The organism is Sphingobacterium spiritivorum (genome assembly GCF_016725325.1).
Lineage (GTDB): Bacteria > Bacteroidota > Bacteroidia > Sphingobacteriales > Sphingobacteriaceae > Sphingobacterium.
Genome location: NZ_CP068083.1, coordinates 4,497,643 through 4,555,313, shown reverse-complemented (window position 1 = coordinate 4,555,313; position 57,671 = coordinate 4,497,643). Strand labels below are relative to the sequence as shown.

Here is a 57,671-nt window from a genome sequence, read left to right as displayed (position 1 = left end):
AATATTTCAACAGCTTAAGAAATCTCCGGGGATATAAAATGGATCTTTTCGAAGGAGGCATACGAGAGCCTTTTATTGTCAGGTGGCCCGGTAAAATAAAAGCAGGTACACAAAGTGACCTTATTTCCGTGCAGTACGATATGATGGCCACATTTGCTGAATTGGCGCAGACTCAAACTAACGATACCGACGGAATTTCATTATTGCCCACACTAACAGGGCAAACAGCGAAGCAGCAACAACGGGAATATATCTATTTCGAGTATCCTGAAAAAGGAGGACAGGTAGCTGTCAGAATGGGACAATGGAAGGCTGTACGTATTGATGTGAAGAAAGATAAAAATAGTCCGTGGATGTTGTTTAATTTGATAGAAGATCCTTCAGAACAGCGTAATGTTGCACTGCAACATCCGGATATTATAAAAAGAATGGATGAAATCCAGCAGTGGGAGCATCAGAATTCACACATTCTGGAATGGGAATTTTTGAATAATAAAATGAAAAAGTAGTGCTGTTGTAGTTGCCGACTATCTCTTCGTCTGCTACTACAATACTGATATAGCCGTAATTTGTTTTCTGAATAGGGCCGGAGACATACCGTATTCATTTTTAAATGCGACAGAGAAGGAGGAAGGTGTTGCATACCCGATCTGATAGGCAATTTCTTTAAGGGAATAGTCCTGCTGTTCAATAAGGTTACGGGCTTTTTCCATACGCACGGTGTTGGCATATTCAAAAATACCTTTACCATATAACTGTTTGAAACCCTTTTTTAGTTTGAATTCATTTATAGCAAACTTTCTGGAAAGAAACGTAATCGTAAAAAATTGTTCAGAATTGAGGAATATAAATTCCTCTACCTTTTGTAAAATATGAATATCCTCTTTTCTCCATATAAGGATTGAGCTTTCAGGTACCACAGTCTCATATTCTCCAATCTTAAAAAGAATACTCAGCAGATACAGGATCTTGCTTTTTATAAAATAAAATCTGCTTACCCCGGTCAGTTCACAATTACGTATTTCGTCGAGTATAGAAATGGTCTCCTTACTAAGTGGAATACCCCTGTCAAAGAGTATAGCGTATTGGTTTTCATTTATCTTGCGGACAAATTCCATTAGTGCCGGATTTGCATTGGCCCATTCGTTAAAAAAGGAAAAAGATACATATATATCCAGGTTATGATAAGCGATGTCTTTTTTAAATTCTATCTGAACCTTAGATTCAGGAGGAGTGTAATAAATATAACTATGGAAAGGCAAATACACGTTAGGGTGAGTATTGATTATATCCTGCACAGTGATTGTATTAAATAAAAAACTGATCTCGATATATGAATTTCCTTTCGTTGTAAAATGATGCGTGTAATCATTTTTATAGCTGAAATTGTAATCCCTTACTATAAATTCCTCGCAATCATATATATAACCTGTACTGAATTGCCCCAGATCATTTTCTAAAACTTTAGTCTGATAGTTTTGAAGTGGCTCCTCCGTTTTTGGAAGTGTATCTATTTCGAAGAAATGTATGATCTGAGTTTGCGGATTTTCCATGACTGCAAAAGTCCTCCTGAATTAAAAAGTAATTATACCAACTGCAAAACATCCTTTTAGATCTGAATTATATTTTTGCGCTGTTATCGCAAACTTAATTAAACTAATTCTAAATAAAGAAAAAGATGCAACTTAAATCAACTGTAAAAAACCTGTTCCTGCTTGTTCTTATGTTTCTGCTTATGCCAGCAGAGATATGGGCTCAGGGAGCAGGCCGTATAGAAGGGAAATTGACAAATTCAAAGCAACAGCCGCTGGCAGATGTCGTAATGCTATTAAATAACGGTGTGCAGAGCGCAACTTCGGATGCCGAAGGATATTTTCATTTTGATAATCTTAGGGACGGTCATTATACCATAAAAACCACCTATTTCGATGCTGTAGACGAAAAAAAGGTAGAGATTATAGGAGGGAAAAGTATAAAACTCGATTTTGTACTCGGTCATCAGATCCGTCAGTTAGATTCTGTTTCCATCAGTGTAAACAGAAAATCAATACCTTCTTCTACATTACGTTTATCGGAAAATCTGCTAGTCACACCACAAAATATTGTCGTTATAGATCAGCAGCTTATTTCCGATCAGATTATACTCTCTACTGCTGAAGGTTTTACAAAAAATATAAGCGAAGCCCGGACTATTTATCATCAGGAAGAGGGAAGTGTCGGTATTGCTGTGCGCGGATACACTGCATCCAACCTTAGAAACGGAATGGATGTAAGCGGAAGTTTCGGACCTTTGCGTGAGGACATGGCTTTTGTAGAACGTATTGAATTTGTAAAAGGTCCGGCCGGATTTATGATGGGAAATACACAACCCGGAGGATTTTATAATGTGGTGACCAAGACACCAAAAGGAAATGGTGCAAACTCGGCACAACTAACTTTAGGAAGTTTCGGACTCTACCGGGCGCAGGCGGATATAGACAGTAAGTTATCCAAAGACGGTAAATTTTTAGGACGCTTTAACCTGATGGGAACTAAAAAAGGATCACATATGATGAATGTATCCAATGAACAATTTGTACTGAATCCGTCATTTAAATATATTGCCTCCGACAAAACAGATCTGACAGTCGAATACATTTATTCACAGAACAATTTTACAGGCGGATTTGCCAAATATGCATATGGTCTCAAAGGTTTCAAAGAGCTGCCACGCTCCTTTAATTTTGGCGATCCTATTCTGGATCCAACAGTTGTAAAAGAACATAATATCTTCGGGACGGTCAATCACCTGATATCTGACAATTGGATGCTGACAGCAAAGTTTGGCTATATTAGTTCAGCAATGGAAGGCGAATCCCTTTATGCGAGATACAATACAATAGATAGTACAGGGTCAGTAGATAGAGGATTGAGTGTGAATGATGCCTTGAATACCTCTACTGTAGGGCAGGTATTTACAAAAGGTAAATTTAATATAGGAACTGTGCAGAATAATGTATTAATAGGTCTTGATATGGGAAGCAAGTTTTATGTCGCAGACTGGTCTGAAGTCCCCGGATTAGTAGGAGGTAAATTCAATATCTACAATCCCGTATTCGGAAATCTGACAAAAAGCAATCTGCCATCATATGACAGAAGCAAACCTTTACGGGAAAGGGGTGCTGCAACACTTACTGAATACACTTATTATTCCGTGCATTTTCAGGAAGAAATGCACCTGCTAAAGGACAAACTGAGATTAGGGGCCGGTTTGAGGTATACAACAACCAGTAAAATCAGTAAAGCCTCTGATGGCAAACGGGTTAATAATAATGCCCTCACGCCACGCTTTAGCATTACCGGTATCCTTCGTCCCGATCTGACACTCTATGCACTTTACGATCAGAGTTTTCAGGAACAGGTCGGAACACAGGTAAACGGAGATCCGGCAGATCCTTCAAGAGGAATTAACAAGGAAGCAGGCCTGAAAAAAACCTGGTTTGGCGGTAGTCTGATGACAGGTATCACTGCTTATCATCTCACAAAAACCAATGTACTTACTTCTGCAGGACCCGACAGGCCTAATCTTGTAGAGCAGTCTGGGGAAGCGACATCCAAAGGAATAGAAGTCGATATAAACGGAAAGATAGACAGAGCCTGGAATATTATGCTTAATTATGCTTATACAGATGCGAAGATATCCAAGGATAACGATGCTGCTAAAATAGGGCAGATGCTGTACGGAACAGCACGTCACATTGCCAATAGCTGGCTTACCTATACTGTTCCGGATGGCGGGCTCAGAGGGTTCGGCATTTCTACAGGATTTGAATTACAGACCAAACGTGCAGCATGGCCAGTCACAAAAGAGAAATATCTTCCGGATAATTTTTTCTCAATAGATGCCGGCATGTCTTATAAGAGAGATAACTATAACATCGCTCTTGTGGTTAATAATGTGACCAACAGATATAATTACGTAGGTTTTTATCCGGGAGCCTGGGGATACATGCATTATGGATGGAGAGCTATGCCGCCTACAAATTTCAGATTGAGTCTGGGCTACAGTTTCTAACGGAGACAGACAGCTTAGCAATCATTATGAACGGATTTTTAAAAGATCATGCTGTACAGGCATGGTCTTTTCTTTTTTATACGTAAACAATATTTTACGTTTGTTGCAAACTATTGTTCTTCATTAATCGTACTTACTAATAGATTCTAACATAAAAAAGATGAAAAACTATCTGACTATAACAAAGAGAATAATCGTAACGGCTACTCTCTTGATCTGTATCGGCATCAACAGCAATGCGCAGCAGACCACTACCCGAAATCCGTATTACTCCCGCACAGATACAAAGAAGCTAAATGTCAAAAACTCGGAATGGAAGAAAATTCTGGATCCGAATCTGTATGCCGTAGCAAGGGAAGCGCAGACAGAACGTGCCTTTACCGGTAAATATTATGAGTATGATGTCAAGGGAACCTACTATTGTGCCGTATGTGGTAATCCATTATTTCGTTCTACAGCCAAATTTTCTTCTACTTGCGGATGGCCATCCTTTTATGAGCCTCTCAGAAAAAACAGTGTTATCTATAAACAAGATAACAGTTACAATATGGTACGCACAGAGGTATTATGTGGACGCTGTAATTCGCACCTGGGTCATATATTCGATGACGGACCTCCGCCCACCGGCAAACGGTTTTGTATGAACTCCATATCGCTGGAATTTGAGCCTGATCAAAAAAAATAATAAAAAATAAATCCGCTCCGCTATCGATGTCGTAAATGAGGTAAAGAAAGCAAATAAAAGAATCAATTTTCAAAACAAGACATCATGAGAGCAACATCAAAATTAATCGCCCTGAGTTTATTTTCACTTAGTCTGATTTGCGGAGCAAATGTATCTGCACAACAAAATCAAAAAGAAAAAACAGTAATGGTAGGAGGTGCTCCAATGTATCCATCCAAAAACATTGTAGAGAATGCGGTAAATTCTAAAGACCACACAACATTGGTAGCTGCTGTAAAAGCTGCAGGTCTTGTAGAGACATTGTCTTCAAAAGGACCTTTTACTGTATTCGCTCCTACAAATGAAGCTTTTGCCAAATTACCGGCAGGTACAGTAGAATCTTTGGTGAAACCAGAGAATAAAGCAAAGCTGACAACTATTCTTACCTATCATGTTGTCGCTGGTAAACATGATGCCAAGAGCATTATGAATATGATCAAAGCAGGTGGAGGTAAGGCCAGCGTGGCTACTGTACAGGGTGAAAAAATTACATTCTGGGCAAAAGGAAAAGATCTGTATGTACGGGATATTAAAGGTAACGATGCCAAAGTAACCATAGCAGATGTGAATCAATCAAACGGTACTATTCATGTAATTGATCAAGTACTGATGCCGTAAATAAATAAGGTGAGGTAAATGTGAGGTCGGTATTTACGGCTTTGAACGGAAGTAAACTTAGGTTTACTTCCGTTTCTTTTTTGCAGGGAAGTGCACCTTATATTCTACAGGATTGAGCTGGTCTATGGGTATTTAAAAATAAGTTTTTAAAGCGGAGCGGAGATTGTGCTAAAAAAATTAAGCTATATAATTTCTGAAATTAAGCTGTTAAAAGATAATATCCGGTTACCTGCAAACAATTTCAACATTTTTTATCTTTTTAAGATGATGGAAAACTGACTGAAAAACTATTGTTTTTTTACAGAAACCGGTCTTTTATTTATTGATTTTTAAAGAAATCACAGGATCAAAGATAATATGGTAAAAATCTGGTTTTCAGTATCGGTACCCAATTATTGATGATCAAAAATATTAACTTTAATCCATCAAATACTGCTTAAGGCAGCAACATATTACCAAAAATAAATTAAATGTAAACTAACAAGTATCTTATGTCCCACACATCACAAGAAAATTACAGCTTTTTCAAAGGTGTTAGTCAAAATTTTGATAAAGCAGCTAAATTCACTTCCTTTTCTTCCGGAATACTGGAACAAATCAAAGCTTGTAATTCTATTTTACAGGTCAAGTTTCCGGTTAAGATCGGAGATAAAATTGAAGTAATTGAAGCATATCGTGTTCAGCACTCTCATCACAAGTTGCCTTGTAAAGGTGGAATTCGCTTTAGCATTGAAGTGAATCAGGATGAAGTAATGGCTTTAGCAGCACTGATGACTTACAAATGTGCGATTGTCAATGTACCATTTGGAGGTGGAAAAGGCGGGATAAAGATTGACACCCGGAAATATACTGAATTTGAACTGGAAAAGATCACCCGCCGATATACATCAGAATTGGTGAAAAAGAATTTTATAGGTCCCGGAATAGATGTTCCGGCACCGGATTACGGTACGGGAGCCAGAGAGATGAGCTGGATACTGGATACCTACTCTTCGCTGAATCCTAATGATATCAATGCGCAGGCCTGTGTTACTGGAAAACCTATTTCGCAGGGAGGCGTGAGAGGACGTACAGAAGCAACCGGACTGGGAGTATATTTTGGTGTTCGTGAAGCATGTTCTTTTGCAGAGGATATGGAAAAACTTGGACTCAGCACCGGGATAGCTGGTAAACGGGTTATTGTGCAGGGATTAGGTAATGTGGGTTACCATGCTGCCAAATTTTTTCAGGATGGAGGAGCGCTTATTGTTGGTCTTATTGAATATGAAGGAGCGATATACAATGCGGAGGGTTTCGATGTGGACGCTGTACTTGCACATCGCAAAGCGACAGGTTCTATTCTGAATTATGAGGGAGCACAAAACTTTAAAAATGGAGCTGAAGGATTAGAACAGCCTTGTGATATCCTTATTCCGGCGGCCTTAGAATCTGTTATCCATGAAGGAAATGCGGATCGAATCCAGGCAAAAATAATCGGAGAAGCAGCCAACGGACCGCTAACACCTAAAGCAGATGAAATTCTGAATAGGAAAGGTATCCTGATTATTCCGGATATGTACCTGAATGCCGGAGGTGTAACAGTATCGTATTTTGAATGGCTGAAAAATCTGAGTCATGTGAGATATGGACGTCTTGAAAAACGATTCAGTGAAAATATGTATGCGGAGTTGGTAAATATAATAGAATCTCTGACAAGTAAGAAAGTTTCCGAACTGGAACGTAAGATCATCCTGCGTGGTCCGGACGAAATAGATCTGATCTACTCCGGTCTTGAAGATACCATGATCGGATCGTATCAGGAAATTCGTGAAGTATATAAAAATACAGCAGGCGTAGAGGATCTGCGTACTGCAGCCTTTATATGTGCGATTAATAAAGTCGGTGCAGCATACGAACAATTAGGAATCTTCCCATAAGGGATGATCTCATCAGAAACAAAAAAGCCTGTATACTAATCGTATTGCAGGCTTTTTTAATACACTATATAAATAAGGAAAGTTATTGGACATCGTAGATATCAGGTCTGTATCTGAAAGAAGGTGTAAGCCAATAAAGCAATACAACTCTGGAATATCTGTAATTGACCGGAGCCATTAGTATGGCCGCAGATATAGATACCCCAAGATATAACCAGGGAGACTCAAGGTTGTTTGTCAGGAAGTAAGTGGCAAAACAGGCGGTTAGCAACTCTGCTACATTAAATGCATAGCTGATATACATAGCTACATAAAAGTAACCGGGCTCTTTTTCAAATTTGAGACCACAGTGTGGACAGGTTTCGTTCATTTTCTTAGATCTGAAACTGAAGAGAGGAGCTTTAAAAAGATCTCCCTTTCTGCATCGCGGGCACTTGCCATCCAGGGCAGATTTCAATTCGTTTGACAGGGTATATTTCATAGCTGTTATATGTGTTTTTTTCTAAATTCTTCGGGAGTAATCCCTTCGTTTTTCTTAAAAAATTTTGTGAAATATGAATTATCATTAAAATTCAACCCATAGGCTATTTCACTAATGGAATAATCCTGGATAACCAAAAGGCGCTTTGCTTCCAGTAATACCCGGTTTCGTATAAGCTCTCCCGCTGATAAACCCATAGATTCTTTCACCAGTGCATTCAGGTGGTTGGGAGTTATAAACAGGAGCTTAGCATAATCTTTAGGCAGTCTGAGTGTTCTGTAATTGCTCTCGATAAGGCTCATGAAATTCCTTAATAAGGTATGATTATAGGCAGCACTCTCGGATTTATTTTGAAGTACAGGACTTCTTTCCAGTGTTTTGAACAGATATAATAAGGTAATTTTAGCAAAATCCAGATCTCGTGTAGCTAGTAGCTCCCGGAACAATCTCATAACCTCATCCTGCAAATCCGGACTGATATCGAATACCTGATCTTTTATTAAGCCTGAAAAGAACGAAAACTGACTCAGGTATTCAGGACGCAACAAAAAAGTATGGAAAAAATCTGGTTGAAAATTCACTATAAATCCATCCATTTCACCTTCAAAATCCCAACGATGTATCTGACCGGGCAGCATCATATAAATCTGCCAGGGAACTACATTAAATGTTTCAAAATCAATCGCGTGTGTTCCCGCGCCCTGTGTGAATAACAACAGTTGGTAAAAACTATGCCGATGAGGAAATACAAGATTTTTATTGCGGGACAGATAAGAAGACAACGCCTCTACAGTGATCGTATTCTCCTGTGTCCGCGACAAAGAGCATTGGTCTAATATAGGGATGCTTGCTTCCATGTCTACAAAATTAGCGTAATAAATACCATTTGTATGGTGTAGTACGTTTGTTTTGTGGTATTTTTTACTGATTATAAAATTTATTATACCACAAAAGCCTCTGTTAATGATTTTCAGCGTTATTTATATCTAAAAGCAAGATCGATGGAGGAATGGATAAAATGCCTAATTTCATCTCACTTAACAGCGATGAAATAATTATTTAGTATCTCTGATGTATAAAATGAGGAAGGGGAAGCCTGTTTTAAAAACAAAAATCTCACCCTTTTCAGGGTAGAGATTAGTGTGTGAAAGTATTGTGTTGTATCTTATGTTATATTGTTATTGCTCATTCTGAGCTGATGTATCAGGCACTTCCAGGATAGCCATTAGTAATAGATAATATCCTTTTTCAAGTCCTAGTTTTGCTGCATTTTTTTCTGTAGTTTCCATACTAATTTTTTATTGGTTGATTATTCTATTATTAACTCATGATGAGTTTTGCAAATAACATGCACAACTTCTAAGAACACCTTGTTTATATTTCTTTTTTTATTTTTTTTCAGTAATAAATGGCTAATAAACAGTTAGTTTACTTTCTTTTTAATTGTTTTTTACCTTATTTTTAAGTCTTAATGATAAGCTTTTAAAGTGTATAGTATTTAGTACATTTTTAACCTATTTTAGTATAAAATACCCTGTTTAAACTCTGTTTAAGCAGGTTTTTTGGGATTTTCCGTCTAAGTACGAAACCACTAACGTGAACCGGAGATTGTCTGTATAATATCACAAAATTAAATTGCGCACAATTTAATTTTGTTCAATGCATATCTTTGTTGCCATGGAAGAAGAATTAATGTTAGATCATCAGGTATGTTTTCCGATATATGCGTTATACCGGGAAATAGTACAGCAATACAGACCAATGCTGGACAAGCTGGATCTGACCTATCCGCAATATCTTGTATTGTTGGTGATGTGGGAGCATCCTTTACAAACCGTCAATCAGATCGGACAACGCCTCCGGTTGGATAGCGGTACGCTGACACCTTTACTGAAGCGCATGGAGCAAAAGGGACTTATAACCCGCCGGCGTAGTGCTCAGGACGAAAGAACGGTTGAAATATCGCTGACAGATACAGGTAAGGAGCTTTCTACAAATGCCAAATGTATTCCCGGCCAAATGCTGGATGAGATGGGCATTACTTTAGAAGAACTTTTACAATTAAAAACTATTGCCAATAAAATATTAAACAGAAATCACTAAAAAAGAACAAGGATAATATGAAAACGTTGTATACAGCAGTAGCAACTGCAACAGGTGGCCGTAATGGCCATGTAAAGACTGATAACGAAGTACTGGATCTTCAGGTCAGAATACCCAAAGAACTCGGAGGTGCTAATAACGATTATACCAATCCTGAACAATTGTTTGCAGCAGGATATGCGGCTTGCTTTGACAGTGCATTAAATCTGGTGATTGGTAAATCTAAAATTAAAACGGGCGAGACAAGTGTCACGGCACATGTTGGAATAGGAAGCATAGAAGGTGGTGGTTTTGGATTAGAAGCCGAGTTAAAAGTAAATATTCCGGGAGTAGAGTTAAATGATGCAGAAGCTTTGGTCGAACAGGCACATCGTATTTGCCCGTATTCTAATGCTACAAGAGGAAATATAGAAGTCAGATTAACAGTAAGTAATTCATAAATTTTACCCTTATGATAACGATCATTGCAAAGATATTCGTCGCTATTGTAGCGCTGGAACATCTTTACATCCTCTGGATGGAAATGTTTGCCTGGGAAACAGCAGGCCGGAAAGCTTTTAAAGGAGCTTTACCAGATGAAATGTTTCGGCCAACAAAAGGTTTGGCTGCTAATCAGGGACTTTATAATGGTTTTCTTGCGGCCGGGCTGATTTGGTCATTCTTTATAGAAGATCTGGTTTGGCAAAAGAATATAACATTGTTCTTCCTGGGATGTGTGATTGTCGCAGGTATATACGGAGCGGTATCCGCATCCCGCAAGATCTTTTTTGTACAGGCATTGCCCGCAATTCTCGCTCTTGTATTTGTATTGTTATCTTAAAAAATATTAAAAAATAAGTTATGTCATTATTAGAAGATTTATCATGGCGTTATGCCACAAAGAAGTATGATCCTTCAAAAAAAGTTAGCACAGAAAATGTGCATAAAATTATTGAGGCCGCCCGTCTTGCTCCGACATCCTCAGGTCTGCAACAATTCAGGGTACTTCTTATCACAAATCAGGAATTAAAAGAAAAAATCGTTCCGGTAGCTATGGATCAGCAGATCATAGCAGACTGCTCGCATCTTCTGGTATTCGCTGCATGGGATCAGTATACAGAAGAACGCATTGATGAGATCTACAACCGAACTACAGATGAACGTGAATTACCGAGAGGTCGTTTTTCCTCGTATACAGATCGTTTGAAAAGCCTCTATCTTACACAATCAGCAGAGGAGAACTTTGTGCATACCGCACGACAGGCTTATATCGGATTTGGACTTGCTATAGCTCAGGCTGCTGAACTAAAAATAGATACTACTCCTGTAGAAGGATTCAACAATCAGCAATTGGATGAATTGCTGGGATTGACTGAAAAAGGATTGAAGAGTGTTACTTTGTTACCAATAGGTTACAGAGATAATGAGGGCGATTGGTTAGTCAGCATGAAAAAAGTAAGAAATCCACAATCCGAATTCGTAATCGAATACAATTAACATTAACTATTTCATAAGACAAGAGCGGGACTATTAATCCCGCTCTTGTTATTTTATGTGGATTGTGTTTTATTAATACCTATTTAGATAGATTCTCCTTTTCCACCAAAGGTGATCAGTACCATACCGCTGATAATAATAAACATACCGAGAATCTGTGCCCAGGTAAGAGGACTTTTAAAATAAAGGGCCATCGTCAATTGAACGGTCAGGAATGTGCCTCCTGAACAAAGCGCTATTACAATAGGTTGAGATACTGATCTGAATAGTTGTACTAAAAACCAGCTTGCAGATAATAATATAATATTACCTATAATCAAGGTCAGCCATTTATACTTCGGATGAATCCCACCATATTTAAAGAGAACAGTAGAAACACACTGACAAGCCCAGAATGCAATAAAGTAGACATAGTTCATGCTGTAAAGATAAACTTTACTTTGAATTTATCTATATACATCCTCCCCAACTTTTACGCTATTCTAACGATCAATTTTCGCTGCATTCAACCGTAAGGAGTTTAGAATAACTGATACGGAACTGAAGCTCATAGCTGCAGCAGCAATCATAGGAGATAGCAATAGCCCGAATACCGGATATAGAATTCCTGCTGCCACAGGTATACCCAATACGTTATATAAAAATGCAAAAGTCAGATTCTCCTTGATATTCCGTGTCAGTTTCTCACTCAGGATCTTGGCTTTAACTATTCCGGTCAGATCCCCCTTTAACAAAGTTACCTGTGCACTTTCAATCGCCACGTCAGTTCCGGTACCCATCGCTATTCCAATATCTGCCTGAGCAAGTGCCGGCGCATCATTTATACCGTCCCCGGCCATCGCTACAATTTGACCTTTATCCTGCATCTTCTTTATCTCCTGTAACTTATCCTCCGGAAGTGCCTGAGAGAGAAAATGTTTAATACCTAATTCATCCGCTACTGCGTTAGCCGTTTTCCCATTATCTCCTGTGATCATCACTACATCTACTCCATGAGCCATCAATTGCTGAATGGCAGCTTTGGCAGTAGCTTTTATTTTATCCGAAATGGTAATAAATCCCGCCACATCGTTATCAATAGCCAGATAGGATACCGTTTTTCCCGTTGCCTGCTGTGTTTCCACTTGCTTACGTACTTCTTCTGTAATCGCTATGTCCTGATCAATTAATAGTTTTTCATTTCCCAGAAGCACATGTTTTCCATTGATAGTCCCGGATACACCTTTACCTGATATATTCTCAAAATCCTCCACCTTATCCAATTTCAAATCTTGTTCTTTTGCTTTTTTTACCGTAGCTTCAGCTAGTGGATGTGTACTGTTCTGATTGAGAGCAGCTGCCATCTCCAGAACCTGATCCGTTGTAAATGCACCAACTCCAAACACCTCATTGACGGTAGGTTTACCTTCTGTAAGTGTTCCGGTTTTATCCGTCACCAATACATTTACTTTATTTAGTTTTTCCAGTGCCTCAGCATTCTTAATTAAAATTCCGTTTTTTGCACCCTTGCCTACACCTACCATGACTGACATTGGAGTCGCCAAGCCCAAAGCACAGGGACAGGCAACAATGAGGACAGCCAGTAAATTGGCAAATCCAAATACCATTTGAGGTTCAGGACCCCAGATCGCCCATGCAATAAAGGTTAATATGGATATGACAATCACAATCGGTACAAAAATAGCTGAAACACGGTCTGTCAGTTTTTGAATAGGAGCCTTGCTGCGACTGGCATCATTAACCATGTTAATAATCTGCGACAACAGCGTTTCATCTCCCACGCGTTCAGCTTTCATCAAAAATGTTCTGTTGCCATTAATAGTTCCGGAAGAAACTTTATCCCCGGACTGCTTATCCACAGGAACGGGCTCTCCTGATATCATAGATTCATCAATGGTCGCACTGCCTTCTACAATCTCTCCGTCTACAGGAATCTTATCACCTGGTTTTACACGCAATACATGACCAATAACAATGGATTCCACTGCAATTTTTCTTTCCGATCCGTTCTCCACAAGAGTGGCTTCAGACGGAGCCAGTTTGATCAACTCTTTTATGGCTGAATTTGTTTTCGAATGCGCTTTAGCCTCCATGACCTGACCCAGAAGTACTAAAGTCAGGATCACACATACAGATTCAAAATACAAACCTACGTTGCCGTGATGTCCCCTGAATTCCGCAGGAAACAGCTGAGGAAAAATTAATCCGACGAGGCTGTAAATAAATGCCGCTGTAGCTCCAAGACCAATAAGGCTAAACATATTCAGCTTCCATGTTTTGAAGGATATCCATGCACGTTCAAAGAACATCCAGGTAGCATAAAATACAACTGGCACAGTCAGTGCCAGTTGTATCCATCCGTTAATATGTGCAGGAATAATCTTACCTATAGGATCACCCGGAATCATTTCACCCATGGCCAGTATAAAGATGGGAATTGTAAATCCTAAAGCTATCCAAAACTTGCGTAACAGGTCTACGTAAGTTTTATTTTCTTCATCCGGAGTTATCGGTACCAGATCCATACCACATATAGGGCAACTTCCCGGCTCATCTTCCACGATTTCAGGATGCATAGGACAGGTGTATTGCGTACTTTTCCGCATATCCTGTATCTTTTCCAGATTCATTCCGCAAACAGGACAATTTCCAGCCTCATCATAGACTTTGTCTCCTTCACAATGCATGGGGCAATAATATTTGCCAGCTTTATTGTTTTGAGGTTTCAGAAGCTTGTGTTCATGTACCTGAGAACTGCAACAGCCTGTTGAATTAGTTTCTTTCTTTTTCTGTTCCGTTTTTTCAGTGGATACTAAAAACATGCCGCAGACCGGGCAGCTTCCCGGTGCATCATAGACTTTATCACCTTCACAGTGCATAGGGCAGTAGTATTTTCCATCCTTATTGTTTTGGGATTCTGATGTTTCAGGTTTCTTCGAGCTGCAACAATTATCCTGATTATGCTGACTTACTTCTATATCAGGCTCTTTAGACGCTACTAAAAACATACCGCATACCGGACAGCTTCCCGGTGCATCGTAGACTTTATCACCTTCACAGTGCATAGGGCAATAATATGTACTGCTTTTGCCAGTTACTGAAACAGCTCTTTTAGGCTGATTATCTTCCTGAATACGGTGATCCGTTGATTTTTCTTTTTTCATAATGTTATATTTTTCAACCGTAATAACAAAGATTGAAAATCTATGTAGAAGACATGTTATACAATTATGAGGAAAACGTACAAGTTTTCAATCCGGAACTCAGTATAGGATACCTTCTGGCTGTAAGATATTAACAGTCAATATGCTTAGTTTGTTTAAGATGTTTCTTTTTTGTGAAATGGATTGTACATTTGATTATCTAATAATTTATTCTTCTATGGCTGAAAAAAGAACATCTCACATACTCAATACATCTGCAAATCTGCTTGGTATCTGTTTTTTGGTATTGGCATCCTTGCGAACCATTAAGCTTACAGAAAGATCACTGATAGATGAATTTGCTACTGTTGCAATTGTTATTTTCATGGCGAGTTGCCTTATTTCTTTTGTAGCCATGAAAAGAGAAGATACTGTTGCAGGAAGAAAACTGGAAAACGTGGCAGATATTATATTTCTGATGGGACTTATAGATCTGTTTGTCGCTACTTTACTATTAGCGTTTGATATTATTCAATAATATACAACAATTTTTTTTGAGTGGGGAAAAGACAAAGGCTCTTAACTGATAGTAGTAAGAGCCTTTGCAGGAAGTGAATACTGAAAGTTAAATTCCCATTTCCTTAATGATGAACTGTGCATTGTCGATTTTATCAGCAATCCACAATACATAGCGTATATCCACACCTATTGAACGGCTGTAACTCTCATTCCATGCAAAATCATTGATAGTCGCATCATATGAACGATCAAAATTAACACCAATAAGTTCGCCATAAGCATTCATAATAGGGGAACCAGAGTTCCCTCCGGTAGTATCCATATTGTAAAGAATGTTGACAGGTACGTCTTTAAGGTCTTTCTTTTCATAAGCACCGAAGTTCTTTGATAACCATGCTGTACGGATTGCTTCAGGATAGACGAACTCGGGGTTGTCGGAATTGCCTTTTTCCAATATACCTTTAACAGTTGTAAACGGCTTCATATAAGTAGCATCGACAGGATTATATCCTTTGATATTTCCAAATGTAAGCCTAAGTGTCGAATTTGCATCCGGAATAAAGTTTTTGGACTGATATATTTCTTTTACAGCTACGTAATCACCCATTAACTTGTTCAGCTGTCCGTCACGACGTTGCTGTTCTTTTCCGAAAGTAGTCAATTCCTGATCCATTGCTTTTTGGAAGTTCAGCAGATTATCATTATATGCTAATAAACTTTTTGAATTTGCCAATACATCTTTAGTTAAGGCAGCTTCCTTATTCAACTTGGATTCTTTGATAACTTGGATCGCATATTTGCCCGCCTGTTCCTGGTTAGCGAATTTCAGATTCTGAACGGTTTGGATAGTATTTGAACCTTTCAATTCGTAAGCATCAGCAAACATACGTGCCGCAATTGTTTCATCGACCTGCATATTATAGCTTTCGTAATATCCGGCTATAGTCTGTTTTACTTTAGCAATATTCAGTTCAAAAAACTTCTGCTGATCCGCAGCACTTTTATATTTTAACATTTCAGCTTTGAAATCATTAATATCACGTGCCACCTGCAGCAGTCTGGTGCTGGAATAGATATTATTAAACCAAAGTTCTTTCTTTGCATCTTCAAATGTACGTGCATAGAAGTCTGCAATATCTGACATCAAGGTTCCGTATTTGGTTTTCAGTTCAGATTTACTGTTGATAAATGTCGCAAGCGCTTCATCTTCCTGTTTTTTCGAAGAAATCAAATCAATATTGCGAAGACCTTTTAATTTACCTCTGTAATTCTTCAGTACATTTGCATTTCGTTTGATACGGGTAGCCAAAGCCAGTTCCGTTGCTTTATCATTTTTACCAGCCAGTTCCATCTGTTTATTCTGAAAATCATAAAGCTCAGAAGTGTAAGGTAGTAAAAATTGCTGCTGGTAGGCAATGTATTGTGCCGGACGATGTCTGAATGTACGGCCCGGATATCCCAGAATAAAGACAAAATCATTTTCCTCAACACCTTTAGGATTTACTTTTAAGAATTTTTTAGGCTCATAGGGTACATTATTTTTGGAATATTTGGCTGAAGATCCGTCCGGAGCAACATAAGCACGTACAAAAGAAAAGTCTCCTGTATGACGAGGCCATACCCAGTTGTCTGTTTCTCCGCCGAATTCACCGATATCTCTTCTTGGGATGTAGACCAGTCTGACATCCTCTATCGTTTTATAACGGAAAAGTACATAGGTCTTACCGATAAACATTTCAGAAACTTCCGCTTTGATTGTAGGGTCTTCTTTCTGAGCCTTAGCCGCAAGTTCTTCCCGTTTCTGTTTGATAATGGCAATTCTTTGGCTAGGATCAACTACGTTGGAAACAGCTCCAAGTATTTGATTGGAAACATCCTCATATGAATCTGTAATGCGGATAGTTAAGCCTTTGGCCTGAATTTCCTGTTCATGAGAATTAGCCACAAAGCCATTTTTAAGATAATCGTGTTCTGGAGTACTTGCAAGCTGTACAGCACTGAAAGCACAATGGTGATTAGTCACAATCAATCCTTTACCGGAAACAAATGATCCTGTACATCCACTGATTTGTACCAACGCATCGACAAGACCTACCTGCCCCGGGTTATAAATATCTTTTTCACTGATCTTTAGTCCGGCTGCTTTTAGTCCGGCTTTACTTAGCTCGCTGAGTGGAAACATTCCCTCATCAGGAACTTTAGCTGAAAATTGAATCGCACTTGTGGCAAAAAGGAGAGCCAGAGCAAATCCTTTTTTGTTAAAAATGTTCATATGTTCGTTGTTTTATCTGCGTATGGATATAGTGATTGAAAATAAATTCAAAAATAACAAATCTTTACAGGGAATAAAGAGGAATTGCAGAAAGACAGGTATATATTGAGCTTTTGCTTAAAAACTTCCTATTTTTGTATCATCAAAATTGATCTTATGACGCTCGTCCAATTGGAATACATTATAGCTGTTGATACTTACCGTAGTTTCGTTGCTGCCGCAGAAAAGTGTTTTGTTACACAGCCAACGTTAAGTATGCAAATCCAAAAACTGGAGGAATCGCTGGGCGCCAAAATATTTGACAGAAGCCGGCAACCTGTGGTGCCGACTGAAATAGGAGAGAAGATCATACATCAGGCGCGGATAGTGCTTACAGAAAGTAAAAAAATCACAGAGATCGTACAGCATAGCAGAGGGGAATTAGAGGGGACATTGAAAGTAGGTATTATTCCTACAGTAGCTCCTTACTTATTACCACGTGTATTGTCATCTTTTATGCAGCAATTTCCAAAACTGCAGCTGCAGATCTGGGAGTATACAACCGAACGGATTATTCATGAACTGAAAGTAGGAATTCTGGATTGTGGCATTTTATCAACCCCTCTTCATGACAACAGTATTCAGGAAATACCGCTTTTTTATGAAACATTTGTGGGGTATGTGTCCGAAAAAAGCAACCTTTTTGAAAAAAAAATGATCAGTCCGGAAGATATTGCGCATGAAAAATTATGGTTGCTTAATGAAGGACATTGTATGAGAGGGCAGGTGCTGAATATCTGTCATTTCAAGCATAATCAGGATACAGAAGGTACTTTTGAGTACAACACCGGAAGTGTAGAGACCTTAAAAAGAATGGTAGACATCAACTCAGGGATGACTATACTTCCTGAAATGAGCATCCTGGATTATGATGAGGAACAATTATTGCGTGTAAGATACTTCAAGTCACCGGAACCGGTGCGCGAGATCAGCATCGTGACAACTCAAAATTATGTCAAGCGCCAGGCTATACAGGCACTTGAAAAAGAAATTCTGAAAGCGGTGCCAGACAGGTTTAAGAATAAGAAGAAAAAGGATATCATGGAGTTTGGTCTCTAACCCCGAAAAGTAATGAAGATAAATTTTAGACAAAGGCTTGAAATACTGAATAAATGGCGCATGAAGAAAATTTCTAACCGAAATTTTCTGATTATTCTGGCTTTTGTAGTTGGTATCATAGGAGGTATTGCTGCATCTGTATTGAAAGGTATGACACATTTTATAGCGTCTGCTTTACAGGATGATGTTGAATGGCATTATAAATATTCGTTTTACCTTGTGTTTCCGCTGATTGGTATTCTGTTAAGCGTATTGTATATTCGAAAATTTCTGAAAGGAAAAAACTTTGAGCATGGAATTACCCCTATTATTTATTCCATTTCCCGGAAATCCAGTCGTATAGAACCGCATAACGTGTATTCACAGATTATTACCAGTGCTGTTACAGTTGGTTTTGGTGGATCATCCGGTCTGGAGGCGCCGATTGCCTACAGCGGATCAGCGATAGGATCCAATGTAGGTCGTTTCTTTGGGCTGCAGTATCGTGAAATTACTATGTTACTGGCTTGCGGAGCTGCAGCAGGAATTTCAGGCGCATTTAACAGTCCGGTTGCGGGAATGATCTTTGCCATTGAAATCTTACTGCCTGAGTTTTCTATTCCTGCATTTATTCCTTTGTTGATATCATCCGCTTTAGCATCAGTAGTATCCAGATTGTTATACAGCGAACCTTTATTTCACACCGCTACTTCAGACTGGGAGTTTAAGGCCTTATTCTTTTATATACTTATGTCCGTTCTTGTAGGGCTTTATACCGTATATTTTGCTAAAATAAGTGCTCTTATAAAGGGTTGGTTCAGTAAGATTAAGAACCCCTACAATAAGGTATGGTTCAGTGGCATTTCCCTGGGACTGATGATCTTTATTTTTCCGGCGTTGTACGGAGAGGGATACTTAACTATTCAGCAGTTACTGGATGGACGTTTCGACTCCATTGTCAAAAACAGTTTATTTTCCAGTTATAAGGATATTGGCTGGGTCGTAGTTGTTTATACCGTTCTGACGCTGTTTGGTAAATCATTTGCAGCTCTTTTCACCTTAAACGGAGGGGGAAACGGAGGAGTGTTTGGTCCCAGCCTGGTCATGGGTGGCCTGTTGGGTTTTGCATTTGCATACGGAATGAATCTGACAGGTCTTGTGACATTGAATATTCCTAATTTCGTAATGGCAGGAATGGCAGCAGCATTAGCCGGTATTATGCATGCACCGCTGACCAGTATTTTTCTGATCGCAGAGATCACAGGAGGTTATACCCTGATGGTGCCGCTTATGCTGGTCGCTTCTATAGCTTATCTGATTAACAGGGCTGTACTTAAACACTCTATTTACACTAAAGTACTGGCAGATTCAGGTGATCTGGTTTCCTACGAAGACAAAGACAGATCTGTTTTGAGCATGATGAAGCTCCGGTACGTATTGGAAACCAATTTTGTAATATTAAGACCCGGGGAGACTCCTAATGAGCGTAAGCATGATATTATACATTCTAAAAGGAACATCTTTCCAATAGTGGATGATAAAGGTAAATTTCTGGGAATCTTATATATAGAATACTTACTTTCTATTCTTTTAGGTGAAGAGGAGGGGATTGATAAAGATTTCGGAACTCTGGTACAGAAACCCAATGACATTATCAAAGGGGACGAGAATATGGAGATCGTAATGTCAAAAATGAATAAAGAAGATGTGTGGATCCTCCCTGTGGTAGACAAAGAGGATCACTATCTCGGATTTGTTTCGAAGTCCAGTGTTTTTAATAAGTACAGAGCCTTATTAATGCGTCAGGGACATTATCTGGAATAAGATCTAATTTCTCAGACTCATTATTTTAGCTACATATTTGCCTACAATATCAAATTCCAGATTAACTTCATCACCTACATTGATCTGTCCCAGATTGGTGTGCTCCAAAGTGTATGGAATAATAGCTACTGAAAATTCATGATCTTTAGAGCCGACTACGGTAAGACTGATTCCATTAACAGTAACAGAACCTTTTTCTACGGTCATATTCTGTGTGCCGGGATCATATGTAAAGGTGAATATAGTACTGCCGTTCTGATCTTCTTTTGCTGTACATACTGCCGTCTGATCCACATGTCCCTGTACAATATGTCCGTCTAACCGGTCTCCGATCAACGTGCATCGTTCCAGGTTGACAATATCTCCAGTCTTTAGCCTACCCAGATTGCTTTTCTTCAATGTTTCATCAATAGCTGTGACTTTGTGTGTATTTCCTTCCAGACCTACGACAGTCAGGCAGACACCATTGTGAGAAATACTCTGGTCAATCTTAAGTTCATTGGAAATCGCAGATTCTATATATAAATGGAGATTACTGTCTTCACTGACAATATCTTTGACCCGGCCTAATGTTTCTATAATACCTGTAAACATAATATAATTTAATTTATACAAATATACCGATTCATATGCTTCTTACTGTCATTTGTATGCTGAATTATAGAGGGTCATAAATAGGATTATGCCTGAAGAGTATGTACGAATCGGAGTGGCAAAAAAAATGTAAAAATAAATTTGCATAGTGTTAATAATACACTATCTTTGTGTCATCATAATTTAGGTTTATAATTGGTTATAAAGGTTTCCACTCTCCCCGTTTGGAAACCTTTTCTTTTTTATCCGGTTTTTAGATTCTTAAAGGGAGTACAGACCTTAATCTTATTTAGCAATTCATATAAAAAATTAATAAGCTTTGTGTTCAGAAAATAAAACAGTTGTCGGGGACGCCAACCAACACGACATGCGCTTTGGCTTAGCGCGTTGGTAAATATCATCTCACATGTCGTCTTTAAGTGTTTGTGTCTGCAGTGTAGAAATGAAAAGGCGTCTGCAAGTGTCCCCACCTGAGAAATAAAACCGGAAGCACTTTGATATTGTATAGATATAGCAGTTGGCGGGAACGCCAACTGACGCGGTATGAGTTTTGACTTAGTGCTTTAGTAAATGTCATCTCACATGGTGTCTGTAAAGTGTTACTGCCTGCAGTGTAAAAATGAAAAGGCGTCTACAGGTATCCCCACCTGAGAAATAGAACCGGAAGCACTTTGAGATATTGTATAAATAAAAAAGTTGGCGTGAACGCCAGCCGACGCGGTGTGAGTTTTAGCTTAATATATTTGCAAGATGATATCGCACAAAGCGTCTGAAGGTGTCCCCACCTGCAGCAGAAGAATCGGAAATGCTTTATATACTTCTAATTCAAAAAAAATAAAAAATATTTTGAATAGTGTAATATGTACACTATCTTTGTGCTATCATAATTTAGGTTTATAATTGGTTATTAAAGGTTTTCATTCTCCCCGTTTGAAAACCTTTATTTTTTTAAAAATTTTATTGTTATTCGATAAAACAACCGGTTGTAGAGCAACAATCATCAGATAATTTCCCAAAAAGATAAAATAAATTTGCAAGTTAATTATATTACCTCTAACTTCGTCTTAGGTTTAGGTTGATTGCCTCGTTAAGAGGTATTTTAGAGCCTGGAAAATCGCCCGATTCTTCCAGGCTTTTTCTTTTTGTATTTTATTGTATCTTAAGATTTGATTCGCTTACATAAAATCCTATTTTTGAAATTCAAACCATATCACCATGCAATATCCATTTAGCAAATGCTCAAGAGGCGTCAATACATCTAATCATTTTATGTATTCGTTATACTGGGTTTGGATCAAAGACAAATGGATAACCTTTTAAAAAGCAAATTATTTACATATGAAATATCCATGTAGTAGAGACTGCACAAATACGAATGAATATAGTTTGGATATTCCATATGACCATTGAAAATCAAATTATTTACATATGAAACTTTATTCCTTTTTATTTCTTTTCCTTATTTCAACAACCTTACTTGCGCAAGAGTCAGGATATCAGATTTCTTACCTGAGGAGCAGTAATGGTAAAATCCATGAGAAGCAAAGCCCGATCCTGGTTTACGCAAATAAAGATCAGACTGCTGTGACCAGTCAACAGATTCTTGACGGTAAGGCCCGCTTTCCCTATGAGCGCTATTTTGTGAATCGTAAAAACGGAGCTTATTATAAAATTTCAACTTTTGAGGGAGGACGTGAAATCGCGACTGTAGACTCAGCTTTGCTGGATAAGCAAAAACTGGTGATCACAGGAGAAACGAAAAAAATATTAGGTTATACGGTTAAGAAAGCTACTACTTCTGTTAATTCTAATACTATCGATTTATGGTTTACGGAAGAGCCTGGAATCAAGGGGTCACCTGTTGAATTAGGACAAAACCTGGGGTTGGTACTGGAAATGGTTCGAAATGGCAATTCCGCAATAACAGCAACGAAGATGGAGAAAATAAAAAGTATTCCTGCATCTATCAGATTACAGGAATCTGGTTCATATGTGGATGAACTTACGTACCGGGATTTGTTATGGAAAAGCAGATTTGTAGATATTCCTGTCTTCTATAAACAACGTATCCGTTTTAATGATGCAACCCGTTCGGATAGTATCCTGAGGTTTGCAAACGGAACAGTCATTGTCAAAAAAGTAAAAATACCGGAACTTAAAAAAAATGAAGGACAGGCTTTTGTAGAAGTTATTCAGCAAGCTAAGGGAGATGCATATGATCGTACTGGTTCAGTATTTCTGATTCCTGCGGATCGCGATATCAGTTTTCTTGACGGAATGAAAAACGGAATGAATACCTTGCCCGCATATGAGAATGGTAATGGGAAGAAATATCAGGGAATGACCCAAACCGCTAATTTTGAACCGGTACTGGAACTGATGCGATTTTTTACACCCTTTGGTGTCAGTCAGTTTAATTATATCAAAATAAAAGGTAAAACATGGCAGGACAGTGTGAGCTATCGTCAGGAAATCTCTGAACTTCTTCCAAGATTTGCAGGTAAAGAGGTATATATCGGTACGTATATCGGTAACTATGATAAAGAAGGACATGAAGTCACTGTTCGTCTGACTATACATCCTGGAAAACCACAGTTTTCGGAAGGAGCAAAAGTACTTTCCCTTTTCAATACTACAAATGTAATGGAAATGGGTGGACAGGAATATCCGACAATGTTTAATCAGGAGAAAGGAGTGGAGGTCAAATTTACGTTAGATCAGGATGTTAAAAATGCACAGTTACGATATATTACTACAGGTCATGGTGGCTGGGGGGAAGGTGATGAATTTGTTCCTAAAGCAAATACCATATTTTTAGATGGTCAGCAAGCTTTCAAATTTACACCCTGGAGAACAGAATGTGGTTCTTACAGATTATCTAATCCTGCATCCGGAAATTTTGAAAACGGATTGTCATCTTCAGATTTAAGCCGCTCTAACTGGTGTCCGGGGACTGTTACAAATCCAATATACATTGATCTCGGCGATCTTAAAGCCGGAGAGCATACTATACGTGTTCATATTCCTCAAGGCGAACCTGAAGGAACAAGTTTATCCTATTGGAATGTTTCCGGAGCTTTACTCTATTATTAAGCAACAAAAAAGCCTTCCTGTATAACGGGAAGGCTTTTTTGCTCGATTATAATATATGTTTATACGTTAAATCTGAAGTGCATAATGTCTCCGTCTTCCACGATATACGTTTTACCTTCCACGCTAAGCTTACCTGCTTCCTTAACCGCTGCTTCTGAGCCATATTGAATAAAGTCTGCATATTTAATCACTTCTGCACGGATAAAACCTTTTTCAAAATCAGTGTGAATGACACCTGCTGCCTGAGGTGCAGTATAACCTTTTTCAATCGTCCATGCACGGACTTCCTGTACACCAGCAGTAAAATATGTAGCCAGATCAAGCAGAGAATATGCGGCACGGATTAATTTGTGAACGCCAGATTCTGTTAATCCAAGATCATCCAGAAACATCTGGCGCTCTTCAAAACTTTCTAATTGTGCAATTTCAGACTCGATTTGTGCAGAGATAATCAGTACTTCTGCATTTTCGTCCTTTACAGCTTCTTTTACTTTTTCAACATAAGCATTTCCTGTATTTACAGAAGCTTCGTCTACATTACATACATATAATACCGGTTTTGCAGTTAACAAAGCCAGATCCTGAATAAACTCAAAGTCTTCTTTCTCTATCGGTGATGTACGAGCTGATTTACCGGATTCCAAATGCTCTTTTACAACAGAAAGGATATCAAATGTACGCTTCGCATCTTTATCTCCACCTGTTTTAGCCATTTTTTCTACCTTCTGAATACGTTTAACAACAGTATCCAGATCTTTTAACTGCAATTCTGTATCGATGATTTCTTTGTCACGGATAGGATCTACAGATCCGTCCACATGGATCACATTACCATCATCAAAACAACGCAATACGTGAATAATTGCATTTGTTGTACGGATATTGCCCAGGAATTGATTTCCAAGACCTTCGCCTTTGGATGCGCCTTTTACCAGACCTGCAATATCTACGATCTCAATGGTATTAGGAACCAGACGCTGAGGTTTGACAAGATCAGCAAGTTTATTTAAACGTTCGTCCGGAACAGTAATTACTCCGACATTCGGTTCTATTGTACAAAATGGAAAATTTGCTGCCTGTGCCTTCGCATTAGACAAGCAATTAAATAACGTTGATTTGCCCACGTTAGGTAGGCCAACTATACCGCATTGTAAAGCCATGAATTGTGCTGTTTTTTAAAATTGTACAAAGATAGAAAAATCAAATCAACTAATCGTATATTTAAGTATGCAATGGATAGAGATTCCTTCACAATACCTCAATAATCCGGAAGAAATACGTTTAGTGAAAGTTCCGGGATTGAATTTTTGTCTTACACAGCAGGGCGGTGAATGGGTCGCTTTTTCGGAGAAGTGCCCGCATGCGGGAGCTCCTTTATCTACCGGATGGTGCGAAGAGGGGCGTGTAATCTGTCCGTATCACAGACATGCTTTTTCTCTTAAAACCGGAAGAGGAGATCCCGGACAGGGTAATTTTGTAAATTTATATCCTTTGAAAAAGGAGCAGGATAAGTGGTTTGTGGGCCTGGAGAAAAAATGGTGGCAAAAGTTATTTTAGCCACATGCTATTTGTTTGATATTGAGATTTTTGTGTATTTATTTTGCACCGTTGATACATTATAAATTTTGTCTTATATTTAACTCACTAACCCCAAATTATAAACGGTATGAAAATTTTAAAGAAAATCCTGTTAGCTATTCTGGCTTTAGTTGTCATCTTATTGATCGCAGCTTTGTTTTTAAAGAAAGATTATGCTGTAAAACGTGAAATTGTTATTAACAAACCTCGTGAAGTTGTGTTTGAATATATCAAATACATCAAAAATCAGAATTATTACAGTAAATGGGCAACTATGGATCCCAATATGAAAAAAACATATACCGGAACTGACGGAACGCCTGGATTTATTTCCGCCTGGGATAGTGAGCAAAAGGATGTTGGTAAGGGCGAACAGGAAATTAAGAAGATCACCGAAGGAGAACGTATCGATATGGAGATTCGTTTTATAGAGCCATTTGAATCTAAAGATAAGGCTTATATGATCACAGAAAGTACTTCACCTACATCTACAAAGGTTATTTGGGGATTTGACGGACACATGGATTATCCTATGAATCTGACATTGTTGTGTATGGATTTTGACAAAATGTTAGGCGGAGATCTCGAAACAGGTTTGCAAAGATTAAAAGGACAGTTGGAAAAATAATATTGGCCAACTGTATTTTAGAGACAGTTGCCGTATTTTTTAGGAATGGTAATTTTATAAATTACCATTCCATATCTTAATTTCTTTATCAGGTATTTAATACAGCATCAGGTATGCCGGGAAATCTTTTATGCTTCTTTAACTCTTATCTGTTGAATATGAAACATTTGGATATTTCTGTACAATAAAGTTTTGTCTGCACACCTTCAGACCTCATGCTGCAAAGCATCAAATAGACTGTTTCCGTTTTTAATTGAGTATATTTGTAACGTTAAATTTGAAAGAAATTAACGAAATCGTATGCAAAACAAACAAATCGGTGTAATTGGCAGTGGGAGTTGGGCTACAGCTATGATTAAAATGCTGACAGATAATCTGTTGGATAAAACTGTGTTATGGTGGGTTCGTAAACCGGAAGATTTGCAATATATATTGGAATATAAGCATAACCCCACTTATCTGAGTGCTGTTGAAGTTAAATTGTCAGAGGAACAAATTTCAACTGATGCTGCCGAGCTTATCCGCCGTTCAGATATTGTGATTTTAAATACTCCGGCTGCTTATCTTAAGACGGCATTGAAAGATGTAAAACCTGAGGATTTTAAAAATAAAATTGTAGTCTCTGCGATTAAGGGGATTGTTCCGGATGAAAACCTGGTGGTAGGTGAATACCTGATGGAATATTATAATGTTCCGTTAGAAAATATAGTGGTTGTAGGAGGTCCTTGCCATGCAGAAGAGGTATCACTGGAAAAACTGTCTTACCTTACGCTGGCCTCTAAAAATTTGGACCATGCGGAAGAAATGGCTAAATTTCTAAGAAACAGATATATAAAGACCATTATCTCAGCTGATATTTTTGGTGTGGAATATGGGGCTGTATTGAAGAATATATATGCTTTGGCAGGCGGTATATGTCATGGGCTGGGATTTGGAGACAATTTTCAGGCTGTTCTTGTCTCTAATGCAATACGTGAAATGGAAACCTGTGTGGATGTCATTGACCCTCAACCTCGAGATATAAATCATTCAGCTTATTTAGGTGACCTTTTGGTAACTGCCTATTCCCAATTCAGCCGCAACCGTACGTTCGGCAATATGATAGGTAAAGGTTACAGCGTTCAATCTGCTCAATTAGAGATGAATATGGTAGCGGAAGGTTATTATGCCTCGGCCTGTATACAACGTATTATTCAAAAATTTGACCTTAAAATGCCTATATGTGATGCTGTATACAAAATCCTGTATCAGCAAAGTCCGGCATTACCAACAATCAAAACCCTTGCAGATTCTCTAACCTAATTTTTTACATGATAACGAAAGAACAGATAGCCGAAACATATAAGTCTATTCAGCAGGAAATTACCGATGCTTTAGAAGTATTGGATGGTAGTGCTAAATTTCAGGAAGAACTGTGGGAACGTGATGGCGGAGGCGGGGGCCGCACCCGTATTATACAAGGCGGCAATTTGATAGAAAAAGGTGGTGTTAACTTTTCTGCAGTTCACGGGACACTCCCGGAACCTATAAAAAAGGCTTTTGGAGTTGAGGATGATCAGTTTTTTGCAACAGGAGTATCCATTGTACTTCATCCTAATCATCCGTTAGTGCCTATTATTCATATGAATATCAGGTATTTCGAGCTGAATGAGCAAACCAGATGGTTTGGCGGAGGTATAGACCTGACGCCTCACTATGTATATAAGGAAGATGCGCAACATTTTCATCAGACATTGAAAACTGTATGTGATAAGCACAATCCTGATTTTTATTCTGAATTTAAAACATGGGCTGATAATTATTTCTTTATTCGCCACCGGGAAGAAACCAGGGGAATTGGTGGTGTATTCTATGACCGCCTTACTCCTGAAAAAACAAATATGTCATACGGACAGATCTTTGATTTCTCCTGTGATCTGGGACGTACTTTTGCAGGTGTGTATGCTGAATTAGCAAACAGACATCGTCATCAAAGCTATTCAGAAGAACAAAAAAACTGGCAGATGCTCAGGAGAGGCCGGTATGTTGAATTCAATCTGGTGTATGACGCCGGTACGAAATTCGGGTTAGAAACTAACGGTCGTATCGAATCTATTCTGATGAGTCTTCCTGCACAGGCTAACTGGGCTTATGATTTTAAAGCACAGCCCGGATCAAAAGAAGAGGAAACACTTTCTTTACTTAAAAAAGGTATTGACTGGGTTTAATATTCATTATTAAAAACTTATGATCAAATTTCAAAAATTTGTACTTGATAACGGACTTCGTGTATTAGTACACGAAGACCATACCACAGCAATGGCCTGTGTCAATATTTTATACGATGTCGGGGCACGTGACGAATCTCCGGATCAGACAGGATTTGCCCATCTCTTTGAACATCTGATGTTTGGCGGGTCGGTGAATATTCCAAATTACGATATGCCTTTGCAAAGAGTAGGGGGTGAAAATAATGCCTTTACCTCCAATGATATTACAAATTATTATATTACTCTGCCTGCAGCAAATATAGAGACAGCATTTTGGCTGGAATCTGACCGGATGCTTAGTCTTGCCTTTTCAGAACAAAGTCTTGACGTTCAGAAACAGGTTGTTGTTGAGGAGTTTAAACAGCGTTACCTTAATCAACCTTACGGTGATGCCTGGCTAAAACTGAGACCGCTTGCTTATCAGGTACATCCTTATAAATGGGCAACTATAGGGAAAGAGATTTCGCATATTGAAGAAGCTCGAATGGAAGATGTGAAGGCATTTTTTGCAAAACACTATAATCCGCAAAATGCTATTATGGTGGTATCGGGAGATGTAACCTTAGAGCAGGTAAAGCAGCTGACGGATAAATGGTTTGGGGATATTCCTTCCGGAGTAAAGTATACCCGAAATCTGCCATCTGAACCTGTACAGACTGAAGCCCGCAGACTGGAAGTAGATGCCGATGTTCCTGTTGATGCTATACATATGGTTTTTCATGGTCCCAGCAGATTATCTCCTGAATACCAGGCTATGGATCTGATATCAGATATATTATCCAGAGGATCTTCCTCAAGACTGTTTCGTAAGCTGGTTAAAGAGAAAAAGATATTCAGTGAAATCAATGCCTATGTCACCGGAAGCATCGACGACAATCTATTTGTTATTGAGGGCAAACCCAGTGAAGGTATTACTACATCGAAAGCTGAGGCTGCACTCTGGGAGCAACTTACAGTTTTGCAAAATGCGGAAGTAAGTTCAGGTGAACTGGAAAAAGTGAAGAATAAGATCGAATCGACTTTAGTATTTGCTGAACTCTCTATTCTGGATAAAGCTATGAATCTGGCTTATTACGAATTACTTGGTGATGGAGATCTTTACAATGTCGAAATTGAGAAATATCTGACTGTAACTGCAGATGAAGTTCGTAAACAGGCAAATCAGATTTTCCGAAAAGAAAACTCCTCCACACTAATTTATCACGCTAAACCGGAACCTATTCATGCTTAACAGATCTTTTGCTCCTTCATTCAACACTATTGCCGGTATTGATCTTGTCCATCCTGAGTCACTTACATTTGATAATGGACTTAAAACATTTATGTTTCATAATCCGGACCAGGAATTAGTACGTCTGGAATGGATTTTCAATAATATCTATGACGAGTCCGAGAATCCATTATTGAATACTACGCTGAGTGCAATGCTAAAGGAGGGGACAGCCAATCTTTCCAGTGCTCAGATTGCAGAGCAGGTAGATTTTTATGGTGCTTATCTTATTCCGGAGTACAGTTATGATCAGACCAGTCTGACCTTATATGTCCTGAATAAGCATGTGGATAAACTGTTGCCACTTATTAAAGAGATTCTGACTACAGCTACAATTCCACAACATGAGCTGGATACGTATATACAGAATAACAAACAAACATTAAGCATCTCCCTTCAAAAGAATGATTTTGTAGCAAGGAGATTATTTTATACTGCTGTATTTGGAAATAACCGATACGGAAATGTACCTACTGCACAGGCTTATGATGCGATTACCAGAGCGGATTTACTGCATCTGTATTATCAGCAGGTTCTGCCTCATAACTGCACCTTGTTTATCGCAGGTAATGTCAGTGAATCATTGATAGATCGTGTTAGTCAGCTTTTTGGACAGGAATGGTATTCTGATACGTCTATTGTTGCGCAGGAAAAACCTGTATTTCATACGCTTGCCGGTCAGCTTATCATAGAAAACAAAAAAGAAGCATTACAATCAGCGATACGCCTGGGATATCCGATGATCAATCGTACGCATCCCGACTTTCCGGCTGTACAAGTGGTCAATACATTATTTGGTGGTTTTTTCGGATCCAGACTGATGCGTAATATCCGTGAAGAGAAAGGTTATACCTATAGCATTGGTTCAGCAGTAGCGAGTCTTAAGTTTTCCGGATTTTTTACAATTGCTTCGGAAGTAGGGGCGGACGTTACCAGTCAAACCTTAGCAGAGATTGATAAGGAATTAGATATCTTGTGTACAAAGCAAGCTGAAGAAGAGGAATTAGCAGTCGTTAGAAATTATATGCTCGGTTCTATGCTGGGTAGTCTGGAAAGTATATTTTCTCATGCAGATAAGTTTAAAAATGTATATTTCTCAGGAATGACACTTGACTATTATGATCGTTATGCGGAAGTAGTTAAGACTATGACATCTGAACGTGTACTTGAAATTGCTAAGCAATACTTTAGAAAAGAAGACCTTATAAAAGTAGTAGTAGGGAAATTAAAAGATTAAGAGTTAACAGATTCTTCGATTCCCTTTGGCGCAGGCATTTTGTTTTAACCTCTGAGGAATCAAGATCTCTCCTTAGAAGATAATAAAATAATTGGGCTAGGCATTATTATTTGTCTGGCTCATTCTAATGCTAATAAGCAAGCGTCCGCTTGTACCTGTTCAGCAATTCAATAAACCATTGTATATCTTACAAAGAACTATAACCTTTGATTTCTTATCAGCGCAAAGGCTCAACATACTCTTCCATAGGCGTCCGCTTATATATTCAATGTCCATTTGATCAAAAAACTACCATTATCAGGGATATTTTCATCTGGTATCTCTTGTTATCTTTAAGACATAAATTTACAGAGAAGTATTATTTAGAATCTTGGAAAGTAGAAAAACATGAGTAAAAGCAATAATAAAATAAAACTGAGTGAAGAAGAAGCGGTGAAAATAATCGTCGATCTCGATCAGATTGTCTTTTCCCTCGATAAAATAAAAAGTCATTTTGCAGAAGACAGCAATTTTCAGAAACATGATAAAACACTTAGCGACTATATCATAAACGAAAAAGTTAATCAGACACTGGCACAAATCAGAGGTTTGTTATCCTCTAAATTTTCACTGAGCGTTGGTGAGGATGATATGGATGATCTGGAAAGAGCTTGTAGCACCAATAGATATTGGACTCCTGAGAACAATGAAATGGATGCTGTTTCTGTAAATCCTAAAAATTGGCATGAAAGAAATCTTCCGGTTTTATCTAGTTCAATTGTAAATGAATTCGTTTTTTTTTCATCAGCTTTTCAGTAAGAAAGAACAAAATATGTACGCCTTTGCTTTGATACTGGACGATGATTGCCTTACCGCTTATTCAGCAGTTTCTACAACCGAAAGCTTAAAGAAAATCCATAAAAATAAAGAATGGGATGCTCCTGAATGGTGTTTATGCGTTAGTCAAGGCGCTGTAAAAGAGGGTGTAGATACTTTTACCAGATTGCTTTTAGACCGTTACAGAAAGGATATTGTACCGTTATTTCAACAGGGATTTGACTATGCGTCCGAACGACAAAAAAATCTGCAGTTATTTACAGATGCTCTGCGCATTGCCAAACAGGAACTTGTGAAAAAATATGGTAATGAAGTAGAAGAAATGGCTTTTTACATAAGCATACCGGGAGAGCCAATTGTAGAAAAGAACACTGCATTGGCTATCAATAGTGAGGGCAATACGAAAGTAAAAGAACTATTGGATAGCTTATATATTTAGAATGAAATTTTGAAAATCGATGTTAATAGGTAATGTGGATACGAGCGCAACGCTCGCACCAGCAGGGGAATTTGAGGCAAAAGGTCTGCTGACTTTTGACGATCTTGAAAAGCTTATTGAGCAGGATATGGCTTTTGAAAAATTGAATATAAAATTTGATTATTGGAAATAGAGTAATTGACTGAATAATTATAAAAAAACACAATGATGAAAAAGAATGTTGCTTTCCTGATTTTGAGTGCGCTGCTGGTTGTGTTCTACAGTTGCAAAGAATCGGAAAGAAAAAAAACGATTTTTCCGAATTATTTGAAAAATACCAACTGGATTGTTAATGAAGGAGGACTTATAGCTCCGGATGGCGGAAAAACTTATTATATGTCTCCAAGAATTGACACTGCGGTTATTTTCAACTTTCATGCTGTCAACTTTTTAGATGAAGAAAAGTTCAGAAGCTATGATGCATGGGAATGTGGGAATGATTGCTTTACTGAGGTACACGGAAGGTATTATTTTACAGAAGCTAACCAGATAAAAATGGAAGTTGACAGCATTAGCAAGTCCGATTTTTGTGACAGGCCAACACAAATTTTCAATCCATCGAAGGAAATGGTTTTCGAACTTGTAAAAGAAGGAGAACAGTTAAAACTCACAAGAAAATAAAATGACAGATTTAATAAAAATTTTTCCTGAGTATGAAGATGTGTTTTATGATGATATGGAGAATCATAAAAAATATTTTCTTCCGATTTGTTCAATTAATTTAAAACTTCTGAATCCAGCAGAAGATCAATGGCTGCACATTGTTTCTGTAAAGGAAATTTACGATGGCTGTGTCGGAGAGGATACACCAGAATACCATACAGAATATACCAAAGCAGATATGTTTGGTTTCGATGTAATTGATGGTAAATACAAATTTGATGCAGATTGGAATTATTTCTCAGCACATACCATGATTTCTCCGGAAGATTATGGAAACAGTTATTCAGATTTAGAGATTGAATACAACATGAATGAGGCCATGTATCAATTAAAAAAGGAATATTATCAAAAACACAATAAGCTTTATGACAAAAAATTCAATCGGCCGGGTTTAGAGGTTTACGACATTCGCCGTTTAGAGCGTTTACGTAAGCTTACAGTTGAAGATCTGGAGAAAGATAATGATTCAGAATATGCAGTGGAACGTTTACAAAATAAGATTTTCGGTATTTTTGAAGAACTTAATACTGATGCGCTTCCCTTCGAAGAATGCAATTTCGGAGGAGAAAACCTCATTGAAAAACCCTTTAAACCTGACGGAACCCTGATGGATTATATTGCATGTTTGGAGGGCTATGATTTTCAACAAAATTCGGCGGACCAAGTATTTTTATTTTATGACAAAGAACTTAAAAAGGCAGTAATTTGTTTAGAATACACTTAATCTGATAGAAAACTCAACTTTTTTCAAAAAGTAAGAGAAATAGAAAGCCGGATAAGAAGAGCTTCTTAAGTTGATGAAAAACTTCAAAAAAGTCGATTATAAAGCAATAAACGCAACCCAGCAAAAGAAAATATAAACTGTTTTTGTTTTATTTTGTTTATCTTTTCTAACTAAAAACTGATTCACAGAGAGTATGAAATATTTGTTTTTTCTAATATTGGGACAATTTCCACTTGTATTATTTGCTCAGGACACCTTATATTTTGATAGGGACTGGAACCATACCACGCGTGATAAACATGAATTCTATCGCTTGTTACCAATGAAACGTACAGGAGAAATCGTTTTTATACAAGATTTCTATAAAAACGGACGTATGCAGATGCAAGGATATGCGCTTGCCAGTGATGAACAATCTTATGTAGGCGATTCTTACTGGTACGATGAAGAGGGCATCGACAAAGACCTAAAGCAGTCAGCCAATAATAGTAGTGTAAAAGAATTAGCCTATTATCATCCTGATGGAAGTATATGGCAGAAAATTGTTTATAACAGCAATGGCAAAAAAGAAAAGATCACTGTTTATCTAAAGAACAAAGTTCTTTCAACGGGTTTTATAAGTGAAGACAATGTTTTGTCCGGTGTTTTTAGTCCAAATGCACCTCAATTGTATTATGATGAAATCAATATTGAATCTGAACCCATGATAGATTCTTCTGAAGCTGTAGATGCAGAATCAGAGCCTATGATAGATACTGCAGCTGTAGTGGTAGATGGTGAAGAACCTACCATAGTAGAGGCTATACCTGTTATGACCAGTCCTGCAAAAGTAAATTATACTGAAATCCTGTATTGGTTAAATGGCCAAAAAGCACGTGAATATACGTATGGAGATTACGGAAGTTTGATAAAAAGTAAATATTACAGTGAAAAGGGACAATTGATTAATGAGTTCTCCAGAGATGAATCCGGTACATCGTTTACATACTATCAACGAAACGGTTTTGCTCTGGCTATAAAAACAAAAGATGTTCGTGTACAGGGAGAAGACGGTGGAAGAATAGTAACTGAATATAATCTGAAAGGACAATTGACAAGAAGATCCACCTTTCAAGAGGGAGAACTGGCCGAAGTCATCATTTTTGAGGAAGGAAAAGAGAAATCGATACAAAAGTATAAAGATGGGGAGCCATTTGATGGCTTATTTACAAATGAGCGCTGGAACAAAGTAACGACATACCAGCTGACCAACGGACAAAGGGTAGGAAAGGAAGAAACACGTAATATGGAAACCGGGGAAATATTTGCTTCGGGTACATATAAAGACGGTCAACCCTATGAAGGATACTTTTACACCGGGAATGATGAATATTTTCTTTTACACTATAAAAATGGAAATCAGGAAGGCGTACAACAAGAGTTTGTAGATTCGGAATCTACACGTCTGCAGGAAGAGTATGAGATGAAAGCCGGAAAACGTGATGGATTCAGACGGATTTACAGAGACGGAACGGTGGAATTTGAGAGCGAGTACCGTAATGATGTTCCCGTTTCAGGTACTATAGTAGATGACGGGACTCAGGCAATATATGAAAACGGTACGATTGTTAAGAAGCTGATATTTTCCAAATACAATACTGATAACCCATCTTCAATCGAGAATTATAGCAATAATACAATGAAAACCATAGAATATTTCGATTTTACCATTTCCGAGCATCCTCAGGAATCCTATGTAGGTGAATATAAAGATGGAAAACCTTTTGACGGGTATTTTAAATCAGATACGCTGATTGATAATATTCAGTTGGTAAGTTACTACGAACAAGGAACATTAAAATATAAGTATTCCTTCGAACTGCTGGATCAGCTGGAGAATTATATGCATTATACATATGATCGTAAATCAGAATATAACAATGGCAAAATTGTAAACGGACCTGATTATAAACTGGCAGACAGAAATGCACTTATCACCTCGCATTATGAATCCGGAAAAGTTACAGCTTTTGATGTCAATGTATTTGCTATGCATTATTTCAACCGGATTATTTTTAAATATTCCAATGATAAGCTATTGATATCAGAAATGACTACTCCGTTGCGTATTGTTGCTTTTGCAAAAGATAATAATATTGTGGCTGAATTGTGGAAGGAAGATGTTCTGATCAAAAAAAGCCGTGGTATAACGATGCCTGAAGAGGGTACCCGTAATTCTATTACCAGATTTTATACAGATAACCAGCAGATCAAAAAATATATCATGGCAGTAGATAGTCTAGATGAGCAGATTGATGAGGAAGATAGTAATTCACTGGTAAGTAAGCTTTTTTACCAGTTTCCTGTAGAAAACAGTGCGGATCTGGGTAAGGTTTTTAAACGCTTCTATGATAACTTCAATCAGGAAGACCTTAACAGGGTATTTGAAATGAGTATTAATGAGAATTTTCCGATTAATGAAACTAATTATCTCGGAGATCTGCAATATGATGAGCATGCAAAACCAGTAATGGGACTCCGGATTACACAACAGGCAGACAAAACAGTTGTGGTAGAGACCATAGTCGATGGCAAACTAAAAGCTACAAATAAGTTTAAATCTGTAGCTGCACTTCTGGAAAATGACAGAGCAGAATTACGAGAACTGGAGCATAAGATGTTAAATGAATATTAGCAGGGACAGGGTCTTTCTACAATTGCAATAGGTGTGTAATCTCCTTGCAATTGTAGAAAGCTGTTTTAGGAAAATGGCAATTGATACTGTTGATATCGTGCTTTATTAATGACCGTAACTTACTACCCTTGCTATTTTCCAACCGTCAGCTGTCTTTTTCCAGATATGCATAAATTTGTATGTATCGCAATTGGTTAATGTTCCGTTTACGAACTCACAAAACCGGTGTTCACCCGTTTGAATAGCTCCATAATCCTTGACAGGATACACTTCTACTGTTTCCTTAATAAGTTCCCTGCGAACTGCAGGATTATTCTTCGCTATACTTCTTAGCTTTTCCATAGTTACTTCATAATTGTCAAGGCCGCCTGTATCGTGATAGAACTCCAGATCTTTCATGAAAAATGTACCTTCTTTTTCTACATTTCCGGTATTTACAGCATCGAAAAGTAAACTATCCATATGGAGAATAGTATTATAAAGTTCTTTTGAAACAGGAGAGTAAGAGCTGGATTGTGCGGAAACATGGATTTGTGAGCTAATTGTAAGTGCCAGCAATATTATTTTACTGTATAGATGTGTCATGATATTGGTTTTTAATGCGGCCAATATAAAAAGACAGCTGTTTCCTACCTATGATTATTCTGTAAATGAAGGAACAGGGTCGGTTAAAGACAGGTTTTGAACGGTAAATATTTGGAGCAGAACTCTCTACAGTGAATAGAACAGGTCTTTCGGCTGTAGAGAATTCATTTGATTTTTTAATATGCGTTGGGTTCTATATGTATCAGTACATGACCTAACTGCGGCATTTTTGCCCTGAGAAAATCTTTGAGATCATGAGCAATACGATGACCTTCTTTGACTGAGATATCAGCTTCAACAATAGCATGCAGGTCTACATGATAAGTAGTTCCGGATTTGCGGACGAAGCACTTTTCTGTTCCCAACACACCTTCCACTAATATCGCATTGTTTTTAACCTGTTCTATTATCTCCTCATACACGTTCTCATCCATGATCTCGCCCAATGCAGGTCTGAATATATGATAACAATTATAGAGGATGAATCCGGATGCAAACAGGGCAGCAAAGTCATCTGCACTTTCATATCCTTCACCCATAATCAGGGCAACAGAAATACCGATAAATGCAGCGACAGAGGTAATGGCATCGCTTCTGTGATGCCAGGCATCCGCTTTCAGAGAAGAGCTGCCGGTCTCTTTACTCTTTTTTATTACTATCCGGAATGAGACTTCTTTCCATATAATAATACCAGCTAATACCGCCAGGGTCCATGGTTTTGGAAGTTCATGAGGGGTACCTATATTTTGAATACTTTCATAAGCAATGATGGTTGCAGAGACTATCAGAAATCCGACTACTATAAAAGTAATCAAAGGTTCTACGCGGCCATGGCCGTAAGGGTGATTTTCGTCAGCTGGTCTTTTTGCATATTTGAGCCCCAGCAGAACCAAAAACGAAGAAAAAATATCTACAGTAGATTCTATAGCATCTGCTATCAATGCATACGAATTGCCGAAAAAACCCGCAAGCCATTTCAATAACGCCAATGCCGTATTACCAGCTATACTAAAATATGTGGTTTTAATTGCTTTATCTTCACTTGTCATTATTAGTGCACTTTAATTTTTCAATTTTATGAAAAGGGTCATACTTTATGTATAACAATTTGTCTCCAGTTTGGATTTAGAATTACGAATGATTTTGATCTCTTATTTCCTGTAAACTTTTTATTCTAATTATATGGCGTAAAGTGTTACAAGTAATATGTTTATGAATCAGAAACTCTTAAACAAAGAGATTGCAATCAAAATCTGCTTAAACGGATTGCGGAGGCTGCCATATGGCTGAGGGATTGTAAGGAGGGATTTCCTTATTAAGATAAAAAACAGGCAAGTCTGTCTCTATACAATATGCAGCACTTGTGGGAAGAGTAACTGTTGAAAAAGGAAGCCAAAGCGTGACCTGAAGGATATTAATATGCTGCGCAAAAGGCAACTTCATATCGGTATCCCAATCGGCATCCTTTTCGTGACCTGCATAATGATGCACGAGATAATCAATAATACTTAACTTGTCATCGTATTGTTTGTGTTCTGTATAGTGCTGTACCAATACAGGGATCTTGAACAATTGTGCAAGTTCTGTAGTGGAAAACAGATATACAGAAAGAAATAATAGGACAATACTATTTTTCATCGACACAAATGTAGTACATTTTTATATTCCATTGCAAGGATAAGGTTACCGTAATCTGAAGAGATTATCAAATTATGCTTATACGTACAATTTGTGTCCTTTGATTTAGATATAAAAGTTAATGCTACTCTGCAATGAGATAAAAAAGAAATCCTAACGAATATAGACTCATGTTGTACGAATAGCGAATGCTTTTTTGTACAGATCATAAATTATTGTTTATTTGAATGTCTTATGGTTTTTAAAACTAAGAGTAATGAAATTAGATTTGTCAAATAAAGACTTCTGCCTGTTTCTGATGACAGAGTTTCCCTTTGGATTTAATGATAAAACAGAAACTATGCTTTCTGATTATATTATTGAAAATTTCCAGATGCCTTCGGAAGAGTGGTTTGAGGAACTGGCAGGTAAGACTGATAAAAACGGAAAGGAAGCACATCCCTGGAACGGTTACACCTGGATGTATCCTCTAAATGATAAGGTGACATTTTATGCTGAATTTCACCCAAATGAAACCATCTATTTTTTCAATGATACTTATCTTGGCAATACAGGTGGACATTTTCATCTTTCGTTATTTCGCTGGACGGAATTAATGACAATGATTGCAAATGAAAAGAGTGATCCTTCTTTACTGTTTTTTATGCTGCTTCCACTCACATTGGGCGACATATCCGAAAGGGAGGCTATCAGATCCGAAATCTCTGTACATCTGAGCAAGACATCAATAGTGACAGAAGATGTTATAATGAACGATATTATAAATTTTTTGACAAACCATGTGGTTGCAGATGAAGGATTTGAATACAGAGAGGGGATCGGTTTTATCACGCACCGCAATCATTCTGAGAGAAATCATATGCTTAGTGAAGAACATCTCAGAAATATAAATGAGATTATAGGATTGGCAATACAATAAGGATAAAGAGGTAATATCTGATAGGATAGGAAATTACTTATGAAGGCAATAGATAATCTGACTTTAAGAGCTTTACAGGCAAGTATGTTTGCCTGTGTTGTGCTTGTCTTTACGATAGCGCAGGGGTACTGGGCATTATGGGAGTACCGAACTGCTCCTTCTTCAGCTTGTCTGGACTGTAACTTTTTACCGGATCTGGTCCTGTCTTCTTTTTTACCCTTGACGGCGATGATCGTTATACATGTCATTTTTATTTTTATAAAACCTAAACGGATAATGAGAACATGCGTAGTTGCGTTTGCGCTTATGCTCTGCTGGTATCTTATTGATATTGCCATTTTTGATGAAAGAGAGGCTTCCTGGAGTACGTATACAAATATATGGGTTACGGGGCTATACCTTTGCGCTTTACAGATCAGTGTATTTGGATCAGTTAAAGCCGTCATATATTATAAATTTCTTTCCTGTCAAAACAAAATTATATAGCTATGAAAAACATCATTCTTAAGGTTTATGGAGTTATAACTGTTTTACTGGCAGCAGATTTACTCGCCTATGGTTTTTTCAGGATAAGTTTGCAGGGTTATTATAGTGATGTAGCATTGGTATGGTTGTGGTTTTTAGGGAGTTTTACTTCAATTATTTTATTTTGGAAAAAAATACTGGCAAAACTTCTTTTAGGCGGCATAATTTTAGGTCTGGTATTAAGTATGCTGCCAATGGGAATGCCGTTTTTTGCATTCATACTTTCTACCACACCCTTTGGATTATGGTTGAAAACAGATTTGAATTCGGAATACCGCGCTCAGATAGTCGGCTACAGTGTGATGACATATCCTGTCTTGCAGGTTATTGAGAAAAAGGGACTGATTGAGAAACAGATCTTTCAATGTGATGACCACGATTTGCTTAATGATAATCTTGAAGTTAAAATACGATATGCCAAGGATATTCTGTTTGAGAGTGAAACAGATAGTACGCTTACATTGACTTTATTCTATGGTGGTCCGAATAAGACATTGACATTTGACAAATCCAGCGGTAAAATTATTAAAAAGAAGGTTCTCTTCAGGTAAAGAAACATCAGTATGCATACAAGAGATATCATTCAAAAACCGGAAGATCATACAAGTCTGCATTGTTTGCTGTTTACTTTAGGATGGTTGGCTTATATGCTTGTATTTCTTCCTTTTGCAGATAAAGTGACAGGGCCATGTGAAGGTACTCCCGGACACGACTACAGGGGAGCTCTTTTTGTGTTACCTCTTTATTTTGTGGCATTTTTCGGATGGATATTTTACATCAGCAGAAAAATAGTCTGTAAAAAAGCTCGCCTGTTTATCTCTGCTTTGATTTTGTTTATAATACCGTTGTGTAGTGCTGCTTTAGTCAGCAGATTCTTTTATTCGGACTACATAACCGGCTTTATTAATGATCTTGGCTGGTTTACTTATTTTTATGAGTATGGGTGTTATGGGGATTTTGATTTGAAGGAATTACCTTTTATGTTCTGTGTAAGTGCCGGAACAGGACTCTCTTTGTATCTTTTGTTGATGATTTTCAAAAATAAAAATACAGCGATGACACGTTTTGATTAATTTTATAAATTATTCTGTCATTTATAATTATACTATATGTCTGCAATAAATAGTACACCTGATCATCTGCATGATAGGGTGACGGATTTGGATAATGACACAGTCAGATATTTTGATGAAAATCCTGTCTGGCTGGATAGTCTTGATTGGGTCGGAAAGTTATCATTTAAGGAACAAACCCTTTTTCGGATTTATTATTCCGGTATAATAGATGACTACGGGATTATTATGAATGACGACGATACACCTCTTGTCATCTGGGCAGAGCCTGTTGGCGAAAATTTCAAAATTGTATTGTTTGATGAAAGAATACATGGTTACAATGCTTTGTTAGTCGAAACGCTTAACTATTCTTCTGCAAAAAGTAACCAGTATAGCGATAAGGAGGGAAGGAGTGAGTTTAATATATTTATGTGGACCAACTCTAGTGTAGATTTTGAGGATGAATTTGAGTTGAATGAGAATCGGGAAATATATACGCTTGAGAATCAATACAGGAGTCTGGCATACTTAAAAAGAAATGCTTTTGATTATCTGGGGATTCTTATCCGGAATGAAAATCAGGAGGAAACAGTATTGCTCGATATGGAATTAGCGTAAGAACAGAATGAGATACAACGTTCCATCATTTTTTTAATATATTTGAATATGAAATTATCAGATTAGCATCTTATTGAGGATTTAAGTTGGGGTAGAAAAACAGACTGCCCTGTTATTGAATTGGATTTAAAATAATATGCTACAAAAATGAATAATTTTTTCGAAAGCCCTTTCATGGGTAAAATCATATGTGATCATATCACCAACCCTAATATTATCGCAGGTAAATATTCCTATTATTCCGGCTATTATCATGGTCATTCGTTTGATGACTGTGCCCGCTATTTGTTTCCTGACAGAGATGATGTGGACAAATTGATAATTGGTTCCTATTGTTCCATTGGCAGTGGTGCTAGTTTTATTATGGCTGGTAATCAGGGGCACAGGTACGACTGGGTATCCAGTTTTCCCTTTTTTTACATGTCTGAAGTATTGCATTTTACAGAAAGTAAAGATGGATTTCAACGTGCAGGAGACACGTTAATAGGCAATGATGTATGGATTGGAAGTGAGGCGATGATCATGCCGGGTATTACTATCGGACATGGAGCAGTAATCGGAAGCCGGGCTTTAGTTACGAAGGATGTAGAACCCTATTCGATCATTGGTGGCAATCCTGCCAAATTGATTAAGAAGAGATTCAGCGAAAATCATATCGCACTCTTACTGGAAATGAGATGGTGGGATTGGGAAGATTCGGTTGTAAAAGAAGCAATGCCGGTTCTCTGCTCAAATGATATAGATACACTTTACAGTTATTATAAGAAAAACGTCAAATAAAATAAAAAGCCTGTCTTTGAAATTAACCAGAGACAGGCTTTGAGTGTCATTAATATGGTTCTATTGCTTGATCAGTTTGAACTTTTGCGAATTTCCTGTTCCCGAAGTCCATATCTGCATAAGCGTACCGTTGGCTGTAGCACCGTTTTTGACATCCAGTGATTTATTAGTTCCTACTGCAGATTTTAAATATACATATCCAGCACCTGCATCAGCTACATCCCAACGCTGGGCATTTCCGCCATGGTATCCATATACAATAATAGTGGTCCCGTCAGCTGATCCGCCACCTTGTACATCTAACACTTTTGTAGTATCTGCCATGGATTTGAATACATACTGGCCTCCTGATAATCTTCTGGCAAGAAACTTCTGATTATTACTTGCCGGATTATTTCTGGACCACAAGGTAACCGGAGTGGAATTAGCTGGTGTATGGCTGTTTACATCTACCACACTGCTATTATTTACGGCTGAAACAATCTGATAGATGTTTCCATTTTCGATAAGACTTTGTCCCGGGGTATAGGAATCTGTCAGTTGGGAGAGATCATACGATGGCGAAGGCAAATTAAGGGCTGCTACTGCAGCGTAGATATTCAGACTGTTGTCCTGAATACCCCATGCCTGAAAGAAGCTAGTCAGATTATGTCCGGACTGCTGACATGCTTTTAGTATAAAATTCTTCTTTTTTGCATCACTAGAGCTGTATGTGCCTGTATCTTCACGAACAGAGCGATATAAATTGGTATAGAAAGAGTCTCCATAGGCCAGCCATAGTTGGTGAAACATAGCTAACTTCACCCACACACTCTGCGAATCAAAATTTTTGGTACCTGTACCCGTCAGGTAAGTATGTACCTGAGGCCATATATTGTCTTTGGTTAATCTTGTCGGTGTGATCCCCAATGCACGCTCTGCTTTCAGACTGAATATATTAACCGTTACCTCACCGAGCCCGTCCCAGTCTATAGGATGCATTTGCATCAAATGACCAAATTCATGCCATACGCCCCAGTTGGTTACGATATCCTCCCCAAATACTTTATGAGCGTCATAATTTGCATAAGCTGTACGATAAAAAAACGCATAATATAAACCAAAAGGAACTTCTGTCTGTACCATCAAATGTGGAATTATAGGTCTCGTATGCTGTGTGCTGCTGTTATTTAAACCTGCATAATTGTAGTGAATATCCCAGGCTGCATCAGCACTATTTAAAATCAGATCATTATTTTGGGTTGATACAGCAGCGTGTAAACCTTTAGCATATACCATATATACATTTTGCCCTACCATCAATACATCCGTGGCTCCATTGTAGGTGAGGAGTTGATTTTGCCAGTTGCTTAATGAGGTGCTATTCTTGATATAAACCGGTATTCTGGAGATATTTCCGGAGAAGGACAGCAATGCGCTGGCTGCCGGAGCAGTAGTTGCATTGGTCGGTTGCTCATACGTAATCCAGATAATTCCTCCATCCGCATTTGCGGTAATGGTGTTGTTTCCTGACGACAGATTATAAACAGGTGGATTGTATGAATAGTCGTGATTGCGGGAATGTGTTCCCACCTGTACTTTAGGCAAGGTGGAACCCTGTTGCAGATTTACATTGATAGTAAAGGTCTGATTAGGAGCTACGTAATATCCCGTGGGTAGAATCCGGGTAGGCTCATAACTTGTTTTCAGGCGGTTTCTCAAAGTTGTGGAATTGATTGTTTCTCTGAAAATTTGCTGAGGTTTGCCTATGGAATCCAATACATAGTAAGGGTTGGTTGGAACAGCCGTACTGGTATTGGCCATATCCAGCGCAGTTGGGTTTTCATCGGTTTTTGCATTTAGAATTTCCTTTGTACAGGAGCTTAATAACGAAGCTCCAAAGAGTAGCCCACTCATAAACAGAAGGGCAGGAGTTGTCCTGTTTTTCATAATTTGATAGCATTGAGTTAGACTAAACCGAAAGCCAAAACTGTGCCTGTATTCTTAAAAGGAAAAAACAGTAATAATTAAAGTGTCTTAAAATTCTTTAATATTCATTTTTTTAATTAACGCAATCGATTGTTCTATTTTTTTATTTGCGTAAAGTTTGTATCTGTCAGATATACAGCTTTGTAGCAAAATAGTAAAGAGCGTATGTATCTGTAGACAATGAAATGTAGAATTAAATTACAAATTGGATTTGCAACTATAAGATTATAAATTCTCGTTCCCAGTGATTCTACCCGTAAGTATAAGACTTAAGGATTAAAGGGCTCTCTGTACGTTTTTTGCGAGATGAATAAGAGCTTCCTGTGTATCCGGATCTGCAATCTGACCCTCCTGATTTATTTTGCTTTTTACGGCCGGTATATGCAGGCAGGTGTTTTCTTCTACAGATGCACCCAATGTACGTAACAGCATCTGAAGTTGCTCATGCGCATTTTTTCCATCTGTAGATGCCGTAATAATACCAGCAGGTTTATCCATCCATATTGTAGTAGCCACACACCATTCCAGAAGATTTTTTAATCCGCTGGGAATACTGAAAACATATTCAGGTGTACAGATCAGTACCGCATCTGCATCCTGTATAATCTGTCGTAGCGCAATAATCTCTATTGGGGGACGATCTATACTCTCTTGCGGATCAAAATGTGGTAACTCCTTCAACCGGTCAAATACCAAAAGATTAATCTCCTTTTCTAAGTGAGTTTTTAAAAATTCCAGAATTTTATGGCTTGAAGATGCTGCACTTGCACTTCCTACTATGGCTATGATATTTTTCATATATGTGTACCGGCTTTGGGAGCGAAGGTAACATTTCCTGCAATCATTTGAAAAAATTACGGGTCATTTGCACGTATTCGGAAACGGGATTGGCATTATAACAGGACAAGTCCTGTTATTTACAGCTTTGCTTTACTTTCCATACTCTCCCAGAAATCCATAGATTCTGCATATTTGGGTCTGACATATCGTATAGTAATAAAGGTTCCCTGCTCTTCATTTCCAGAAATGAAGAGATTAGCTGCCCATTTATCGGACAGTGTGAAATGAAGAGCCGCCCCGCCATCTTTATCTGTTTTGATCAGTTCTTTATTGAGATTGGTCAACTGTAAGTAGGTTTGTGTTAATATGGATTTAAATAAAGTATTTTCCCGTAAATACAGAATGTTAAGCAATAATTCCTGTTTTATAGAAGATTTGTTAAATTCCAGTTCCTTTTTAAACGGTATAGTACGGCTGAAATAAAGTTCAAGATCCTCACAGCCGCTCAAATTGGCCGTAAATTGTGTGCGATCTGATAAAGTAATAACTTCTGTATAGTCTTCATTGAACTGATCATCCATACCTGATGTGATTTTTAGCTGTTGCTGATTATCCGGATTAAATATTTGTTTCTTTACATCTGCCACAGGACAATTTTTATAAGTTTCTTCAACAATTTTATTATCCTGAAGGGAAAAGACGACTTGTACGTGTTTCAATTCGTCGTCATCATTATCACTGGCTGATCTGGACATTGGATTTTCGTCGTAGGTGGCATATATTTTTCCTTTATCTACACGATCGATAGATAAATGACCAAAAGAAAATTTACCGCCACCGAAAATTGAATATTGATCGATGATAGTTTTTTTTGCATCTAAAAGCACTATGATATAATTAAATCCATAAGCGTTGCCACCTCCTCCGAGCCCCTCATCCATAAATTGAAAAACGGCATCCGGAAAACCGTCATGATTGAAATCATCCACCCAAAGTGGTGAAGATTCAGCAGTATAGCAGGAGAGAAAATTTCCATCTTCATCTCTTACACAGTTATCGCCAGGTGTGGTTTTTCCTTCCGCCTGTTGCAACTCCAGCTGGACAAGCTGATCTCCGATTTTTGCTAATGCAATTGAATCCAGTGTCTGTGCATAAAGGGACAGACTGCTTAATATCAGCATACAAAGCATTAAATAAATGGATGTTAATTTCATATCATCAGATTTTGGAACCTAAAGCTAAATAAAAGGACTGCAAATCCGGAGTTTGGATTTAAATTCGTTTAGATTGGCTTGTAATTTGCGCAGATCAATCTTTAATCCGTTAACATGATTATTCAGATTAAAACTAACCAGAGCTAAGCGACTCTTTAACATTCTAATGACAGGCGCACCGGCATTGCTATCTGTACGTTATCGATATCTGGCAAATAATGGTCAGATTGATACTAATCTGGACTGATCATACGCAAATGTATATTTGTACATTATATTAAGCTTGTCATAGTTACATTTGCTCTGGATTAAAACGTTTGACAGCATATGAAGATTAGAGTCTGTGCTTAGAATATGGAAAGAATTTAATACGTAACAGTTAATTTAAGAAAATACAATGCAATCTATTGAAAATATAAATACATCAAGATCGCTGAGTGCAAAGCTTCTGGCACTCCTGTATATTCTGATCTTAATCTATCTTGGACTTATTCTTCCTTCTGAAAATGATCAGTTTTTAATACCGGTAATTTATTTAGGAGTGATTGCCGTATTGCAGTTCAGCTTTGTCGCCTATTACAGACCGCGGTTTAAGTCCGCAGCGGTTATTTTTTTAATTCTGCTAATTGTGTTACTCAGTTTGTTTGCAGGATTTCTTTATTATATCAGTGGATTGGCTGCAGCTTATAAAAACTAAACCATGAATATCCTTAATAAAATATACAGTCTGTTGATGCTGATCATTATTATTTTAGTGGTGATTGCCTTTATAGACCGGAGTAAAAAGATTGATTACAGTACATTATTATTTACATCTGAACCGCTAAGAGTCCGGGAAATCTATCTGAAAAGTGGTGACAGTGATGATTATGGTAATTTTAATTATCCGAATCCCGATTATTTTGCCTGGAAACAGTCAGATCCTTCAGTTGACAACAGTTTTTTGAATTTTCCTGATTCACTCTATATTGTATATTTCTCTTATACGGATAGTCTATTCTACCGTAGGAGTGTCCCGATTAAAGATTTCAATCCGGAGGCGTGGGAAAAATATAAGAAAGCCGGTCAGCATAATACATTCAGCCTGGGAATCGCTAACAAAGGCTGGATCATGTTATGGTGCAGTAATGAGGCGATGGGAACAACATTATTACTCAAAACAAAACTAACTCCGGTAGAACCAATACCACAGGACCTGTATTATGCCAAACAATATAATAAACAGGAATATATAACAGAGATGTTTGACAAATTGAGTGACAGCATCAGCCTAAATATTAAGAACAACTATTATAATACAGATTATCAGGATAGTACAACCTATGATCTGAAGTGATAACTAATAACATATATTTTAAACAAAGAAATCATCCATTACATTATGAAAGGAAAAAAACGCACCATGTTGATTGTAATTAGCAGTATTATTCTGTTTGTCTTATTATTTCTTCATTTTGTGGTTGGCTGGCACCATATCCCTCATCATATCCGTGATTTCAAAGATGAGTTTCTGAGTAGCTCATCTTCATCAGATATAAATAACGGTGAGGCTGCCGGAGCAGACACCATAAGTGTAGGAGTAGATTATGCAAGCCGTGCTATTTCAGAACCACTGGATACGTTGATGTGGGGAAAGCAGATCAGGACTGGAGAGTTTGTTCCTGAAAGTGTCAAAGAGGAATACGATTATATTAAAACCATAGACTTCAGTAAGTTAGTGCCGGCAGAAGATGTTCCGACAGATGAAGAGGCACAATATGCGATAGTAAGAAGATATAAGCAGGAAGTAGTCAATTTATTAAAATCTAACGATGCACATATACGGATCGGAAAAGGGTATAATGCTCCACTTCAAAAAAGAGATGATAACGAAGAAGAGATTGCACGGGTGACTGCTATGGTGACTGCATACAATACTAATGGGGTAAATCTGGGTAATATCCAGATGCCACTGAATATAGTCTATGACTTTGTAAAATTTGCAAGTGATCCAACAACGTGGTATATAACAGATTTCAGCCAAACTATTCCTTTTGATTATGAACTTAATAAAGACCGTCTCGACTAAATTACTTTGTATTACAGGTGCTGTAATTTCTCTGTTTGGAGGATGTAAGGATAACGGAAGCAAAAGTCCGGCAAAAACTAATCTTTTCATCACGACAAATGCCGGCAGTGTCTATGCATTTGATATTGTACACGATCAACTGCTGTGGGAAAAAGAAGTCCGGGATAGCAATATAGATGAACTGACTTATTTTTCCTTTTACAAAGATGAAGTTATAAAAAGCTATTTGAACGCCCGTATAGTGGGTCTGGACCGCAGTACAGGGAAAGAGAAGTGGACTTATGAAGATAAGGTTTCTCCGGATCAGCAATATTATGACTATAATTTTTCGGATGTCAGATTTGTGCATTTTTATCAGGAGCCTACCGTTTACCAAAATGCAATGTTATTTGCAAACAGTCATGGCGAGATCAAATCAGTAGACATTCCCACATTAAAAGAGAACTGGATATACCAATCTGAAGTACCTTTATTAAGTGCTCCGCAAATTTTGGGAAGTTCAGTCTATATGAATATTGGTTACCGATTACTGAAGTTATCCGCCACAAACGGAAAACTGCTGCAGAGTTACAATTTTGATGAAGGGTCATCTTTTCCCGTCAGGATAAATGAAAATAAGATTTTTCTTCTGACAGAAAAAGGTACAGTAATTTGCTGGAACGATAATTTGGAAGCTGTATGGACTTTTTCACCACAAGATGAAAATCTGTACATCAGTACCAATCTGCTGATACATGATGATCAGATCCTGATCGGAAATAATAAACTCCTAAGTATAGATAAGGGGAGCGGAAAATTAAAATGGGAGCTTGACTTAAAGGATCCTGGTATATTTTCTGACGGAAAACATGCAGAGGAAGTGTCCAATTCCGGAACAGAGATTCTTTCATTGGTACCAACTGATGACGATTTTGTGTTGAATACAAGTACACACATTGTTACGGTCAGTAAAAAAGGAAAAGTGCTGCAGAAATATGCATGGCCGGAATCGGATACGCTGATGGGCTTATCTTATCAGAACGGATATTATTATGTCGTAACGAAATCGGGAAAACTATTTAAAACAGATCAGGATTTTAAAGAGCGTAAACTGCTGAAAGAAAATATAAATTTCAATTTTGAAAGAGGTCTTGAAGATGTCTTTTTTAAATTTGATTAAATAAAAAGGTTATGAGAAATCTGATTTTGCTTTTGACGATTGCCTTCCTTATTGCGTGCAAAGGTTCAGATAAAGGAAACTCAGATACAAAAAAGTATCTGAGTCATGAAGATATGCCTAATGCAGCAACAACTTATGAAACTATTGAAACTACAGATGTTACCGATAATACAGCACTTCTAACTTTTCTGCAGGAAAAGTTGGAGAAAGCAGGTTTTCGATTTGAAGAGGCAAAGGATCGGGGAGGTTGGTCTTACAACAATTGCGAGGACAATAAAATAATCTCTGTGAAAGGAAACGGCATCCGTTCCTATTTTTCAAGAAGTAAACAGCCGGAGAGTGGCACAAAAGATATCTATCCTGATTTTTCTATCCTTATCTATGAATTTCCAACGAAGGAGATTGCGCAAAAAAACTATGATATCATTTACAAAGCCTTATACTCCAGAGGAGCATTCTGTAATGGCAAAGCTCCTGACAATCTGGTTATCAATGGAAATGAAATATTTCATTTGTATACCCGGGCTGAAATGTTCAGAACTTATACTGAACGATACGGAGATCTGATTCAGAACTTTGGAAAAGGAGTAAAATAAGCGCAGTAAGATAAAAAGTTTAGACATAGTTGCTTTGAGTAGCTTTTTGTCGCTTATGAAACTAATATAAAAATCATCTGCAGCCACGCTTAACGTTTTTTTCATATATAACTTAAAATTTAATCAGGAGCTCGTTTTTTTAACATATCAATAGTATGTTAATTCATTAGTGATATGAATTGGTAATACTTAATAAAAAATTAAAAATAGATTAACCATAGGATTTTATTGTTTAGCTAACTTTGGTTAACTTTGAAAATCTATCATTCACTAATGAAAAGTTTTAAGATCCTATTGGGTCGACCGAATGATTATTTTCTATAAGTTTTTAATATTATTAATCTAATTAATGTTGATGAGAAAGAGCTGGCTCTATTTGCTGGGATGCGTCGTTTTAATGTTTTCTTCCTGTCGCAAGGAAACTGATCTAAATTCAAAAGGTACCTCAAATCAGGTATATTTTTCAAGTTCAATTGCGGGTTTACCGCAAACAAGAGTCCAGGGGACACAGTGGAGCGCTAATGATGCTATCGGTATCTTTATGTTTCAGAACGGTGTGCCGCTTAGTGGTACATCTGTAGTAAACAATGGGTTTAATAAACCCTACACTACCAATGGTAACGGTAATTTTTCCCCCTTGGATGCACAATCCTCTCTGGAATTTCCAACGGGAAGTAAAGTGAGTTTTGTTGCTTACTATCCTTATCAAAGTAACAGTACACTTACACCTACAGTTAATATTCTAAATCAGGATAATCAGCCATTACTTGATTTCATGATCGCCCGTAATTCAACCGGTCTAACTTCCGGGCAGGGGCCTGTAGCCCTGTCTTTTGAAAGACAAATGACTAAAGTTGAACTCAAGATAAAAGGAACAGATCTGAGTGGTCTGAAAGCAAATTTTACTGCCCTTTCGTCAACAGCTGTTGTAGATCTTTCGTCAGGTCAGTTAACAACAGATAACACACCAAAAGATATTCCTGCAAAAATATATCTGAATACAGCTAATGAGACCGTTGTAGAATGGACTCTATTCCCGGGAGTACTTAGCGCACAAAACAAGATTATCTTTACGAAATCTGATGGAAAAACCTATACCTGGACGATAGGTGCCGGAACAAATTTAGCCAAAGGACATCGCTATCAGTATGATATTACACTTGGCCAGGATGGGGGAGTAACACCGCAGCCAACAGTATCTTATATGGAACTTCCCGTGATAGCTGAGCAAACCAATATCAAATATAATCTCAAAATGTCTACCACGACCAGAAGAAATTACTCGATGCTGTACGATACGCAGTATAAAGTAGCCTACTGGGTAGCCTATCCGTTAAGTAATGACTATCTGGGAAGTCAGGACCGTACAGATAAATGGGCATATGATCCTGCTTTTTTACAGAATCTGCAAGCAAATCTGGAAAGCGGATATCCGAATAATGCCAGTCTGCAGATTGACAGAGGACATCAGTTACCCAGCGGTGACCGGACTTATAATCGCGCGGAGAATGAATCAACCTTTTATTATACCAATATGACACCCCAAAACAGAAGCCTTAATCAGGGAGTCTGGGCTAATCTCGAAAATAAAATCCGTACCTGGACTACACAGGCAGGAGTGGATACGATGTATGTCGTGACGGGTGCTATGGTAACTACAGCTACAGACAAGACTGTTGAATATGTACAGGATAATTCGGGCAAACAGGTAGCCAAACCAAAATATTATTATAAAGTACTTGCGATGAAGCAAGGGGCCAATTATTATACAATCGGATTCCGAATGAACAATGTATCGCCTTCCAATACAGACTATATGAACTATACCGTAACGGTAGAATCATTAGAGAAAGAGACCGGCTTTACATTTTTTCCGGCACTGAGCAAGGAAGCCAAATCGACCATAAATACACAAATATGGCGCAAATAGTTATTAGTCAATAAAATATAAAAACCATTTATTCTTTAACAAAACATGAAAAAGAATCAATTTCTGGGTGCTGCTTTAGCACTTATTGTTCTGGGACATTCGTGCAAGAACGATGACTACCGCGATTTGGGAACACAAAACAACGCGCAGGTACAATTTACTTCTGCTATTGCAGGTAGTGTAGGTACACGTGTCACAGGTAATGCCTGGGATGGAAATGATGCTATCGGTGTATTTATGAAGCAAGGTAACGGATTGGCAACTCCTTTAGCTGCAAATAAAAAATACACAACAGGTGGCAACGGTAATTTCTCTGCACAGGGAACAGAGATCATTAACTATCCGGAGACTGGATCGGTTGATTTTATTGCTTACTATCCTTATAATGCAAGCCTTTCGGGTACTACATTACCAGTGACAGTAGCGAATCAGACTACACCTGCTGCGATTGATGTATTGTACTCTAACAATGCGACAGGACTGACCAAATCCAGCGGAACAGCTAATCTTAATTTCAGTCACAAGCTGGCGAAAGTAGAACTGACTGTTAAACCGGGTACAGGTGTTACAGATGTCAACGGTCTGCAGGTAGCGTACAATAATGTAAACACTACAGCATCTTTGGATCTGGCTACAGGTACATTGAGCGGAGCTGCTGCAGCACAGAATGTATCGGCTAAAACTACAGCACAAACTGGTGCTCAGTTGGTAGAAGCTATCTTGCTTCCTGGGGATTTTTCTTCAAAAGAAGTTGTATTTACATTGGCATCAGGTACATTTAAATGGACTATGCCGGCAAGCACAACATTTGAAGGTGGTAAAAAATATACGTATGATATTGTTTTACAAACTACAACAACAGGAAATCAGGTAGCCGTAACAGGTGCAGGAACAATCACAGACTGGACAACTGTACCAGGCGGATCTGTAAATGTAGGTGTTGATGGAGGTACTAACCCAACTAATCCTGGAACCGGAACTGAGCAAACATTGTTTTTAGAAACATTTGGAACTCCTGATCCAAAAGCTACAACTAAGGATAGAATAGAAGCTTATACAGGTTACAGTGCAACAGGAATAACTTATACCGATATGTATACTGCTACTTATGCTGATATCCGTGCTACTTCAACTATGGACGGTCATGTGTGGTTGCCTTCTAATAAAGATACAGGAATCAAAATTGCAGGAATCAATACAACCGGAGCAACTAATCTTAAATTATCTTTTGATGTAACTGCCAATGCGAATGGCGCACCTGTTACAACAATTAAGGTACGTGCTAACGGTCAGGATATAACAGTTCCTGCAGGTACCGTAGCAACGTCAAATACGTACGTTCCTGTTAACATTACCGGAATTGCGAACAGCAATAGTGTTACTTTAGAAATCTTTGCGACTGCAGCTGATAATAAACAAGGTTATCGTATAGATAATATCAAATTAGTAGGTACAAAATAACTTTTATTACCAATCATTAACACTATAAACAAGGGGAGGATTATCCTCCTCTTGTCTATTTTTTTTACTTAAAACAATACTATGCGTAATACGTTATACGTGTTATTTTTTCTTCTGGGATGTTTCCAGCTTAGTTATGCTCAGGAAAAGGCACAATTAAGGGGAACACTTGTAGATGAAAAAAATAAAACGCCTTTGGTAGGAGTCGTCGTTTCGCTGGAGAAAAACAAGCAAACAGCCACAACCAATACTGATGGAGCGTTTATATTTGTGAATTTGGAAGCCGGAGATGACCAATTGGTCATTAACTCAGCAGGCATCAGACCTTACAGCATGTCAGTTTCTCTAGCAGCTGGCGAAAATCAAACATTACCGGCCATAACATTGGTACAGGAGAATCAGATCGATGTACAGACCATTCTGGGCGTTATAAATGATGATATTCTCAATGACGATGGAGACATCCATGGTCAGGATATCCGTTCTTCTGTGATTTTATCCAATGATATTTACCTTAACAAAGTTGGATTCAAATTATCTCCTTTTCGCTTTCGCGTGCGGGGATATGACAATTTTTTTGAACAAACCTACATCAATGGTATATTGGCTAATGACCAATATCGTCGCGTCTTCAACTTTGCATCTATAGGTGCATTGAATGATATGACACGAAACGGAGATGTGGTCAATTACAATAATAGTGGAAATTTCACTTTCGGATCTATTGGAGGAGCCGAAAATATTAATATGCGTGCCAGTTCATATGCCAAGGGTGGTAAAGTAACAGGTTCTTACACAAACCGCAATTACTATGCGCGTGGGATATTCAGCTATTCTACAGGGTTGATGGATAATGGCTGGGCTTTTACCGGAGCTATAGGAGGGCGGTATGCTGATAAGGGATTTGTAGAAGGAACTTCTTATAATAATGTATCCTATGCTTTTTCAGCGGAGAAGCAGTGGGCAGACGGAGCGCATTCTCTTTCTTTTGTTACTTACGGATCTCCGGTAGTACGCGGGCAACAGGGCGCGTCTTTTCAGGAAGCCTACGATTTGCTGGATAACAATATGTACAATCCAAACTGGGGTTATCAGGATGGAAAAGTGCGTAATTCACGAATGGTAACGGCTTATGATCCTACAGCGGTGCTCTCGCATATCTGGAAAATAGACGAAAAGACGACATTGACATCCGGTGGTCTGTTGCATTATGGCCGCTATGCAAGTTCAGCACTCAACTGGTACAATGCAATAGATCCAAGACCGGACTATTACCGTTATCTGCCTTCTTATTTTGCAATGGATCCGGCGAATACGGATCAGTTTACTTATAACTACTATCGGGATTTGTGGACATCCAACAATACAGATGTAACACAAGTCAATTGGGATGAAATGTACAGACAGAACATGGATCCTGAAAACAGACGTAAATATAACGGAGCAGCACTTTATATGGTAGAGAAGCGTCATTCAGATCTTCTGGAAGGAACACTTAGTTCGACGTTCAACAAGCTTTATGACAACAATATGCGTCTGACAGCAGGAGTTGAAGCACGTAAAACAAGATCATATCAGTATAAAACTGTTGAAGATTTGCTGGGTGCAGACTATGTTCTGGATAAAGATAAGTTTGCAGAACGCGACAATCCCGGAAATGAAGATATAAAACAAAACGACTTGCTGTTTCCGGATCGTAAAGCATATGTAAATGATATCTTCGGTTATGACTTTGATATCGATGTACAATCTGTTAATGCCTGGGTGATGAATCAATATCAGACCTCAAATATTGATTTTCATTATGGCACAAAACTGACTTATACTGATTTTCAGCGTAACGGTAATATGAAGAATGGCCGTTTTCCAAACAACTCTTATGGCAAAGGTGCAAAATATCATTTCTTCGATTACACGTTGAAAGGTGGTCTGACCTACAAAATAAATGGACGTCATTATTTATCTGCAAACACGAGCTACAGTACAGAAGCACCTATTCCTGATCGTGCCTATGTCATGCCTAGGGTAACGGATCAGGTGGTTAAAGGACTGACAAGCAGCAAAATTTTTGCTTCCGATATCAACTATATTTTCTCTATGCCTCGTTTATCCGGTCGCGTATCTGTTTTTCAGACAAACTTCTACGATCAACTGGAGCGAATGGCCTACTATCATGATTCAGAACGTACATTTGTATTTCACAATCTGACAGGAGTAGATCGTGTACACCGCGGAGTAGAAGCAGCTGCTACCTACCGTTTGGATGACAACTGGAGCTTTGATTTTATCGGAACAATGGGTGAATATTACTATAGCAATAATCCATTGGGCATTATGAATTCGGAGAATGGTAAATTGATAGATATTGAAGAGACAGTGTATATGAAAGATCTGTATGTGTCGGGTACTCCGCAGTTTGCAGGTGTACTGGCCGCAAGGTACTTCTATAAATACTGGTTTTTTGAAGTAAGTGCCAATGCGGTGGGTCGAAATTATCTTTCAGCATCGGCTATGCGCAGACTGGCTTCAAACTACGTCAATATCAATCCATATGATGAGGATAGTTTCAACGCATACAAAACACTTACCAGTCAGGAACGCCTGGATGATGTTGTTACGATGGATGCCTCTATCGGGAAAATGTTCTACCTCAAAAATCGAAGAGCATTGAATTTCAATTTTTCTGTTATAAATTTATTAAACAATAAAAATATCCGTACGGGTGGTTACGAACAGGGGCGTTTAGATACAACGTATCCTAACCGTTTTGCTTCCCGTTATTTCTATATGCAGGGGATGAATATCTTCTTAAACGTAAGTTATAGATTTTAATACGCTATGAATATGAATACACTTAAATATTTATTTATTGCGGTATGTACACTTCTGTTGAACATATCGTGTGAAAGAGATTATATGGCTCCACCGCTTAATGAGCCTAAGTATGAAGGTGCACTGGACAATATTTCTATACTCCAGTTAAAGCAACGATACGCCAGCATCACATCACCACAGCTTATTGCTGAAGAGTTGATCATAAAAGGAATTGTTACCGGCAATGATGAGTCCGGTAATATCTACAAACAGATCTATGTTCAGGATGCTTCCGGAGCGATCAATATTGGTATCGATCAGAACTCTATTTATGCAAGCTATCAGGTAGGTCAGGAAGTATTTATCCATCTTAAGGACCTGTATGTCGTCAAATATGGCGGTGAACTACAGATCGGTATGGGTACTACCAATGCGAATCGTATCAGCTGGGAAATGTTTAAAGCAAAAGCTTTTTCAAATTCATGGCCGAATGTTGCCAATGCAACACCAAAAGTAGTTGAACTTAATGCATTGACAGATAATATGGTACATCAACTGGTCGAAATCAAAGATGTAACATTTGTCAATGGAGGAAAGAAAGCTTTCACCACCGGAGATGCGACTACCAACGAACAGATCAAAACAGCTTCTGGAAATGTACTTGATGTGAGATCGAGTAACTTTTCTGATTTTGCCAAAGATATCTTACCTACCGGAAAAGGAACGGTAGTGGGTATACTGGGACGCTTTAACGGCGGATGGCAGTTGTTCCTGCGCACCAAAGCTGATGTGAAAGATTTTGATGGTAAAGCTCCTGAACCGGAGCAACCGCAGGCCGGAACATTCTTCAAAGAGACATTTGGCTCAGGTACTTATCCATCCGGAAACAGACCAAAAATCAATGATTTTACTGATTTTGACATGAAAGCACCCATCAAGTATACAGATGAGTCGGGCGCTGCCGATATCCGTAGTGTATCCGGAGATAATGGCGCACATATCTGGCTTCCGGCAAACAGGGATGCAAATATTAAAGTGACAGGGATCAATACTTTGAATAAAGGTGATGTGACACTGAGCTTCCAGTTGGCTGCAAATTTGTTTGATGCAGGTACTTCTGCCAATGTCAACAATATTCAGTTAAAAGTAAATGGTACTGTTATAACGCTTCCTAGTCAGGTATTATCAAATGCTGCCGGAGATAACGGTAAATTCTATACGGTAACTATTCCTAATATAGCAAAAGCAGAAGCGGTAATCTTAGAGTTTATATCGCCTGCTGACGCAAATAAAGTAGGATTCCGTTTTGATAATATTCAGTTGGTGGGCGGAGCTTCTACAGGAGGAGGT

At 38.1% G+C, this 57,671-nt stretch carries 54 protein-coding genes (2 of these 54 only partly in view); 40 read left to right on the top strand and 14 right to left on the bottom strand.

Going from position 1 to position 57,671, the window contains the following annotated elements; translation table 11 throughout:
• On the top strand, positions 1–509 hold the final stretch of the coding sequence (locus I6J02_RS19090) for an arylsulfatase (protein ID WP_201679363.1). 982 nt of this gene lie to the left of the window's left edge; the window shows 509 of its 1,491 coding nt (coding positions 983–1,491); the start codon falls outside the window, past its left edge; the stop codon is at positions 507–509.
• 36 nt (positions 510–545) lie between these two features.
• Here the strand turns inward: I6J02_RS19090 and I6J02_RS19085 are convergent, their stop codons facing one another.
• Entirely contained in the window at positions 546–1,553 is a 1,008-nt protein-coding gene (locus I6J02_RS19085) for an AraC family transcriptional regulator (RefSeq protein ID WP_201679362.1), read from the bottom strand.
• A gap of 125 nt (positions 1,554–1,678) precedes the next feature.
• On the opposite strand from I6J02_RS19085, the gene I6J02_RS19080 reads away from it, so the two are divergent.
• From I6J02_RS19080 to I6J02_RS19065, 4 genes are all read left to right on the top strand, one after another.
• Positions 1,679–4,054, top strand: coding sequence for a TonB-dependent receptor (locus I6J02_RS19080; RefSeq protein ID WP_201679361.1), 2,376 nt, complete (start codon positions 1,679–1,681; stop codon positions 4,052–4,054).
• A gap of 160 nt (positions 4,055–4,214) precedes the next feature.
• The gene (msrB, locus tag I6J02_RS19075) at positions 4,215–4,739 is read left to right on the top strand and encodes a peptide-methionine (R)-S-oxide reductase MsrB (protein WP_201679360.1); all 525 of its coding nucleotides are present in this window, start codon (positions 4,215–4,217) and stop codon (positions 4,737–4,739) included.
• An 84-nt stretch (positions 4,740–4,823) separates the two neighbouring features.
• The gene (locus I6J02_RS19070) at positions 4,824–5,396 is read left to right on the top strand and encodes a fasciclin domain-containing protein (protein ID WP_201679359.1); all 573 of its coding nucleotides are present in this window, start codon (positions 4,824–4,826) and stop codon (positions 5,394–5,396) included.
• 491 nt (positions 5,397–5,887) lie between these two features.
• Positions 5,888–7,312: a Glu/Leu/Phe/Val family dehydrogenase gene (locus I6J02_RS19065; protein WP_201679358.1), complete on the top strand. Its 1,425-nt coding sequence runs from the start codon at positions 5,888–5,890 to the stop codon at positions 7,310–7,312.
• A gap of 82 nt (positions 7,313–7,394) precedes the next feature.
• Here I6J02_RS19065 and I6J02_RS19060 read toward each other — a convergent pair whose 3' ends face one another.
• Together I6J02_RS19060 and I6J02_RS19055 are read right to left on the bottom strand one after the other, a co-directional pair.
• Positions 7,395–7,793 (bottom strand): DUF983 domain-containing protein, encoded by a 399-nt coding sequence (locus I6J02_RS19060; RefSeq protein ID WP_201679357.1) that lies wholly within the window; start codon positions 7,791–7,793, stop codon positions 7,395–7,397.
• Between the two features lie 5 nt (positions 7,794–7,798).
• Complete coding sequence (locus I6J02_RS19055) at positions 7,799–8,650, bottom strand: helix-turn-helix domain-containing protein (protein WP_201679356.1); 852 nt, start codon at positions 8,648–8,650, stop codon at positions 7,799–7,801.
• Between the two features lie 802 nt (positions 8,651–9,452).
• Here I6J02_RS19055 and I6J02_RS19050 point away from each other — a divergent pair.
• Genes I6J02_RS19050 through I6J02_RS19035 form a run of 4 tightly spaced genes read left to right on the top strand, consistent with a single transcriptional unit; the run spans position 9,453 to position 11,372 of the window.
• Positions 9,453–9,896, top strand: a complete 444-nt coding sequence (locus I6J02_RS19050; protein ID WP_236582172.1) for a MarR family winged helix-turn-helix transcriptional regulator — start codon at positions 9,453–9,455, stop codon at positions 9,894–9,896.
• Positions 9,897–9,913: 17 nt separating this feature from the next.
• Positions 9,914–10,336: an organic hydroperoxide resistance protein gene (locus I6J02_RS19045; protein WP_201679355.1), complete on the top strand. Its 423-nt coding sequence runs from the start codon at positions 9,914–9,916 to the stop codon at positions 10,334–10,336.
• An 11-nt stretch (positions 10,337–10,347) separates the two neighbouring features.
• A complete protein-coding gene (locus tag I6J02_RS19040) occupies positions 10,348–10,716 on the top strand; it encodes a DUF1304 domain-containing protein (RefSeq protein WP_201679354.1) in 369 nt (122 codons plus the stop codon).
• A 20-nt stretch (positions 10,717–10,736) separates the two neighbouring features.
• Positions 10,737–11,372 carry an NAD(P)H-dependent oxidoreductase gene (locus I6J02_RS19035; protein WP_201679353.1) on the top strand — a complete coding sequence of 212 codons (636 nt, stop codon included), beginning with the start codon at positions 10,737–10,739 and terminating at the stop codon, positions 11,370–11,372.
• Positions 11,373–11,455: 83 nt separating this feature from the next.
• On the opposite strand, the gene I6J02_RS19030 is transcribed toward I6J02_RS19035, so the two are convergent.
• Both I6J02_RS19030 and I6J02_RS19025 read right to left on the bottom strand, forming a co-directional pair.
• Positions 11,456–11,791, bottom strand: a complete 336-nt coding sequence (locus I6J02_RS19030) for a hypothetical protein (RefSeq protein ID WP_201679352.1) — start codon at positions 11,789–11,791, stop codon at positions 11,456–11,458.
• Between the two features lie 63 nt (positions 11,792–11,854).
• Complete coding sequence (locus I6J02_RS19025) at positions 11,855–14,536, bottom strand: copper-transporting P-type ATPase (RefSeq protein WP_201679351.1); 2,682 nt, start codon at positions 14,534–14,536, stop codon at positions 11,855–11,857.
• A 217-nt stretch (positions 14,537–14,753) separates the two neighbouring features.
• Here I6J02_RS19025 and I6J02_RS19020 point away from each other — a divergent pair, with 217 nt between their 5' ends.
• Positions 14,754–15,053 carry a hypothetical protein gene (locus I6J02_RS19020; protein WP_201679350.1) on the top strand — a complete coding sequence of 100 codons (300 nt, stop codon included), beginning with the start codon at positions 14,754–14,756 and terminating at the stop codon, positions 15,051–15,053.
• Between the two features lie 87 nt (positions 15,054–15,140).
• Here the strand turns inward: I6J02_RS19020 and I6J02_RS19015 are convergent, their stop codons facing one another.
• Complete coding sequence (locus tag I6J02_RS19015; protein ID WP_201679349.1) at positions 15,141–17,306, bottom strand: S46 family peptidase; 2,166 nt, start codon at positions 17,304–17,306, stop codon at positions 15,141–15,143.
• A 156-nt stretch (positions 17,307–17,462) separates the two neighbouring features.
• Between I6J02_RS19015 and I6J02_RS19010 the strand changes: the two genes are divergently transcribed.
• Together I6J02_RS19010 and I6J02_RS19005 are read left to right on the top strand one after the other, a co-directional pair.
• Positions 17,463–18,404 (top strand): hydrogen peroxide-inducible genes activator, encoded by a 942-nt coding sequence (locus tag I6J02_RS19010; protein ID WP_201679348.1) that lies wholly within the window; start codon positions 17,463–17,465, stop codon positions 18,402–18,404.
• 12 nt (positions 18,405–18,416) lie between these two features.
• Positions 18,417–20,207 (top strand): chloride channel protein, encoded by a 1,791-nt coding sequence (locus I6J02_RS19005; protein WP_201679347.1) that lies wholly within the window; start codon positions 18,417–18,419, stop codon positions 20,205–20,207.
• Between the two features lie 3 nt (positions 20,208–20,210).
• On the opposite strand, the gene I6J02_RS19000 is transcribed toward I6J02_RS19005, so the two are convergent.
• Positions 20,211–20,801, bottom strand: a complete 591-nt coding sequence (locus I6J02_RS19000) for a riboflavin synthase (RefSeq protein ID WP_201679346.1) — start codon at positions 20,799–20,801, stop codon at positions 20,211–20,213.
• A gap of 1,428 nt (positions 20,802–22,229) precedes the next feature.
• Between I6J02_RS19000 and I6J02_RS18995 the strand changes: the two genes are divergently transcribed.
• Entirely contained in the window at positions 22,230–23,894 is a 1,665-nt protein-coding gene (locus I6J02_RS18995; RefSeq protein ID WP_201679345.1) for a PNGase F N-terminal domain-containing protein, read from the top strand.
• A 59-nt stretch (positions 23,895–23,953) separates the two neighbouring features.
• Here the strand turns inward: I6J02_RS18995 and ychF are convergent, their stop codons facing one another.
• On the bottom strand, positions 23,954–25,054 hold the full coding sequence (gene ychF, locus I6J02_RS18990) for a redox-regulated ATPase YchF (RefSeq protein ID WP_201679344.1): 1,101 nt from the start codon (positions 25,052–25,054) through the stop codon (positions 23,954–23,956).
• Between the two features lie 67 nt (positions 25,055–25,121).
• Here ychF and I6J02_RS18985 point away from each other — a divergent pair, with 67 nt between their 5' ends.
• The 12 genes from I6J02_RS18985 to I6J02_RS18935 all read left to right on the top strand — a co-directional run bounded on the left by I6J02_RS18985 (position 25,122) and on the right by I6J02_RS18935 (position 36,211).
• Positions 25,122–25,451, top strand: coding sequence for a Rieske (2Fe-2S) protein (locus I6J02_RS18985; protein WP_201679343.1), 330 nt, complete (start codon positions 25,122–25,124; stop codon positions 25,449–25,451).
• Positions 25,452–25,560: 109 nt separating this feature from the next.
• Positions 25,561–26,100, top strand: a complete 540-nt coding sequence (locus tag I6J02_RS18980; protein WP_201679342.1) for an SRPBCC family protein — start codon at positions 25,561–25,563, stop codon at positions 26,098–26,100.
• A gap of 300 nt (positions 26,101–26,400) precedes the next feature.
• Positions 26,401–27,402 (top strand): NAD(P)H-dependent glycerol-3-phosphate dehydrogenase, encoded by a 1,002-nt coding sequence (locus I6J02_RS18975; protein ID WP_201679341.1) that lies wholly within the window; start codon positions 26,401–26,403, stop codon positions 27,400–27,402.
• A gap of 8 nt (positions 27,403–27,410) precedes the next feature.
• Positions 27,411–28,307 (top strand): oxygen-dependent coproporphyrinogen oxidase, encoded by an 897-nt coding sequence (gene hemF / locus I6J02_RS18970; RefSeq protein WP_201679340.1) that lies wholly within the window; start codon positions 27,411–27,413, stop codon positions 28,305–28,307.
• Between the two features lie 19 nt (positions 28,308–28,326).
• A complete protein-coding gene (locus I6J02_RS18965; RefSeq protein WP_201679339.1) occupies positions 28,327–29,580 on the top strand; it encodes a M16 family metallopeptidase in 1,254 nt (417 codons plus the stop codon).
• The gene (locus I6J02_RS18960; RefSeq protein WP_201679338.1) at positions 29,573–30,856 is read left to right on the top strand and encodes a M16 family metallopeptidase; all 1,284 of its coding nucleotides are present in this window, start codon (positions 29,573–29,575) and stop codon (positions 30,854–30,856) included. Before I6J02_RS18965 ends, I6J02_RS18960 begins: the two co-directional genes overlap by 8 nt.
• A gap of 387 nt (positions 30,857–31,243) precedes the next feature.
• Positions 31,244–31,654, top strand: a complete 411-nt coding sequence (locus I6J02_RS21870; protein ID WP_236582171.1) for a hypothetical protein — start codon at positions 31,244–31,246, stop codon at positions 31,652–31,654.
• A complete protein-coding gene (locus I6J02_RS21865) occupies positions 31,620–32,111 on the top strand; it encodes a DUF4303 domain-containing protein (protein WP_236582170.1) in 492 nt (163 codons plus the stop codon). Before I6J02_RS21870 ends, I6J02_RS21865 begins: the two co-directional genes overlap by 35 nt.
• 19 nt (positions 32,112–32,130) lie before the next feature.
• Positions 32,131–32,283 (top strand): hypothetical protein, encoded by a 153-nt coding sequence (locus I6J02_RS18950; protein ID WP_201679337.1) that lies wholly within the window; start codon positions 32,131–32,133, stop codon positions 32,281–32,283.
• Positions 32,284–32,315: 32 nt separating this feature from the next.
• A complete protein-coding gene (locus I6J02_RS18945; protein ID WP_201679336.1) occupies positions 32,316–32,771 on the top strand; it encodes a hypothetical protein in 456 nt (151 codons plus the stop codon).
• A gap of 1 nt (position 32,772) precedes the next feature.
• Positions 32,773–33,537, top strand: a complete 765-nt coding sequence (locus I6J02_RS18940; RefSeq protein ID WP_201679335.1) for a hypothetical protein — start codon at positions 32,773–32,775, stop codon at positions 33,535–33,537.
• 193 nt (positions 33,538–33,730) lie between these two features.
• Positions 33,731–36,211, top strand: a complete 2,481-nt coding sequence (locus tag I6J02_RS18935) for a hypothetical protein (RefSeq protein ID WP_201679334.1) — start codon at positions 33,731–33,733, stop codon at positions 36,209–36,211.
• Positions 36,212–36,316: 105 nt separating this feature from the next.
• Here the strand turns inward: I6J02_RS18935 and I6J02_RS18930 are convergent, their stop codons facing one another.
• The 3 genes from I6J02_RS18930 to I6J02_RS18920 form a co-directional block, all read right to left on the bottom strand.
• Entirely contained in the window at positions 36,317–36,796 is a 480-nt protein-coding gene (locus I6J02_RS18930) for a nuclear transport factor 2 family protein (RefSeq protein ID WP_201679333.1), read from the bottom strand.
• 176 nt (positions 36,797–36,972) lie between these two features.
• Positions 36,973–37,845 carry a cation diffusion facilitator family transporter gene (locus tag I6J02_RS18925; protein WP_201679332.1) on the bottom strand — a complete coding sequence of 291 codons (873 nt, stop codon included), beginning with the start codon at positions 37,843–37,845 and terminating at the stop codon, positions 36,973–36,975.
• A 208-nt stretch (positions 37,846–38,053) separates the two neighbouring features.
• Positions 38,054–38,434 (bottom strand): hypothetical protein, encoded by a 381-nt coding sequence (locus I6J02_RS18920; protein ID WP_201679331.1) that lies wholly within the window; start codon positions 38,432–38,434, stop codon positions 38,054–38,056.
• A 256-nt stretch (positions 38,435–38,690) separates the two neighbouring features.
• On the opposite strand from I6J02_RS18920, the gene I6J02_RS18915 reads away from it, so the two are divergent.
• The 6 genes from I6J02_RS18915 to catB all read left to right on the top strand — a co-directional run bounded on the left by I6J02_RS18915 (position 38,691) and on the right by catB (position 42,331).
• The gene (locus I6J02_RS18915; RefSeq protein ID WP_236582169.1) at positions 38,691–39,353 is read left to right on the top strand and encodes an Imm19 family immunity protein; all 663 of its coding nucleotides are present in this window, start codon (positions 38,691–38,693) and stop codon (positions 39,351–39,353) included.
• Positions 39,354–39,392: 39 nt separating this feature from the next.
• Positions 39,393–39,839: a hypothetical protein gene (locus I6J02_RS18910; protein ID WP_236582168.1), complete on the top strand. Its 447-nt coding sequence runs from the start codon at positions 39,393–39,395 to the stop codon at positions 39,837–39,839.
• A gap of 2 nt (positions 39,840–39,841) precedes the next feature.
• Entirely contained in the window at positions 39,842–40,429 is a 588-nt protein-coding gene (locus I6J02_RS18905) for a hypothetical protein (protein ID WP_201679330.1), read from the top strand.
• 12 nt (positions 40,430–40,441) lie between these two features.
• On the top strand, positions 40,442–40,951 hold the full coding sequence (locus I6J02_RS18900; RefSeq protein ID WP_201679329.1) for a hypothetical protein: 510 nt from the start codon (positions 40,442–40,444) through the stop codon (positions 40,949–40,951).
• 36 nt (positions 40,952–40,987) lie between these two features.
• Entirely contained in the window at positions 40,988–41,551 is a 564-nt protein-coding gene (locus I6J02_RS18895) for a hypothetical protein (protein WP_201679328.1), read from the top strand.
• Positions 41,552–41,698: 147 nt separating this feature from the next.
• The gene (catB, locus tag I6J02_RS18890) at positions 41,699–42,331 is read left to right on the top strand and encodes a type B chloramphenicol O-acetyltransferase (RefSeq protein WP_201679327.1); all 633 of its coding nucleotides are present in this window, start codon (positions 41,699–41,701) and stop codon (positions 42,329–42,331) included.
• 60 nt (positions 42,332–42,391) lie between these two features.
• Here the strand turns inward: catB and I6J02_RS18885 are convergent, their stop codons facing one another.
• From I6J02_RS18885 to I6J02_RS18875, 3 genes are all read right to left on the bottom strand, one after another.
• On the bottom strand, positions 42,392–44,260 hold the full coding sequence (locus I6J02_RS18885) for a M60 family metallopeptidase (protein WP_201679326.1): 1,869 nt from the start codon (positions 44,258–44,260) through the stop codon (positions 42,392–42,394).
• A 315-nt stretch (positions 44,261–44,575) separates the two neighbouring features.
• Positions 44,576–45,097 carry an NADPH-dependent FMN reductase gene (locus I6J02_RS18880; protein WP_201679325.1) on the bottom strand — a complete coding sequence of 174 codons (522 nt, stop codon included), beginning with the start codon at positions 45,095–45,097 and terminating at the stop codon, positions 44,576–44,578.
• 119 nt (positions 45,098–45,216) lie between these two features.
• On the bottom strand, positions 45,217–46,293 hold the full coding sequence (locus I6J02_RS18875) for a hypothetical protein (RefSeq protein ID WP_201679324.1): 1,077 nt from the start codon (positions 46,291–46,293) through the stop codon (positions 45,217–45,219).
• Between the two features lie 397 nt (positions 46,294–46,690).
• Between I6J02_RS18875 and I6J02_RS18870 the strand changes: the two genes are divergently transcribed.
• From I6J02_RS18870 to I6J02_RS18830, 9 genes are all read left to right on the top strand, one after another.
• Entirely contained in the window at positions 46,691–46,990 is a 300-nt protein-coding gene (locus I6J02_RS18870) for a hypothetical protein (RefSeq protein WP_201679323.1), read from the top strand.
• Positions 46,991–46,993: 3 nt separating this feature from the next.
• Positions 46,994–47,629 carry a DUF2931 family protein gene (locus I6J02_RS18865; RefSeq protein WP_201679322.1) on the top strand — a complete coding sequence of 212 codons (636 nt, stop codon included), beginning with the start codon at positions 46,994–46,996 and terminating at the stop codon, positions 47,627–47,629.
• 45 nt (positions 47,630–47,674) lie between these two features.
• Positions 47,675–48,361, top strand: a complete 687-nt coding sequence (locus I6J02_RS18860) for a hypothetical protein (protein WP_201679321.1) — start codon at positions 47,675–47,677, stop codon at positions 48,359–48,361.
• Complete coding sequence (locus tag I6J02_RS18855) at positions 48,333–49,520, top strand: PQQ-binding-like beta-propeller repeat protein (RefSeq protein ID WP_201679320.1); 1,188 nt, start codon at positions 48,333–48,335, stop codon at positions 49,518–49,520. Before I6J02_RS18860 ends, I6J02_RS18855 begins: the two co-directional genes overlap by 29 nt.
• A gap of 11 nt (positions 49,521–49,531) precedes the next feature.
• Positions 49,532–50,116: a hypothetical protein gene (locus I6J02_RS18850; protein WP_201679319.1), complete on the top strand. Its 585-nt coding sequence runs from the start codon at positions 49,532–49,534 to the stop codon at positions 50,114–50,116.
• A 355-nt stretch (positions 50,117–50,471) separates the two neighbouring features.
• Entirely contained in the window at positions 50,472–52,046 is a 1,575-nt protein-coding gene (locus I6J02_RS18845) for a DNA/RNA non-specific endonuclease (RefSeq protein ID WP_201679318.1), read from the top strand.
• A 45-nt stretch (positions 52,047–52,091) separates the two neighbouring features.
• Positions 52,092–53,507, top strand: coding sequence for a fimbrillin family protein (locus tag I6J02_RS18840; RefSeq protein WP_201679317.1), 1,416 nt, complete (start codon positions 52,092–52,094; stop codon positions 53,505–53,507).
• 81 nt (positions 53,508–53,588) lie between these two features.
• Positions 53,589–56,339 carry a TonB-dependent receptor gene (locus I6J02_RS18835; protein WP_201679316.1) on the top strand — a complete coding sequence of 917 codons (2,751 nt, stop codon included), beginning with the start codon at positions 53,589–53,591 and terminating at the stop codon, positions 56,337–56,339.
• Between the two features lie 12 nt (positions 56,340–56,351).
• On the top strand, positions 56,352–57,671 hold the 5' portion of the coding sequence (locus I6J02_RS18830; protein WP_236582167.1) for a DUF5689 domain-containing protein. 36 nt of this gene lie beyond the right edge of the window; only the first 1,320 of its 1,356 coding nucleotides appear in the window; it begins with the start codon at positions 56,352–56,354; the stop codon falls past the right edge of the window.

What these genes read in the sequence shown, in the direction of transcription:
- I6J02_RS19085 (WP_201679362.1), bottom strand. Translation starts at nt 1,553, where the DNA reads ATGGAAAATCCGCAAACTCAGATCATACATTTCTTCGAAATAGATACA.
- I6J02_RS19080 (WP_201679361.1), top strand. Translation starts at nt 1,679, where the DNA reads ATGCAACTTAAATCAACTGTAAAAAACCTGTTCCTGCTTGTTCTTATG.
- msrB (WP_201679360.1), top strand. Translation starts at nt 4,215, where the DNA reads ATGAAAAACTATCTGACTATAACAAAGAGAATAATCGTAACGGCTACT.
- I6J02_RS19070 (WP_201679359.1), top strand. Translation starts at nt 4,824, where the DNA reads ATGAGAGCAACATCAAAATTAATCGCCCTGAGTTTATTTTCACTTAGT.
- I6J02_RS19065 (WP_201679358.1), top strand. Translation starts at nt 5,888, where the DNA reads ATGTCCCACACATCACAAGAAAATTACAGCTTTTTCAAAGGTGTTAGT.
- I6J02_RS19060 (WP_201679357.1), bottom strand. Translation starts at nt 7,793, where the DNA reads ATGAAATATACCCTGTCAAACGAATTGAAATCTGCCCTGGATGGCAAG.
- I6J02_RS19055 (WP_201679356.1), bottom strand. Translation starts at nt 8,650, where the DNA reads ATGGAAGCAAGCATCCCTATATTAGACCAATGCTCTTTGTCGCGGACA.
- I6J02_RS19050 (WP_236582172.1), top strand. Translation starts at nt 9,453, where the DNA reads ATGCATATCTTTGTTGCCATGGAAGAAGAATTAATGTTAGATCATCAG.
- I6J02_RS19045 (WP_201679355.1), top strand. Translation starts at nt 9,914, where the DNA reads ATGAAAACGTTGTATACAGCAGTAGCAACTGCAACAGGTGGCCGTAAT.
- I6J02_RS19040 (WP_201679354.1), top strand. Translation starts at nt 10,348, where the DNA reads ATGATAACGATCATTGCAAAGATATTCGTCGCTATTGTAGCGCTGGAA.
- I6J02_RS19035 (WP_201679353.1), top strand. Translation starts at nt 10,737, where the DNA reads ATGTCATTATTAGAAGATTTATCATGGCGTTATGCCACAAAGAAGTAT.
- I6J02_RS19030 (WP_201679352.1), bottom strand. Translation starts at nt 11,791, where the DNA reads ATGAACTATGTCTACTTTATTGCATTCTGGGCTTGTCAGTGTGTTTCT.
- I6J02_RS19025 (WP_201679351.1), bottom strand. Translation starts at nt 14,536, where the DNA reads ATGAAAAAAGAAAAATCAACGGATCACCGTATTCAGGAAGATAATCAG.
- I6J02_RS19020 (WP_201679350.1), top strand. Translation starts at nt 14,754, where the DNA reads ATGGCTGAAAAAAGAACATCTCACATACTCAATACATCTGCAAATCTG.
- I6J02_RS19015 (WP_201679349.1), bottom strand. Translation starts at nt 17,306, where the DNA reads ATGAACATTTTTAACAAAAAAGGATTTGCTCTGGCTCTCCTTTTTGCC.
- I6J02_RS19010 (WP_201679348.1), top strand. Translation starts at nt 17,463, where the DNA reads ATGACGCTCGTCCAATTGGAATACATTATAGCTGTTGATACTTACCGT.
- I6J02_RS19005 (WP_201679347.1), top strand. Translation starts at nt 18,417, where the DNA reads ATGAAGATAAATTTTAGACAAAGGCTTGAAATACTGAATAAATGGCGC.
- I6J02_RS19000 (WP_201679346.1), bottom strand. Translation starts at nt 20,801, where the DNA reads ATGTTTACAGGTATTATAGAAACATTAGGCCGGGTCAAAGATATTGTC.
- I6J02_RS18995 (WP_201679345.1), top strand. Translation starts at nt 22,230, where the DNA reads ATGAAACTTTATTCCTTTTTATTTCTTTTCCTTATTTCAACAACCTTA.
- ychF (WP_201679344.1), bottom strand. Translation starts at nt 25,054, where the DNA reads ATGGCTTTACAATGCGGTATAGTTGGCCTACCTAACGTGGGCAAATCA.
- I6J02_RS18985 (WP_201679343.1), top strand. Translation starts at nt 25,122, where the DNA reads ATGCAATGGATAGAGATTCCTTCACAATACCTCAATAATCCGGAAGAA.
- I6J02_RS18980 (WP_201679342.1), top strand. Translation starts at nt 25,561, where the DNA reads ATGAAAATTTTAAAGAAAATCCTGTTAGCTATTCTGGCTTTAGTTGTC.
- I6J02_RS18975 (WP_201679341.1), top strand. Translation starts at nt 26,401, where the DNA reads ATGCAAAACAAACAAATCGGTGTAATTGGCAGTGGGAGTTGGGCTACA.
- hemF (WP_201679340.1), top strand. Translation starts at nt 27,411, where the DNA reads ATGATAACGAAAGAACAGATAGCCGAAACATATAAGTCTATTCAGCAG.
- I6J02_RS18965 (WP_201679339.1), top strand. Translation starts at nt 28,327, where the DNA reads ATGATCAAATTTCAAAAATTTGTACTTGATAACGGACTTCGTGTATTA.
- I6J02_RS18960 (WP_201679338.1), top strand. Translation starts at nt 29,573, where the DNA reads ATGCTTAACAGATCTTTTGCTCCTTCATTCAACACTATTGCCGGTATT.
- I6J02_RS21870 (WP_236582171.1), top strand. Translation starts at nt 31,244, where the DNA reads ATGAGTAAAAGCAATAATAAAATAAAACTGAGTGAAGAAGAAGCGGTG.
- I6J02_RS21865 (WP_236582170.1), top strand. Translation starts at nt 31,620, where the DNA reads ATGAATTCGTTTTTTTTTCATCAGCTTTTCAGTAAGAAAGAACAAAAT.
- I6J02_RS18950 (WP_201679337.1), top strand. Translation starts at nt 32,131, where the DNA reads ATGTTAATAGGTAATGTGGATACGAGCGCAACGCTCGCACCAGCAGGG.
- I6J02_RS18945 (WP_201679336.1), top strand. Translation starts at nt 32,316, where the DNA reads ATGATGAAAAAGAATGTTGCTTTCCTGATTTTGAGTGCGCTGCTGGTT.
- I6J02_RS18940 (WP_201679335.1), top strand. Translation starts at nt 32,773, where the DNA reads ATGACAGATTTAATAAAAATTTTTCCTGAGTATGAAGATGTGTTTTAT.
- I6J02_RS18935 (WP_201679334.1), top strand. Translation starts at nt 33,731, where the DNA reads ATGAAATATTTGTTTTTTCTAATATTGGGACAATTTCCACTTGTATTA.
- I6J02_RS18930 (WP_201679333.1), bottom strand. Translation starts at nt 36,796, where the DNA reads ATGACACATCTATACAGTAAAATAATATTGCTGGCACTTACAATTAGC.
- I6J02_RS18925 (WP_201679332.1), bottom strand. Translation starts at nt 37,845, where the DNA reads ATGACAAGTGAAGATAAAGCAATTAAAACCACATATTTTAGTATAGCT.
- I6J02_RS18920 (WP_201679331.1), bottom strand. Translation starts at nt 38,434, where the DNA reads ATGAAAAATAGTATTGTCCTATTATTTCTTTCTGTATATCTGTTTTCC.
- I6J02_RS18915 (WP_236582169.1), top strand. Translation starts at nt 38,691, where the DNA reads ATGAAATTAGATTTGTCAAATAAAGACTTCTGCCTGTTTCTGATGACA.
- I6J02_RS18910 (WP_236582168.1), top strand. Translation starts at nt 39,393, where the DNA reads ATGAAGGCAATAGATAATCTGACTTTAAGAGCTTTACAGGCAAGTATG.
- I6J02_RS18905 (WP_201679330.1), top strand. Translation starts at nt 39,842, where the DNA reads ATGAAAAACATCATTCTTAAGGTTTATGGAGTTATAACTGTTTTACTG.
- I6J02_RS18900 (WP_201679329.1), top strand. Translation starts at nt 40,442, where the DNA reads ATGCATACAAGAGATATCATTCAAAAACCGGAAGATCATACAAGTCTG.
- I6J02_RS18895 (WP_201679328.1), top strand. Translation starts at nt 40,988, where the DNA reads ATGTCTGCAATAAATAGTACACCTGATCATCTGCATGATAGGGTGACG.
- catB (WP_201679327.1), top strand. Translation starts at nt 41,699, where the DNA reads ATGAATAATTTTTTCGAAAGCCCTTTCATGGGTAAAATCATATGTGAT.
- I6J02_RS18885 (WP_201679326.1), bottom strand. Translation starts at nt 44,260, where the DNA reads ATGAAAAACAGGACAACTCCTGCCCTTCTGTTTATGAGTGGGCTACTC.
- I6J02_RS18880 (WP_201679325.1), bottom strand. Translation starts at nt 45,097, where the DNA reads ATGAAAAATATCATAGCCATAGTAGGAAGTGCAAGTGCAGCATCTTCA.
- I6J02_RS18875 (WP_201679324.1), bottom strand. Translation starts at nt 46,293, where the DNA reads ATGAAATTAACATCCATTTATTTAATGCTTTGTATGCTGATATTAAGC.
- I6J02_RS18870 (WP_201679323.1), top strand. Translation starts at nt 46,691, where the DNA reads ATGCAATCTATTGAAAATATAAATACATCAAGATCGCTGAGTGCAAAG.
- I6J02_RS18865 (WP_201679322.1), top strand. Translation starts at nt 46,994, where the DNA reads ATGAATATCCTTAATAAAATATACAGTCTGTTGATGCTGATCATTATT.
- I6J02_RS18860 (WP_201679321.1), top strand. Translation starts at nt 47,675, where the DNA reads ATGAAAGGAAAAAAACGCACCATGTTGATTGTAATTAGCAGTATTATT.
- I6J02_RS18855 (WP_201679320.1), top strand. Translation starts at nt 48,333, where the DNA reads ATGAACTTAATAAAGACCGTCTCGACTAAATTACTTTGTATTACAGGT.
- I6J02_RS18850 (WP_201679319.1), top strand. Translation starts at nt 49,532, where the DNA reads ATGAGAAATCTGATTTTGCTTTTGACGATTGCCTTCCTTATTGCGTGC.
- I6J02_RS18845 (WP_201679318.1), top strand. Translation starts at nt 50,472, where the DNA reads ATGAGAAAGAGCTGGCTCTATTTGCTGGGATGCGTCGTTTTAATGTTT.
- I6J02_RS18840 (WP_201679317.1), top strand. Translation starts at nt 52,092, where the DNA reads ATGAAAAAGAATCAATTTCTGGGTGCTGCTTTAGCACTTATTGTTCTG.
- I6J02_RS18835 (WP_201679316.1), top strand. Translation starts at nt 53,589, where the DNA reads ATGCGTAATACGTTATACGTGTTATTTTTTCTTCTGGGATGTTTCCAG.